At 58.2% G+C, this 57,671-nt stretch carries 45 protein-coding genes, 1 pseudogene and 3 other annotated features; of the genes and pseudogenes, 21 read left to right on the forward strand and 25 right to left on the reverse strand.

Annotated elements, in window-relative coordinates; translation table 11 throughout:
- Positions 1–127 precede the first annotated feature (127 nt).
- Positions 128–694 (forward strand): annotated as a pseudogene (locus tag DYZ14_RS19025) (RHE_PE00001 family protein); the annotation flags it as partial.
- A 37-nt stretch (positions 695–731) separates the two neighbouring features.
- On the opposite strand, the gene DYZ14_RS19030 reads toward DYZ14_RS19025, so the two are convergent.
- From DYZ14_RS19030 to DYZ14_RS24165, 7 genes are all read right to left on the reverse strand, one after another.
- The gene (locus DYZ14_RS19030) at positions 732–1,466 is read right to left on the reverse strand and encodes a DUF6602 domain-containing protein (RefSeq protein ID WP_154722150.1); all 735 of its coding nucleotides are present in this window, start codon (positions 1,464–1,466) and stop codon (positions 732–734) included.
- Positions 1,463–2,416 (reverse strand): AAA family ATPase, encoded by a 954-nt coding sequence (locus DYZ14_RS19035; RefSeq protein ID WP_154722151.1) that lies wholly within the window; start codon positions 2,414–2,416, stop codon positions 1,463–1,465. The genes DYZ14_RS19030 and DYZ14_RS19035 overlap by 4 nt, the downstream gene beginning before the upstream one ends.
- Positions 2,416–2,928 carry an HORMA-1 domain-containing protein gene (locus DYZ14_RS19040; protein ID WP_195950028.1) on the reverse strand — a complete coding sequence of 171 codons (513 nt, stop codon included), beginning with the start codon at positions 2,926–2,928 and terminating at the stop codon, positions 2,416–2,418. The genes DYZ14_RS19035 and DYZ14_RS19040 overlap by 1 nt, the downstream gene beginning before the upstream one ends.
- A gap of 8 nt (positions 2,929–2,936) precedes the next feature.
- Positions 2,937–3,902, reverse strand: coding sequence for a CBASS oligonucleotide cyclase (locus tag DYZ14_RS19045; protein WP_154722153.1), 966 nt, complete (start codon positions 3,900–3,902; stop codon positions 2,937–2,939).
- 300 nt (positions 3,903–4,202) lie between these two features.
- A complete protein-coding gene (locus DYZ14_RS19050; RefSeq protein ID WP_154722154.1) occupies positions 4,203–7,598 on the reverse strand; it encodes a UvrD-helicase domain-containing protein in 3,396 nt (1,131 codons plus the stop codon).
- Positions 7,595–10,249 (reverse strand): PD-(D/E)XK nuclease family protein, encoded by a 2,655-nt coding sequence (locus DYZ14_RS19055; protein WP_154722155.1) that lies wholly within the window; start codon positions 10,247–10,249, stop codon positions 7,595–7,597. Before DYZ14_RS19055 ends, DYZ14_RS19050 begins: the two co-directional genes overlap by 4 nt.
- Positions 10,250–10,268: 19 nt before the next feature.
- Positions 10,269–10,412, reverse strand: coding sequence for a hypothetical protein (locus DYZ14_RS24165; RefSeq protein ID WP_195950030.1), 144 nt, complete (start codon positions 10,410–10,412; stop codon positions 10,269–10,271).
- A gap of 128 nt (positions 10,413–10,540) precedes the next feature.
- On the opposite strand from DYZ14_RS24165, the gene DYZ14_RS19060 reads away from it, so the two are divergent.
- Genes DYZ14_RS19060 through brxL form a run of 7 tightly spaced genes read left to right on the forward strand, consistent with a single transcriptional unit; the run spans position 10,541 to position 24,415 of the window.
- Complete coding sequence (locus DYZ14_RS19060) at positions 10,541–11,464, forward strand: helix-turn-helix transcriptional regulator (RefSeq protein WP_195950032.1); 924 nt, start codon at positions 10,541–10,543, stop codon at positions 11,462–11,464.
- Positions 11,464–12,081 (forward strand): DUF1819 family protein, encoded by a 618-nt coding sequence (locus DYZ14_RS19065; protein WP_154722156.1) that lies wholly within the window; start codon positions 11,464–11,466, stop codon positions 12,079–12,081. Before DYZ14_RS19060 ends, DYZ14_RS19065 begins: the two co-directional genes overlap by 1 nt.
- Positions 12,082–12,083: 2 nt before the next feature.
- A complete protein-coding gene (locus tag DYZ14_RS19070) occupies positions 12,084–12,695 on the forward strand; it encodes a DUF1788 domain-containing protein (RefSeq protein WP_154722157.1) in 612 nt (203 codons plus the stop codon).
- Between the two features lie 8 nt (positions 12,696–12,703).
- Complete coding sequence (brxC, locus tag DYZ14_RS19075; RefSeq protein WP_154722158.1) at positions 12,704–16,249, forward strand: BREX system P-loop protein BrxC; 3,546 nt, start codon at positions 12,704–12,706, stop codon at positions 16,247–16,249.
- Positions 16,249–19,815, forward strand: coding sequence for a BREX-1 system adenine-specific DNA-methyltransferase PglX (gene pglX, locus DYZ14_RS19080; RefSeq protein WP_232365593.1), 3,567 nt, complete (start codon positions 16,249–16,251; stop codon positions 19,813–19,815). Before brxC ends, pglX begins: the two co-directional genes overlap by 1 nt.
- The gene (gene pglZ, locus DYZ14_RS19085) at positions 19,808–22,321 is read left to right on the forward strand and encodes a BREX-1 system phosphatase PglZ type A (RefSeq protein ID WP_232365594.1); all 2,514 of its coding nucleotides are present in this window, start codon (positions 19,808–19,810) and stop codon (positions 22,319–22,321) included. The genes pglX and pglZ overlap by 8 nt, the downstream gene beginning before the upstream one ends.
- A gap of 12 nt (positions 22,322–22,333) precedes the next feature.
- Positions 22,334–24,415: a BREX system Lon protease-like protein BrxL gene (gene brxL / locus DYZ14_RS19090; RefSeq protein WP_154722159.1), complete on the forward strand. Its 2,082-nt coding sequence runs from the start codon at positions 22,334–22,336 to the stop codon at positions 24,413–24,415.
- Positions 24,416–24,598: 183 nt separating this feature from the next.
- Here the strand turns inward: brxL and DYZ14_RS19095 are convergent, their stop codons facing one another.
- Both DYZ14_RS19095 and DYZ14_RS19100 read right to left on the reverse strand, forming a co-directional pair.
- Entirely contained in the window at positions 24,599–24,820 is a 222-nt protein-coding gene (locus DYZ14_RS19095; protein ID WP_154722160.1) for a restriction endonuclease, read from the reverse strand.
- 41 nt (positions 24,821–24,861) lie between these two features.
- Positions 24,862–26,193, reverse strand: coding sequence for a PDDEXK-like family protein (locus tag DYZ14_RS19100; RefSeq protein ID WP_154722161.1), 1,332 nt, complete (start codon positions 26,191–26,193; stop codon positions 24,862–24,864).
- 214 nt (positions 26,194–26,407) lie between these two features.
- Between DYZ14_RS19100 and DYZ14_RS19105 the strand changes: the two genes are divergently transcribed.
- From DYZ14_RS19105 to DYZ14_RS19115, 3 genes are all read left to right on the forward strand, one after another.
- Complete coding sequence (locus tag DYZ14_RS19105; RefSeq protein WP_154722162.1) at positions 26,408–27,175, forward strand: hypothetical protein; 768 nt, start codon at positions 26,408–26,410, stop codon at positions 27,173–27,175.
- A gap of 591 nt (positions 27,176–27,766) precedes the next feature.
- Positions 27,767–28,747: a 3'-5' exonuclease gene (locus DYZ14_RS19110; RefSeq protein WP_154722163.1), complete on the forward strand. Its 981-nt coding sequence runs from the start codon at positions 27,767–27,769 to the stop codon at positions 28,745–28,747.
- Positions 28,748–28,919: 172 nt separating this feature from the next.
- Complete coding sequence (locus DYZ14_RS19115) at positions 28,920–29,066, forward strand: DUF1127 domain-containing protein (RefSeq protein ID WP_154722164.1); 147 nt, start codon at positions 28,920–28,922, stop codon at positions 29,064–29,066.
- Between the two features lie 363 nt (positions 29,067–29,429).
- Here DYZ14_RS19115 and dinB read toward each other — a convergent pair whose 3' ends face one another.
- The 3 genes from dinB to DYZ14_RS19130 all read right to left on the reverse strand — a co-directional run bounded on the left by dinB (position 29,430) and on the right by DYZ14_RS19130 (position 31,610).
- Complete coding sequence (gene dinB / locus DYZ14_RS19120) at positions 29,430–30,512, reverse strand: DNA polymerase IV (RefSeq protein ID WP_154722194.1); 1,083 nt, start codon at positions 30,510–30,512, stop codon at positions 29,430–29,432.
- A 77-nt stretch (positions 30,513–30,589) separates the two neighbouring features.
- Entirely contained in the window at positions 30,590–31,267 is a 678-nt protein-coding gene (locus tag DYZ14_RS19125; RefSeq protein WP_154722165.1) for an SOS response-associated peptidase, read from the reverse strand.
- A gap of 82 nt (positions 31,268–31,349) precedes the next feature.
- Positions 31,350–31,610, reverse strand: coding sequence for a hypothetical protein (locus tag DYZ14_RS19130; protein WP_154722166.1), 261 nt, complete (start codon positions 31,608–31,610; stop codon positions 31,350–31,352).
- Between the two features lie 207 nt (positions 31,611–31,817).
- Between DYZ14_RS19130 and DYZ14_RS19135 the strand changes: the two genes are divergently transcribed.
- The 3 genes from DYZ14_RS19135 to DYZ14_RS19145 are packed head-to-tail and all read left to right on the forward strand — an operon-like array spanning position 31,818 to position 37,268.
- Positions 31,818–32,573, forward strand: a complete 756-nt coding sequence (locus DYZ14_RS19135; RefSeq protein ID WP_154722167.1) for an ImuA family protein — start codon at positions 31,818–31,820, stop codon at positions 32,571–32,573.
- The gene (locus tag DYZ14_RS19140; RefSeq protein ID WP_154722168.1) at positions 32,494–34,005 is read left to right on the forward strand and encodes a Y-family DNA polymerase; all 1,512 of its coding nucleotides are present in this window, start codon (positions 32,494–32,496) and stop codon (positions 34,003–34,005) included. The genes DYZ14_RS19135 and DYZ14_RS19140 overlap by 80 nt, the downstream gene beginning before the upstream one ends.
- On the forward strand, positions 34,005–37,268 hold the full coding sequence (locus tag DYZ14_RS19145; protein WP_154722169.1) for an error-prone DNA polymerase: 3,264 nt from the start codon (positions 34,005–34,007) through the stop codon (positions 37,266–37,268). Before DYZ14_RS19140 ends, DYZ14_RS19145 begins: the two co-directional genes overlap by 1 nt.
- A gap of 223 nt (positions 37,269–37,491) precedes the next feature.
- Here the strand turns inward: DYZ14_RS19145 and DYZ14_RS19150 are convergent, their stop codons facing one another.
- From DYZ14_RS19150 to DYZ14_RS19190, 9 genes are all read right to left on the reverse strand, one after another.
- Complete coding sequence (locus tag DYZ14_RS19150) at positions 37,492–37,671, reverse strand: hypothetical protein (protein WP_154722170.1); 180 nt, start codon at positions 37,669–37,671, stop codon at positions 37,492–37,494.
- Between the two features lie 18 nt (positions 37,672–37,689).
- Positions 37,690–38,922 (reverse strand): MFS transporter, encoded by a 1,233-nt coding sequence (locus DYZ14_RS19155; RefSeq protein WP_154722171.1) that lies wholly within the window; start codon positions 38,920–38,922, stop codon positions 37,690–37,692.
- Positions 38,923–39,044: 122 nt separating this feature from the next.
- A complete protein-coding gene (locus DYZ14_RS19160; protein ID WP_154722172.1) occupies positions 39,045–39,587 on the reverse strand; it encodes an NYN domain-containing protein in 543 nt (180 codons plus the stop codon).
- Positions 39,588–39,624: 37 nt separating this feature from the next.
- Entirely contained in the window at positions 39,625–39,972 is a 348-nt protein-coding gene (locus tag DYZ14_RS19165; RefSeq protein ID WP_154722173.1) for a TraR/DksA family transcriptional regulator, read from the reverse strand.
- A gap of 49 nt (positions 39,973–40,021) precedes the next feature.
- The gene (locus DYZ14_RS19170) at positions 40,022–40,876 is read right to left on the reverse strand and encodes a universal stress protein (RefSeq protein WP_154722174.1); all 855 of its coding nucleotides are present in this window, start codon (positions 40,874–40,876) and stop codon (positions 40,022–40,024) included.
- A gap of 13 nt (positions 40,877–40,889) precedes the next feature.
- Positions 40,890–42,395 (reverse strand): SulP family inorganic anion transporter, encoded by a 1,506-nt coding sequence (locus DYZ14_RS19175; RefSeq protein WP_154722175.1) that lies wholly within the window; start codon positions 42,393–42,395, stop codon positions 40,890–40,892.
- A 163-nt stretch (positions 42,396–42,558) separates the two neighbouring features.
- Positions 42,559–42,610: a sequence feature (sul1 is cis-regulatory element that is thought to sense ions involved in sulfur or methionine metabolism; They are found in Alphaproteobacteria), on the reverse strand.
- A gap of 80 nt (positions 42,611–42,690) precedes the next feature.
- Entirely contained in the window at positions 42,691–43,407 is a 717-nt protein-coding gene (locus DYZ14_RS19180; protein WP_154722176.1) for a spermidine synthase, read from the reverse strand.
- A 196-nt stretch (positions 43,408–43,603) separates the two neighbouring features.
- Entirely contained in the window at positions 43,604–44,125 is a 522-nt protein-coding gene (locus DYZ14_RS19185; protein WP_154722177.1) for a hypothetical protein, read from the reverse strand.
- Positions 44,122–44,337: a hypothetical protein gene (locus DYZ14_RS19190; RefSeq protein ID WP_154722178.1), complete on the reverse strand. Its 216-nt coding sequence runs from the start codon at positions 44,335–44,337 to the stop codon at positions 44,122–44,124. The genes DYZ14_RS19185 and DYZ14_RS19190 overlap by 4 nt, the downstream gene beginning before the upstream one ends.
- A gap of 306 nt (positions 44,338–44,643) precedes the next feature.
- Positions 44,644–44,696: a sequence feature (sul1 is cis-regulatory element that is thought to sense ions involved in sulfur or methionine metabolism; They are found in Alphaproteobacteria), on the forward strand.
- A 210-nt stretch (positions 44,697–44,906) separates the two neighbouring features.
- Here DYZ14_RS19190 and DYZ14_RS19195 point away from each other — a divergent pair.
- The 7 genes from DYZ14_RS19195 to DYZ14_RS19225 all read left to right on the forward strand — a co-directional run bounded on the left by DYZ14_RS19195 (position 44,907) and on the right by DYZ14_RS19225 (position 52,213).
- Positions 44,907–46,163 (forward strand): SAM-dependent methyltransferase, encoded by a 1,257-nt coding sequence (locus tag DYZ14_RS19195; RefSeq protein ID WP_154722179.1) that lies wholly within the window; start codon positions 44,907–44,909, stop codon positions 46,161–46,163.
- Positions 46,164–46,277: 114 nt separating this feature from the next.
- A complete protein-coding gene (locus tag DYZ14_RS19200; protein WP_154722180.1) occupies positions 46,278–47,744 on the forward strand; it encodes a SulP family inorganic anion transporter in 1,467 nt (488 codons plus the stop codon).
- 15 nt (positions 47,745–47,759) lie between these two features.
- Positions 47,760–48,614 carry a universal stress protein gene (locus DYZ14_RS19205; RefSeq protein WP_154722181.1) on the forward strand — a complete coding sequence of 285 codons (855 nt, stop codon included), beginning with the start codon at positions 47,760–47,762 and terminating at the stop codon, positions 48,612–48,614.
- 18 nt (positions 48,615–48,632) lie between these two features.
- Positions 48,633–49,367: an RES family NAD+ phosphorylase gene (locus DYZ14_RS19210; protein ID WP_195950035.1), complete on the forward strand. Its 735-nt coding sequence runs from the start codon at positions 48,633–48,635 to the stop codon at positions 49,365–49,367.
- A gap of 62 nt (positions 49,368–49,429) precedes the next feature.
- A complete protein-coding gene (locus DYZ14_RS19215; RefSeq protein ID WP_154722183.1) occupies positions 49,430–50,020 on the forward strand; it encodes a hypothetical protein in 591 nt (196 codons plus the stop codon).
- 355 nt (positions 50,021–50,375) lie between these two features.
- Positions 50,376–50,690: a hypothetical protein gene (locus DYZ14_RS19220; RefSeq protein ID WP_154722184.1), complete on the forward strand. Its 315-nt coding sequence runs from the start codon at positions 50,376–50,378 to the stop codon at positions 50,688–50,690.
- 101 nt (positions 50,691–50,791) lie between these two features.
- Entirely contained in the window at positions 50,792–52,213 is a 1,422-nt protein-coding gene (locus tag DYZ14_RS19225; protein WP_232365599.1) for a TCP-1/cpn60 chaperonin family protein, read from the forward strand.
- A 21-nt stretch (positions 52,214–52,234) separates the two neighbouring features.
- Here the strand turns inward: DYZ14_RS19225 and DYZ14_RS19230 are convergent, their stop codons facing one another.
- The 4 genes from DYZ14_RS19230 to DYZ14_RS19245 form a co-directional block, all read right to left on the reverse strand.
- Positions 52,235–53,518: a D-alanyl-D-alanine carboxypeptidase gene (locus DYZ14_RS19230; RefSeq protein WP_154722186.1), complete on the reverse strand. Its 1,284-nt coding sequence runs from the start codon at positions 53,516–53,518 to the stop codon at positions 52,235–52,237.
- 203 nt (positions 53,519–53,721) lie between these two features.
- Positions 53,722–53,769 (forward strand) — a sequence feature (sul1 is cis-regulatory element that is thought to sense ions involved in sulfur or methionine metabolism; They are found in Alphaproteobacteria).
- A 445-nt stretch (positions 53,770–54,214) separates the two neighbouring features.
- Positions 54,215–55,090 (reverse strand): TniQ family protein, encoded by an 876-nt coding sequence (locus DYZ14_RS19235; RefSeq protein WP_232365595.1) that lies wholly within the window; start codon positions 55,088–55,090, stop codon positions 54,215–54,217.
- The gene (locus DYZ14_RS19240) at positions 55,068–55,949 is read right to left on the reverse strand and encodes a TniB family NTP-binding protein (RefSeq protein ID WP_154722187.1); all 882 of its coding nucleotides are present in this window, start codon (positions 55,947–55,949) and stop codon (positions 55,068–55,070) included. Before DYZ14_RS19240 ends, DYZ14_RS19235 begins: the two co-directional genes overlap by 23 nt.
- Before the next feature lie 6 nt (positions 55,950–55,955).
- The gene (locus DYZ14_RS19245) at positions 55,956–57,572 is read right to left on the reverse strand and encodes a Mu transposase C-terminal domain-containing protein (protein ID WP_154722188.1); all 1,617 of its coding nucleotides are present in this window, start codon (positions 57,570–57,572) and stop codon (positions 55,956–55,958) included.
- Positions 57,573–57,671 lie beyond the last annotated feature (99 nt).

A 57,671-nucleotide genomic window follows, 5' to 3' on the forward strand; every position in this document is an offset into this window, starting at 1 on the left:
CGACTACCTCTGGAACGAAATTGACCGACCCCTCGAACGCTTCAGGCCAATCCGGGCTAACCGCTTCAATCCAAACAACTTCAAATTCCCTTAGCGTGTATTAATGTAGAAATGCCCACGGAGCCCCATCTACGATCTCGACTGGGACGAGGATTCCAGGCTCGACGAATGGCGCGGTGTGCTGCGGCAGGCTCAAGACTTGCCGGCGGTGCTGCAGGCGATCGTCGCCCTCGATGCCTGGAACGAACTGTCCGTGCTTCAGCACGCGCCCTGGCTTGGCCGGCTGTTGTGCGCCTCGATCCTGCGCCAGGCCAGGATCACCACCGGTGCCCATCTCGTCGCCATCAATCTCGGTCTCAAGACCATTCCCGTCGATCAGCGCCGGCATCGTGATCGGCAGACCCGGTTGCTCGCCATCGCCCACGGTTTCATCGCGGCCGCCGAGATGGGGCTGAAGGAGCACGATCGTTTGGCGCTGGCGCGAAAAATGATGGAGCGGAAGCTGGACGGACGCCGGACCTCTTCAAAGCTGCCGGAGCTGGTCGAGTTGGTGATGGCAAAACCATTGGTGTCGGCCGGGATGGTGGCGAAGACGCTGGACGTCACGCCGCAGGCGGCGCGGCGGATTGTTTTGGAGTTGGGCTTGAGAGAGATGACGGGGAGGGGGAGGTTTCGGGCGTGGGGTTCTTTGTAAACTTTGCCAGGGCGCGTCAACACCATTCGGTCGCCGTCTATGTCGGTAAATCAACATCAAGCCAACGCGCATATGCCCGGATGTCAATCATAGGAACCGTGGCTTTTTCCTGCAGTCGAGCAATCAGCTCAAAGAGGAATGCAGTTGCTGGCTTTCGCATAGGGGTGAGCATGTCGACCCCTTCCAGATCGCGAGCGAAGATGCCGTGCGCTGCCACGCAGCCTAGATCGAGCCGGTCAGCTTCGCTGCCGTCAGTCAGCGCACTGGTGAGCGCTACGCCAAGTCCGGGTGACCAGTCGCTCTCCAGCGTCAACAAACCTCCGATAATATTCTGCAGCGGCTTGGCTGGGTACGTGCCACCCGCATGAGGAATAGGAAGGCTCGTGCGATGCAGAGATCGAACACTCGCAACTTTCTTGCGGGCATATGCGACTTGTTCTGCATTGATAGATTGCTTGGCCTCAAAGACCGCATACACGCTCTCCGCAGGAATGACGGTTTGCCCCTGAAAAGAGAAGATAAAGGGCGAATATTGGCGATCGAAGACGACGACGTCGATCTGGTCGCTGAATGCTCCGGTGCTGTCGACGACATGGGCAGATGCTGCCTGATAACGCATGGGCAGATAAGTTTGCATCATCTCAAGCCAGACAGCTTCACTGGCGTCGCCCTTCGTTCCGGGATGGCCGAAAGCCTTTCGGGCACGCCCTAGTCGCTCCTGAATGTCGTCATGCAGCTCTGAAAGGAGCGTTTGGATAGACCAGGTGCTCATCGGATAACCTCTATTGCTACGACCTCATCGCGAAAAGCAGGCGTCGGCTGCATCGCCTTTGCGATCTGCAGTGCGCGTGCTCCTTCAACCGGCTTGTGCGGGTAAGCATCAAGCGCGATTGTCGGCAGGAGGCGTTGGGTTAGGTCTGAAAACGTAAAACCGGGAGCATCTCCCGTTGCCCCAGTCGCCGACACCAGCATCTGCAACTGGCTTGCGGTGATTCCAAGCGGGCCGAGACGAAGCGAAAGGATGTGCTGTCGCTGCTCGTTGCTCGGACGAGCAAACGCTAATATGTCCGCAGCTCGGCGACGTACCGCAGGATCGAGGGCATTGAGGCGGTTCGTACACATGATCACCGCTGCAGGAAGCCGAAGGTTCGCAAGGCGGTCGATACCCCGGATGAATGCGTTGACGCCAGCGCGATCCTCATGGTGCATCTGCGAAGATTCCCGTGACTGTGCAAGGGCGTCGGCTTCGTCGACTAGAAGGATGATGCCGCCTTTGGCTTTTCGATCTCCCCTGAGCTTGCTTGCCGCCTGAACCGTGTGCTCGAATGCCGCGGAAAGCAGCTGTGTCATTTCACCGACGCGGCCCTGGCCGCGTGTGGCCAGACTGAGTGGGAACAAGGTGATCTCAATGTCTTCCTGGCGCGCTACCGCGTCTCCGATCGTCTCGGCGAGCTCGGTTTTGCCCGACCCCACGTCCCCTGCGAGGACAACAAGTGGCGGGCGACGTAAGATGACATCGAGCAAGGCTCGCGCTTCAGCTGCATGAAAACGGGAAGCCCACTTTTCGAGCCCCTGCGGATTGACCATGAGACCAAGGATTTTGGCCAAGCGAGATTTTTGGTCATCGAGACCGACTAGTCGCGCGAGCCGCTCCTGAGGCTCGAAATCAGGATAAGTTTGACGTCGCTCAAAAAGCTCGTCCAGTCCGGGCATGTTTTGCATCAGTAGCTCCTTACGCATGAGCGATCGAGTGCCCGACCGCCAGCAGAATAGGTGTGATCGGAGGCGAGATATCCATTTACCGGCGGCTCAGTTCCGGTGGAGCGCTGAAAGGGAAGCGAGCTTTTAAAGGTATCGCGATCCCCTTGAGGCAGAGCAAAAAACGCGTCGGTGTAATTCATGAAGCTGGTGAATGAGGCGTTTGATACATCTTTCCCGGGGCGAATCTTGCCGGGATCATCATCATTCGCCATTCCGTTGGCGAGATCGCGCGCGGTGTACTTCAGCGTTGGTTCAATCCATGAACCGTCGCGCTTGAAACCATAGGTGACGGACGACAGATAGCCCGCCTTCATCATGGCGACGGCTTCAGCCTCATAGTCGGCAATGGTCTGGTCAGTTGGCTCACCGTAGAGGCGTTGAATGCGTTTTAGGTCCGTCGCGATCTTAGCCGCCATATGACGCGCATGAGTAACGGTGAATGTCGCAGTTTCTGTGTAACTATAGCTGGACATCACCGCCCTCAAAACTGAAACGTGGAACCAAAGACCTTCTGCCAGTAGCCGATGGTCAGTTGCTTGGTAGGAGCCGCTAACGCGGCATCGATTGCATCGCCTGCGTCCAGTGCGGCATCCACGATGTCTTCCATGTTGCCGCTGGTATAGAGTCGCGAAACGTTATTTCGTGCGTTCACGGGATCGATAATCCGCATAGGTTCGGAAAATGAACCGATGGTAGAGAGCGGATAGTAGTCGGAAAAGGCGATCCGATCTTTAAGGCCGCTCGTCGCGATATAGGTGAAGAAGTGCTGCAGCGCTTCGGGATAGTCGGACAAATCGAGACCGTCATCGCAAAGCTTGGCCAGGATCAGCTCGATCATGAACGACTTGAAACGGAAACCATCGCGCTCTTGTTTTTGGCGGCGAGCCCAGAATTTGACGAGTCTGACGACCTGAGCAAAATGCTTCTCCTGAGCTTTCTTGCGCTTACCTGCGAATTCGAGGTGAAGGGGAATACTGGTCTTAAGGAATGATCCGTCATCTTGGCTCACAAGGTTTCCAAACCACTGTGCATCTCCATCATAAAGAATAGGCACAACATCGACGTCTAACCCTGACCCTCTAAAGGAGACGGTTACGGAGTAGGTCTGGGGGGTCACCTGGTCGGCCGTGAAGTTCGGGAATGCTTTGCGCAACCGCTCCGCAAGATATGTGAGCAAGGTGCTGACCGATTGCGGCGCATCGGCGCCGCTGATATAACAAGCCACGTCGATGTCATTCAGCGATCGCAGAGCGGTACCCTTCGCCAAGCTTCCTGAGAGCATTATCTTCCGAAGAGTAAAATCGGGATGTTCGTCGAGATAGGATTCGAGTTTTTCGCGCAGCCGCCGCGCTTGTGCTCGATACTCTTGCGCTTTGTCCTGAGGGAGATTTACACGCTCCTCTGCGAAGCTGAGTATCTCTCTGTGACCCACATGTTCAAGGCTCATATCCATCTCCACCAGCGGCGTATGCTTGGCTTACACGCCAGGCAACAGTAGCAGGCTGTCGACCATACTAATAGAAACTATATACGTATAAAAAATGTTCCCGTCAATAAAATATATGTGTTTTGAATGAGGGAACCGTAGATGATGGAGCGCTGTCTCGATCGCTAAATGGAGCACGGGCTTCTTAGCCGTTGCACTCAATGACGAGCCGCTCTGGCTGAGCAGTGGGCGCCCGGAATGAATAGCGCGTCCTGGTTTGAACGAGCGTTACGCATGCGGAAGGCCATTGTGACGATCTTCTCAGTTCGCGTTCGTCTTGGGTGAAGGATTGACCGGGATAACCGTCGCACTCGTCATCAGAACGATCAGGCCTTTTTCGGCGCCTGTCATGTCGAGATAGGCCCGGACCTGAGCACGATAATGATCGAGCATCTGCGGGTCGGGGTTCACGTCGCTCTTCCAGTCCACAACCACCAACGGTCGGCCATCAGGATCGATCGTCAGTGCATCAGCAATGCCGGCGGTCGCGATTAGATCGGCATCTTCATGTTGAAGGGTATAGACCGGGAATTCAGCGAGCAGCGCAGGCCGCAGTGCAGCGATCGCAGGCAGGGCCAGTGTCCGTGTGACACAGAGCGCAAGTTCGTCAACGGACAGCCCGTGCGACGGATCAGCGGATGGAGTCTTGCCGAGCGCACCGATGAAAGCTTCGGCTCGCGCGCGGAGCGCCCCAGTAGCTTCGTCGCTTTCTCCGGTCAGCACCTCTTCCATGAGCTTGTGCAGGATGAGGCCACGTTCGCGCCCGCCCTGGATCAGTGATGAAGTTTCGAGGTCGGGCGCCGGACCATCCTCCGGGCCGACCCAGACATCCGGTTCCTCTGACTGAAGCACTGGACTGACTGTGTTCTCGTCGCGGCTCGGCGCAAGCCAGGTCAGGCGAATCTGTCGGCTGGCGATCGCGCTGGCCTCGGCGGCGAAATGCTCGCGCGTCTGATCATTGCCTTCATCGCTGCTTGTCGCGATCGAATCGAGCGGCAGATGCGAAGCGTCGAGGGCCGGAAGGGCGGCGAGCGACAGATCGACCAGACCGATCCAGGCCGACTTGGAGGGCGTCACATCGAGCCGCGGCAACACCAGCAGCTCCCGAGCCCGCGTAGCTGCGACATACCAAAGCCTGACTCGCTCGCGATCCAGCTCATCCTTCTCGGCCTGACGGACCGTGTCGTAGCCGGATGGCGGAACACCGAGGATGGGGCAGTAGAAGGTGTCGGTCAGGCGATCGATCACGGCGCTGTCGGGCGCCATCACACCGGTCATGGTGTTGATGGGAATAACGACGGGCCATTCGAGGCCCTTCGCCGCGTGCATGGTGTAGAGGGCGACGGCTTCCTCCTGCGCATCGGGGCGGCCTTCGACCGCGCGGGCCTCCTCTGTCCAGGCAGCGGTCATGGCTTCCGAGAAGGCCCGCAGGCCGCGCACGGCAAAGCTGGTCGAGAGACTGAGGTAAAGATCGACATTGGCGAGCGCGCGCTCGGCCTGACCTCGATGACGGTCGAAGAGAATCGGTCGGACTCGAAAGACGTCCACCGCCTGCGAAAGAAGGTCGTGCGGCGTCGTGCTGTTGCCGCGCCGTTGGAGCGCCTGCAACCGCTCGATAACATCGTGGGCCAGCGGATGGTTGATCGTCGCAGGATCGACGCTGAGGTCTAACCGCGGAATTCGGTCAGGCTCCTCCGCGGATCGCGGAAGCGTCCAGACGATGTCGAGCAATTCTTCTTCGCTGAGGCCTACCAGCGGGCCACGCAGCAGCGCCCCGAGCGCCAGCGTGTCGCGGCGGTCGGCGAGTGTCCGCGTCAATGCGATGAGATCCTGCACTTCCTGGCGGCGGAACAGTCCCTTGCCGGCTTGGGTCGCGACCGGGATACCGCGTCGCTCGAGGGCTTCCTCATACCGCCAGAGCTCCGCGCCGGTTGGGGCGAGCAGAGCGATGTCGCCGGGCTCGCAAGCGCGGTCCTCGCCGGTCTTGCGGTCGATGACGGGATGGCTGCCGATCATCCGGGCACAGAGTTCGGCCACTGCGTCGGCCTCAGCATCGCGTTGCTGCTCGGCGCTGGCCTTGCCGTTCTCATCGGCCACCGCGATGTCCAGCGCGGCGACGCAGAGGCTATCATCGCGATCGTCGTGGAAAGGATCGAGCGCGGTAAAGCCGGGCTGACCATCGGCCGACAGGATGGTCTCAAACCTTTCGTTTACGAAGGTGAGGATCGAAGCGCGGGAGCGGAAATTGGTTGAGATCGACACAAGGCCATCCGCGTCCTGCACCGAAAAGGCCGTGCGGGCCTGGACATAGGCGCCGACATCCGCGCCACGGAAGCGATAGATCGCCTGTTTGGGGTCGCCGACGAGAAAAAGGGCGCCGGGGCGAATCCGGAAGCTGGTCCAGTCCTGCGGATCGTCGCCCGGATCTCCGCACAGGCGCCAGAAGATTTCCGCCTGGAGCGGGTCAGTGTCCTGGAACTCATCGACGAGTACCCGCGCGTAGCGCTGTCCGAGCGCTTGCCGCACGGCCCCATGATCGCGCAGCAGGTCGCGCGCGGCGTGGATGAGATCGTCGAAATCGAGCTGGGCGCTGGCGCGCTTGTGTTCGCGGTAGCGCTGCAGGATCGGCCGGGCTTCTTCGATCAACGCCGACAGTACCAGAGTGGAGGCCGCCTCAAGCAGCGCGGTCCACGCGGTGCAGCAGGCCTCGTACAGCGTATCGGCCGCATCGTTCAGCCTGTCGCCGTCCGCCTTGGAAAGGCCTGCCTGCTTGGCGGCGGCGGCCCATTTGCCTTTTTTACGATAGGAGGAGAAGCCGCCCGATTTTGTGCATAGATCGGGATGCGGACGGGAGACCAGCAATCCGACCAGGCCTGAGGGCGTGACGGCGTCTGCAGCGGATGGCAGAGCCGTCGCCATTTCGGACAGGCGCGCGGCAATAGTTTCTGTTTCCGGCTCGTGAACGCCCGCCGTTTGCATGAATGCCAGGAGGTGGGCGGCAGCCTGCCTAAACGTTTGGAGCTGGTCAGCGAGCGGCGTCACCGCCGGCGCCACAAGACTTCTGCGGCGGCGGAGAGCTTCGGCGATCTTGTGCATCAGCGCTACGGTTTCGCCTGGGCTGTGCAGCACCATCTCAGCCAGGATGCCGCCTTGGCCGCCGGACAGGCGCTCGCGAAGCCAGCCATCGACGATTTCGAGGAAGGCGAGATCGGCCTGATTCCGATCCATGACGGAGGCGCCGGGATCGATATCCGCTTCCGCCGGGTAGGGCTTGATCAGCCGCTGGCAGAAGCCGTGGATCGTCGAGCAGGTGATCTCATCGATGGCGGCACTGGCCGAGACCAGATTGTCGCGCTGTGCCGGCGAGAGGCCGTCGGGCATGGCGATGCGCAGCTCGGGTGCGATATGGCCTGCAGCCAGATCGGCGACGAAATCCCGGACGCGCGTAAGGAGTTCACTCGCCGCCAGTTCGGTGAAGGTGACTGCCGCGATCGCGCTCGGCGCGATGCCCTGCGCCAACATGATGGCAATGCGTCCAGCCATGACTGCGGTTTTTCCTGACCCCGCGCCGGCTTCGACCAAGATGGAGCGGTCATGACGGCTGATCGCGTCGTGGCGGGCTCCATCGTCCTTGAGGATCTTAACACTGCTCATCATTCGGCATCCCAGACCTGAGCGACATCGCCGAGTCGCTCGGTCGCGGCGGGTTGCTTACGTTTGCAGTAAGTGGCGCCAGCGTTTGCCGGCAGGGCGAAGGCGAGATCGTCATAGCTGCCGCCGGTATCCGGACCTGGCAGCGCAGCGCCGCTCGCGAACGTCACTCGCGCCGCCCGCAGAAAACCCGAAATGTCGGCCAAAACGGCCTCCGGGTCGTCGAGCTGGAGATCCAGCGGTTCACGCGGGTAGAGCAATGAGGCGCTGATCGCGATGTGGTCGCCCAACAGCGCCTTGACCGCGAAAGCATAAAGGCAGCGCTGAAGCTCTCGCCCGCCGTTCAGGCGGATATCGCCCTTGGGTGGCTTGCCGGTCTTGTAGTCGCGCACGAGTGCCCGGCTGCCGTCCCCGGCAATGTCAAGCCGGTCGATGTAGCCTGCGATGCGAAATCCGGTGTCCGGGATGGTCACCGGCGCACTGGCATCCCAGGGAAGTGCCGCCTCCGACTTCGGCTCGGATCCGCCAAACGGGACTTCCCCATAGGATCGGCTGCCCGGCTGATGATCGTCGCCATAGGCGAGCGCCTGCCCAGCAAGAACTCGGGCATCGCCGAGCGTGCGGCCCCAGATAACAGCGGGGGGAACGGGGCGCTCGCTTTCCCATTCGGCTGACACAGCATCGGCGGCCTCGGCCACGGCAGCCTCGATGGCCGATATATCGGCCGCCGCCAAGCCGCCGGTCACTTCGAGGATTCGCAAAGCGCGGTCCAGCACGAGATGGATAAGGTCGCCGGCTTGCAGCGCGTCGAGCACAAGGGGTTCGGTGCTGTTTTGCGGTGCCTTCCAGCCGAGAGCATAGCGCCAGAGGAAACCGAGCGGACTGCGCAGCAGCATCTTGAGAGAGCTCGCCGACTGGGTTCGGTCGAGGATCGCGAGAATGAGGGGATGATCGGGCCGGACCAAGCCGTCATGGGATGTCACCTCGGCGAGGCGCCAGTTCCGCCAGCACGCGCGCGCACTCAATGCTCGCGGATCGCCGGCGAATTCCTGCGGCCGCGCCATCAGCCGGTCGGTTTCGCTGAAGGCATGCGCGGGAACGGCGTTGCGGCGCAGATAGGTTTCGTCGCCATAGGCGGCGAGCAGTGGGCTTCGTCCAAGCAATCGACCGTCGCTGTCGCGCCGGGCGCGGGAGAGGACGACGTCGCCGCTGGTGGTGGCGAGGATCGTCTCGAAATCGCGGCGATCGGCAAGATTCACGGGAAGCGGGTCGAGCTCTGCGGTGGGAATGATGTGATCGGGGATCAACCGGTCCTCGGCGATGCCGCGCGGCCAGCGTGAGGAGTTGAGACCGATCAGCCGAACGAAACGCCGGGGCGATGCGGCCAGCGCGCTGGCCGGCATCCAGGCTATGGAGACGCAGGCCTCCAGACCATCATCCTGTTTCAGCGCCTCGATCGTGCTGTCGATCGATGCGGCGGGACCTGCCAGCAACGCTTTGCGCCAGATCGACAGGGCGCGGCTCTTTAGGAAGGCTTCGCCGATTTCCTGCGCGGCGTCTGGTCCCTTTCCCAGTAGTTGGACTGCAGCGCGCAGCGCGGGAACGTGGTCCAAGCCATCGGACCAGTCATTCGGCTTGAGACGCGCCAACAGGCGGTTCCAGGCAGAAGGTGTGGACAGGGGCGCATCGCTAGGCAGTACGCGCAGCCAGCCTTCGGGAAGGGACGCTAAGGGGGAGGAATCCCGACACAGGGCCGCGAGACGTCGCAGACGCGATTGTGAAAGCCCGCGCGCGACGATGTCTGCGAGCGCTGCGGCCGCCTGTCCCTCGCGCGTGCTGACGGCCCGGACGCCGTGAACGAAATGCAGGTCAATATTGGTGTCGGCGCGTAGAGCGAGGAAGTGATCGTCGTAATCGGCCGGCGATGCCGTGGCGATGGCGATCTCGGTGGCTGAGACGCCCGAGGCGAGCAACGACCGCGCCCAGCGCATGGCCTCGATGGCTTCGTGATAGGCGGTCGCGGCGCTGGCGGAATGAACTGCCGGTCGCTCGGCTTCGCCCTGCACGACCGACACTCCGTCCCCACCTAACCAGGCTGGTACAGAGCGAGGACCAACCGTCCACTGTACGACGATGCGCGTGGCGAGCGCCTTCAAAAGGGGTCGCCAGCATGGAGACAGCTCTGTGAGGCCGACGATCTCCATCCCGCCGAGAACGGCGGGCGCATGGGCGATACGGCTGGTAGCAGCCGCGACGATATCGACCGGGCGCATCATCCCGCCCGGAAGTTCGGCGAGGACAGCGGCTTCCAAGCGAGCGATGGCTTCAAGTCTGGGATGGTCGCACGAGCGGGCGGCGAGATCGATACCGGCGCGCCACGCCTTGTGCAGCGTATCGGCCGCAGCACCGATCATTCCCGGTAGCATCTTAATGTTTTCCAGCTCGCCCATCGGCGTCGCAGGTAGAACCGTTTGGATAGCTGCGCGCAGGCTCTCCTCGTCGATAGGGCGGGCGAAGCCGCCGGCGAGTCGCACAGCGGCCTGCTCGAAAGACATGATCTGGAGACCATGATGACCGCTGCGAGCAGCCGTGAGGCGGGCTTCCCGCCTCGCAAGGCGACCGTGGACAACAAGAGTGGATCGACTTACAGCGGCCATGTTCGCTTCCCCTTCCGGATTACTTCTTGTTCGGGCGCTGGGTCAGCGCCGATGCCGCCGCGGTCTTGGCCGCCTTGCTGCTTTTCGGATCCCGCAGGACCTTGCCCGCCGCGCTCGCCGCCTTCTTGCTCGTAACCTCGCCTTTCGAACCGCGCTTTGGCATTGCCTTCCCTCACGAATTTCGCGCCGCCACCATTGACGCGCGCTGTCGATGGGAATAATAATTACACGGATCGCGTCGATATGTCCATATAGTTTCTATTCGTATCGGCGAACAAAATTGGAGTGACGATGTCGGAAGGCGTAGCGGTGTTGAAGTGGGGCGTTGAGCGCCGACTCGAGTTCATCGAGTTTCGGTTGTTCTGGGAAGGCGGGGTCAATCGCTCCGACATCATCCAGATGTTTGACGTGTCCGTGCCACAGGCGTCTAAGGATTTGACGCTCTATCAGGAGCGTGCGCCGCAGAACGCGATCTATGACAAAAGTGCCAAGCGTTATGTCGCTAGCCCGCAGTTTTCGCCGCTTTTCCTAAAGCCCGATCCCGACGGCTACCTTTCCCGCTTGCGGTCGCTGGCCGAGGGCATGGCTGATCCCGGCGAATCCTGGATTGCCCATCCGCCCGAGACCGACATTGCCCTGACGCCGCACCGCGAGGTGGATTCATGTGTGCTGAAAGCGATTCTCAGCGCCATCCGCGAGAACCGCTCGATTGAAGTCCACTATCAATCGATGAGCAGCAGTCGCACCGATCCGACGTGGCGCCGAATGACACCACATGCCTTCGGCTATGATGGTTTCCGTTGGCATGCTCGCGCCTATTGCCACATCGACGACAAGTTCAAGGACTTTTTGCTGCCTCGCATTCTCGGCGTGCGCGATATGGACGTTCCCGGCCCGGGCGGTGATCAAGACGCTTTATGGAAAAAGACTTTCGACATTGAGATTGGACCTCATCCGCGTCTGACTACGAGTCAGCGTGCTGTTGTGGCCAAAGACTACGGAATGACGAACGAGCGCGCCGTTCTGACGGTCCGCTATGCGATGCTGTTTTATGTACTCAAGCGCTTGGGGCTCTTGGGAGATGCGAGCCAGCAAAATCCGCGTACTCAGCATATTGTAGCGCTGAATGCCCATGAGACTGAGCGCGCGCTAAGGCGCGCCGAATTCGACTTTGGGGAAGTCGACCAAGCTCCAAAAGTCGGCGGGAGCGCTTGATGGAGGGAGTGGGGCAGCGATCATATCTAATGTCTTTCGGGACGGGCGGGCTGTTCATAAACGAGAGTGCCGCTGTCGCTCGGTTGCATGCGGCCGATGAAAGCTGGGATGCAACGGCTGCGAAGGCCAGGCTAAGCGGCGCGTTTCCGGTGCGAAAGGCGAGCTCTGCGCAGCGTTCAATTCGTGAGATCGTCAACCGGCTCAAACACCTTTCAACCGATGAGTTAGCGCTCTTTATCGAAGGAGAGCGAAGCGAGCAGGCGGCGCTGCTGTGGCTTGCTAGCTGCCGCGCTTACCGCTTCATCGGCGAATTCGCGGTGGAGGTGCTGAACGAGCGGTTTCTCTTGCTCCGCACCGATCTCACCTACGACGACTTCGATATCTTCATGGCAGCCAAGGCAGAATGGTCACCGAAGCTAGCGGACTTGTCGGACACGACCAGAACCAAGCTTCGCGCCGTTCTCTTTCGTCTCATGCGGGAGGCTGAGATCCTATCGCCGGATCACCAGATCCGTGGGGCACTGCTATCGCCGCGTGTGTTGGCCGCGATACAGACCGGTTATCCCGACGAACTTCGGTTCTTCCCGGGCGCGGAACGGCAGTTGGGGGGGAATTGACGATGTTGCGAGTGGGAAAGGCCGTTGATCCAAAGAGCCGATTTGATCACCTGCTTAAGGTGATCGCCAGTCAGCGTTTTCTGAAGAAGCAGGGACTGGGCAATGAAGTGCCATTCTTCATCTGCCCCTATCCGGCGGATGAGGCTTTCGCCATGGAGGGGATGCGCGCAAGCCTCGTCAATCAATTGGAAACTCGAGGGGTACGGGCGTTCGAGATCAATTTGTACGATCTCAGCGTCGCGCTGCTGCGAGAACGGGGTATCTGGGACGAGATTCTTGCCGCCGAAGCAACCATCAGCAAGGACGAACTCAAGGAACTCCTTCAGGGGGTGCTCGATCCTGAGACTCACTTGGTTCCTGAAATCGGCGCGCGACTTTCGCGCCAGGAATTCGACGTGCTGTTCCTGTCGGGGGTAGGTGAAGTTTATCCCTTCATTCGATCGCACAACGTGCTGAATAATCTTCAGAGCACGGCAAAAGAAAAGCCGACAGTGATGTTCTTTCCGGGGACCTATACCCACGGCCTCGCCACGGGCGCGTCACTCGACCTGTTTGGCATTCTACATGACGATAAATATTACCGTGCGTTCAATATAATGCACTACGAAGTCTGAGGGGGGACATGGCCAAACTTCGCGATATTTTCGAGAAACCAGTCGATCGCGCGATCGAGGGTGTCATCAAGGCCGATGACGAGGCCAGCCTTCGGGTTGAGCTCGAAGAATATGTCATCACCAATGAGATCGAGCGTCAGCTCGAGAAATTTCTCGATGCCTACAACCACTATGAAAGGGCCAACGGCGTCTGGATCTCCGGCTTCTTCGGATCGGGTAAATCGCATCTGCTCAAGATGCTAGCGCTCCTTCTTGAAAACCGGGACGTGCATGGAACGCTAGCCTACGAGATGTTCAAGCAGAAATGCGCCGATAACGAGATCCTGGCGGCCGATCTGCGCAAGGCGGTCGCGATCCCCTCGAAGAGCATCCTGTTCAACATCGACCAAAAAGCCGATGTGATCTCCAAAGAGCAGATCGACGCCCTGCTTTCGGTGTTTCAGAAAGTCTTCGACGAGATGTGCGGCTATTACGGAAAGCAGCCGCACATCGCCCAGTTCGAGCGCGATCTGGACAGTCGGGGCGTTCTCGAGGGTTTTCGGACAGCCTACCAGGCCGTAGCCGGCAAGGCTTGGGAGCGCGGGCGCGAACAGGCGCTGCTGGAAAGCGCCAACGTCGCCAAGGCCTATGCCCAGGCGACGGGGGGCGATTCGTCTGAGGGCCAAGGAATCCTGACGCGGTACCGCCAGGATTTCCGGTCGTCGATCGAGGATTTCGCTGACAAGGTGAAGGCTTACATCGATGCGCAGGCACCCGGATTCAGGCTGAATTTCTTCGTCGATGAGGTCGGCCAGTACATCGCCGACAACGTCAAGCTGATGACCAATCTGCAAACTATCGCAGAAAGCCTCAATACCAAGTGCCGAGGTCGAGCTTGGATCATCGTCACGGCGCAGCAGGATATGGGCGCGGTCATCGGCGACATGACCCAGCGGCAGGAGAACGATTTTTCCAAGATCCAAGCGCGCTTTGCGAATCGGATGCCGCTCAACAGTGCGGATGTTGCCGAGGTAATCCAGAAGCGACTCCTGAAGAAGACTGAAACCGGCATCTCGGTTCTGTCGGACCTGTACCATCGCGAAGCCAATAATCTGAAGACGCTGTTCGACTTCTCAGACGGTTCGATCCGCCTGGAGAATTTCCGAGACCGCGATCACTTCATCCACAGCTACCCATTCGTACCCTACCAGTACCCGCTGTTTCAGTTGGCGATCCAGAACCTGTCACAGCACAACGCCTTCGAGGGCAAGCACAGCTCGGTCGGGGAGCGGTCTATGTTGGGCGTCTTCCAAGAGGTGGCGGTCCGGCTCGCGGACATTACGGTCGGCGGCATCGCGACCTTCGATCAGATGTTCGAGGGCATCCGCACGGCGCTCAAGTCGAATGTCCAGCAATCGGTCTTGATCGCGGAAAAGAACCTCGGCGACGAGTTCGCGATACGGGTTCTGAAGGCGCTCTTCCTCGTCAAATACGTCAAGGCCTTCAAGCCGACGGCGCGCAACATCGCTATCCTGATGCTTGATCGGTTCGAAGTCGATTTGACCAAGCACAAACGAAACGTCGAAGACGCGCTCAGTCTCCTTGAGCACAATACCTATATTCAGCGCAACGGCGACCTGTTCGAATTCCTGACCGACGAGGAGAAGGATGTCGAGCAGGAGATCAAGGCGATCGAGGTCGATACCACCGAGATCGCCAAGGAGCTGGAGACCCTCGTATTCGACGGGATCATTAAAAGCCGGAAGCTCCGGCATGAAGCTTCGTCTCAGGATTACAGCTTCGCCCGTTACCTGGACGATCGGCTTCTAGGGCGCGACTACGAACTCGCGATCAACGTCATAACACCGTTTCACGAGCAGAGCGGGAACGCACAGGCCATCGCAATGCGCACCATGTCGCGCGATGAGCTCGCGGTCGTCCTGAACGCTGACGCGCGCCTCGTAAGTGACCTGATGATGTTCAAGCGGACGGACAAATATGTCCGCCAGGCCCGCGCGGTGGCGCAGCAGCCAACCATCGAGCGGATTATCCGCGATAAGGGCGAGCAGAACAGCAGTCGCCAGCGCGATCTTACCCTCCGAGCTCGGTCGTTGCTGGCCGACGCGCGTCTGTTTGTGCGTGGCGAGGAGATCGATGTTCGGTCAGAAGATCCGCAGGCCAGGATAGAGCGCGCGTTCCAGACCCTTGTCGACAAGGTCCATGTCAATCTCGGGATGCTGCGCGGCATCGTCTATTCTGAAAACGAGATCGGCAAGTTCCTGGTGCAAGGCAACGACGGCATGTTCGGGGGCGCGCACGCCAACCTGACCGAAGCCGAGCAAGAGGTCCTGAACTACGCCCAAGCCAACGCCCGCACTGGCATCCGCACGACGGTGAAGGCCATCCTCGAGAGATTCGAACGCAAGCCCTACGGTTGGTCCTACGCCGCGATTCTCTGCACTACCGCCAGTCTGATTGGACGAGGCAAGATTGAGACGCGCCAGGACGGCGGCCCGCTGGAGGGCGAGGCCTTGCAACGCGGACTTCAGAATTCCCATGCGCACGGCAACATCGTGCTGGAGTTGCAGGTGGAGTTCACGTCTGTCCAGACGCGTAAGCTCAAGGAGTTCTTCGGCGAGTTTTTCGACTCGCAGCCGGCGGGCGCTGAAGGAAAGGCACTGGGTCTCGAAACGGCTGCGGCGTTCGCCGATCTCAAGAACGAGCTCGCGGTATTGGAGGCGCAGTCCCCTCGCTATCCCTTCCTCGCAGCGCTGACTCAGGTGCAGGAGGCCGTGCGCGAGATCACCGGCAAGCCCTATGCCTGGTATGTGCAGGAGCTCAACCGACACGAGGACCATCTGCTCGATCTGAAAGAGACCGTTCTCGATCCGGTTCGCCGCTTCATGGGGGGATCACAGAAGAAGATTTACGACGAGGCGCGCACCTACCTCACCGACCAGGGCGCCAATTTCGGCTACGGCGGCGATGATAGGGCGGGCGTAATCCGCGCGGTTCTGGACGATCTGAATTGCCTCAAGGGCAACGCCATTCAACAGATTAAGGGCTCGCTCGATTCTCTGAGGGCCGAGGTCGACGCCCGGATCGTAGCGGAGCGCAAGGCGGCACTCTCCGAGGTAGCGGTGCTGCGAGAAAAATTGCAGGCACTGCCCGAATATCCCACCCTGTCTGATCCCGATCGTCGAGAGATCGAAGCCGGGCTCGCCGGCGTCCTTGAGACGATCGAAAACAGCAACCTGATTGCTGTGATCCGCGAACGGGTGAACGGCTTCAAGGCGATTGCCTATCCCGCGCTCCTCAGTCGGGTGACTACGCCGGCGTCAAAGCTCGCAGACGAGCCCGTTGGTGCCGGAGAAGAGGGGCCAGGGTTCCGCGACAATGGAAGCCCTGCACCCACACCGATGCCGCCACGCACCGAGTACGTCGCGGCGACGGCGCTGCGGATCGCCTACGCTAAGCCATTTCTCGCCGATGAGCGGGACGTGGACACCTACCTCGATGTCCTGCGCGAGACGCTGATCACGGAAATACGTGCGGGCAAAAGGATCACGATCTGATGGATGCGACTACCCCCATGAGTACACAGCAGCGCAAATCAATGGACACCGGCACGCTGAAGAAGTTCGCGCAGGAAGCCCGGCGGGTGTTGCGCGACCAGGTGTCGGCGAAACTCGCGCAGGTGCTGGCTGACAACAGCGCGGCACGGCGCGAGGCACCCAAGGCGGTGCAACAGCTCGCGGGTGAGATTGGGGGCACGTCGCGCGATCAGGTCATCGAACGGGTCGCCTATACTTGGTTTAACCGATTCACCGCGCTGCGTTTCATGGACGCCAATGGCTATACGACTGCCCGAGTCGTTACTCCGGCTGATGGGCAGACGCGCCCCGAGATCCTGTCGGAAGCGATGGCGGGGGGCATTAGTGGCGAAGTTCCGGAAGCGGTCGCCACGCAGGTTCGGGCATTGCTCGACAACCGCACGCCGTCACGCGATCCGCAGGGCGAGGCGTATCGCCTGCTGCTGGTCGCGGCATGCAACCACTGGCATGCGGCGATGCCGTTCATGTTCGAGACGATTGCCGATTACACCGAGCTGCTGATGCCCGAGGATCTGCTTTCGCAGAGCAGTATCCTTGCCCGACTACGCACTGTGATGACCGAGGAGGCGTGCCAGGACGTCGAGATCATTGGCTGGCTCTATCAGTTCTACATCTCGGAAAAGAAAGACGAGGTGTTCGCGGGTCTGAAAAAGAACAAGAAGATCACGCCCGAGAACATTCCCGCCGCCACCCAGCTGTTCACGCCGCACTGGATCGTGCGCTACCTGGTGGAAAATTCGATCGGCCGGCTGTGGATGCTGAATCGGCCGAACTCCCGGCTGAAGGAGCGGATGGACTATTACATCGCGCCTGAGGAGCCGGAGACCGAGTTCCTGCGCATCTCCTCACCGGAGGAGATCAAGGTTTGCGATCCCGCCTGTGGCTCGGGGCACATGCTGACCTACGCCTTCGATCTGCTGTACGCGATCTATGAGGAAGAGGGCTATGACGCGGCTGAGATCCCCAGCCTTATCCTTACACGTAATCTCTATGGCATCGAGCTCGACGAGCGAGCCGGAGCGCTGGCAGCCTTTGCGCTTACGATGAAGGCGGCGGCGCGACGGAAGCGCTTCTTGCGGCATGGCGTGCAGCCCAACGTCTGCGTGCTGGAGCCAATCAGGTTCGAGCCTGGCGAGCTCAATGAGTACATGGATGCCATCGGGCGCGACCTATTCACCGCGCCGCTTCGTCAGACCCTGACCCAGTTCGAAGAAGCGAACAATTTTGGCTCTCTGATCCGGCCGGCGCTCACCGAAGTTGCTGATCTGCAGCAGATCGTTGAAAGCAAGCACGGAGAAGGCAATCTGTTTCTGCGCAGCGTGCATGAACGGGTACAGACTGTGTTGCGCATGGCAGACTTTCTCGCCCCGAAGTATCACGTGGTGGTAGCGAACCCGCCGTACATGGGTGGAAAGGGGATGAACGAGATTCTGGGTGACTGGCTGAAAGCTCAATACCCGGACAGCAAGACCGATTTGATGACTTGTTTTATGGAACGCGCCGCAAGCCTTTGTAGGCCATGCGGAATGTGGGGAATGATTAATTTACCATCATGGTTGTTCTTGGGGTCATTCGAAAATTGTCGAAAATGGCTCTTGGATCATCAGGCGCTCAAATCACTTCTACAACTCGGGCGGGGAATATTCGGATCCGACTTCGGATCTGTGGCGTTCACGATCTGCAATCGTGAGCCAAAGTCCAGCGAAACTGCTATCTATCGCCGGCTATTCGACAAGCACGTGGATGTTAGGCCAGTCCATGAGATTGAGCGTTTGTTTCTCGATCCGCATTTCGGGCGGCATAGCTTTCAGCAATTTAATTTCAAAAAGATTCCTTCCAGTCCAATTGCATATTGGATTAGCAGCTCGACCCTCGCAGCTTTCGAAAAGTACCCCTCCCTAAACAAGCTGGCGAGCCCGCGACAGGGAATGGCGACAACCAACAACGATCGTTTTTTGCGCCAATGGTTTGAAGTTACAAACGCGCGCAGTGCTTTTGGTTTGTCACCTGATGAGGGGCGCGTTTCCCGTGCTAAGTGGTTTCCTCTCAACAAAGGAGGAGAATTCCGTCGCTGGTATGGGAACAACTACTTCGTAGTAAATTACGAAAATAACGGCCGGGAGATGTGCGACTACATCGATAATACACCGGGAGTTCGAGTAAAATCGAATGGGAGAGTGATAAATCGGGATCTGTATTTTCACGAGGGCTTGACATGGTCGACGGTAACAAGCGGGGCATTCTCTCTGAGGTATTCACCCCAAGGCAGCATTTTTGAAACGAAAGGCGCCATGCTGTTTCCGCGCGAGATCCAAAATACATTTGCGCTTCTCGGTCTCTTCAACACTAAAATAGTTAGTTATCTACTGGGTGCCATAAGCCCAACTTTGGATTTTCATGAGGGCCCGATGGGGCGCGTCCCGGTGCGATATGACGATACATCGATTAATCCGACGACCAATGAGTTGGGGCGGAAAGCGGTAAACATCAGCAAACTGGATTGGGACGGCTACGAAATATCTTGGGGCTTTGCTGCGCTCCCATTGCTCGCGGCGGAGCATCGCGGGAGCTCGTTGGCCGAGACCTATACCAGTCTGCGCGCCCGTTGGCGCGGCATGACAGAGGAGATGCAGCGGCTCGAGGAAGAGAATAACCGAATCTTCATCAATGCTTACGGTCTGCAGGACGAGCTCACAGCGGAGGTTCCACTGGAAGAGATTACGCTCACCTGCAATCCCGCTTATCGATATGGCGGTAAGAGGAGCGAGGCTGAGCTCGAGCCATTGTTGCTCGCAGACACCACGCGCGAGTTCGTCTCCTACGCTGTGGGCTGCATGTTCGGCCGGTATAGCGTCGATGCGCCGGGCACGATCCTGGCCAACCAGGGCGAAGGGCTGGAGGATTATCTTACCAAGGTTCCGAACCCTACCTTCGAGCCAGACCGTGACGGTGTAATCCCGGTGCTCGATGGCGACTGGTTTGTCGATGATATCGCTGCCCGCTTCCGCAAGTTCCTACGCGTGACCTTCGGGGACCAGCATTTCCAAGAGAACCTTGCCTTTATCGAGGAGGCGCTCGGCAAGGATATTCGCAAATACTTTACCCGAGATTTTTTTGGTGACCATGTGAAGCGCTACAAAAGGCGCCCCATCTATTGGCTGTTCTCCAGTCCACGGGGCACGTTCAACGCGCTGATCTACATGCACCGCTACCGCCCTGACACGGTGAGCGTAGTGCTAAACGAGTATCTGCGAGAGTTTCGGTCCAAGCTGGAGGCGCACCGCCGCGCACAGGAGGCGCTCAGCATAAGTGGCGAAGCCTCTGGGGGGCAGAAAACCAAAGCGCTGAAGGAGATCGAAGCGACGGCTAAGCAGATCGAGGAGCTCGACGCCTGGGAGCGCGACGTCCTGTTCCCACTGGCGACGCAGAAGATCGAGATAGACCTCGATGACGGAGTGAAGGCTAATTATCCCAAGTTCGGTGCTGCGCTGAAGCCCATCAAGGGCTTGAACGACACGGATGATTGAGCCGATGCTTGAGCGGATTACCAAAGGCCTCGAGGCCCAGTTCGACAAATATCGTATTGTCTTCTGGTACGACCCGACGTGCGAATTTCGCGAAGCGTTTGAGGGCCTGGTGCTGGACGGTGTCGAGAAGACTAAGATCGCCAACACCGAATTTGCGGTGAAACACCGGATCCTGCGCGAGGCGCCGAAACAACGGTTCTTGCTCTATTGGGAAGGGCCCCGGCCGCCTGACATCGACAACTGGCTGCTCGACATTGAGTTGGCGACCGGGGTCTTCAAGACCGACCAAGTGGCGATCTGGCTGAGCGATCTTGGGCTGCCGCTCATGTTCGAGGACCTCGTGCGCGAGCATCAGGAATTCTTCCGCTCCAGCCGCCGGCTGGAGAAGTTGAAAACCGTCATCCGGGGGGACGACACTAGGACCGGCATGCGACTGAGGATGCTCAGCATCAGTGCCGCCGCCGACGGCGGCCTCGATACCGTTGTCGAAGCGCTATTGGCGGAGCTAGCAGAAGGCCGGGACGATGGCCTACGCCTGATCGGCCGCGTCGGCCTGGATGGATTCTTTTGGGACCAGATGACCAGGATCTTCGGTTATCGCACCGACAAGCCCAGCCTCGGCGACTTCGCGATCACACTGTTCAAGTCTTGCTACCGCAGCGCCGTCGGTGGCGAACCTATCCTGACATCCGACGCCGTAGTGTTTTTCCGCCGTTGGAAGAACAGCCGTAACGCTGCGGACGCCTTTGCGAAGTTGTCGGCGAGCTACGCCGAGGTACTGAGCATCGCCGAAGATCTGGCCAAACGCGATTTCCGCACCCTGATCGAGGTCGACTATTTCGAGGAAGTCGACCGAGCGATCATCCGGGCGCTGGTCCACGAGGTCAGCACCCGAACCGTGGCGCAAGCCGATGTCCTGAACTGGATTCGTCAGCGCCGGCAGAGCTACTGGTACGACGCTTACCGTGATCTTTATGAGGCAATTGGCTTCGCCGCTGAATTTCAGCAGGCGATGTCGCAGGTGACACTTGGCATGACTGGCCTCGCTGAGGGCGTGCAGCGCTATGCGAAGAGCTGGTTCCGGATCGACCAGCTCTATCGGAAATTCGTTTGGCACATGCAAAAGTCGGGACAGGCGACTCTGATGCGCGAGCTGTTCGAGCAAATCGAGAACCATTACGTCAACAGCTACCTATTGCGCCTGAACGACGCCTGGCAGGTGCATGTCGATACGGCTGACACTTGGTCGGCCCCGCCCATTCCGGCGCAGCGGACCTTCTATCGCGAGCATGTCGGTGAGTTCCGTCGGCGTGATCAGAAGATCTGCGTCATCATCTCCGATGCACTACGCTACGAGATCGCGGAGGAACTCCTCGGGCGCATCCGGAGCCTCGACCGCTACGAGGCCGGGATCGAGCCGATGTTGGGTAGCCTGCCGAGCTATACCCAGCTCGGCATGGCCTCGCTTCTTCCCAATGGCGACCTGCAGATCGCGGACAACGACACCGCCACCGTTCTTGTGAACGGCCAAAGCTCGCAGGGATTGGAAAACCGCAAGAAAATCCTGGCGACCGGTCGGACAGGCGATCGGACTACGGCATTGAAGGCTGAGGAACTGATGGGGATGGACAAGGATCAGGCTCGCGCGCTCGTTCGCGACCACGACGTAGTCTACGTCTATCATAACCTTATCGACGCGATCGGCGACAAGCAGGTCTCTGAGGATCGCGTCTTTGAGGCAGCCGAGGACACGATCGAGGAGATCGTCAGGCTGGTGAAGAAGCTCAATGGCGCCAATGCCGCCAATATGATTGTCACGGCCGACCACGGCTTTATCTACCAGCACCGGCCGATCGAGGAGAGTGACTTTTCCTCAGCCACGGTGGAGGGCGAAGCCATCCTCTTCCGTGACCGACGCTTCATCTTGGGGCACGGCTTGAAGGGTAACCACGGCCTGCGGTGTTTCACCCCGTGCCAGGTTGTCCTTCAGGGCTCGGTGGAAATGCTGATCCCCAAATCGATCAACCGGCTGCGCCGGCAGGGTTCCGGTAGTCGATTCGTGCATGGCGGGGCGACGCTCCAGGAGATCGTCGTCCCTGTGGTGAAGATCAACAAGAAGCGTCAGAGCGATACCTCGGCGGTCGAGGTCGAGATCATAGGGAGCTCAAACCAGATGATCACCTCGAGCCAGATTTCAGTCCGCTTCTATCAGGTCACAGCAGTGACTGAAAAAACGCAATTGCGCCAGCTTCGCGCTGGCATCTACGCCCAATCGGGCGAGCTGATTTCCGACAGCCACGAGTTGCTCTTCGACTTCCGTTCGGACAATCCGCGTGAACGCGAGGTCCCGGTCCGGTTCCTGCTGTCACGCCAGGCCGACGCATTTAACGACCAGGAGGTGATCCTGAAACTCGACGAGCGTCACGGCGAGACATCCCATTTCCGGGAGTATCGCACGGTTCGCTACAGGCTGAAGCGCAGCTTCTCGAACGATTTTGATTTTTGAGGTGGGGGAGCGATGACCGCGCTGGACGACAAGATCAACGAACGTTTCCCCGGACTTGTGGTGCGCAAGGACCTGGTCAAGGCGGTCAAGGGCAATGCTATCGTCCCTTCCTACGTCCTCGAATTCCTGCTGGGCCAATACTGCGCGACCAATGACGAGGCTTCGATCCAGTCGGGGATTGAGACCGTCAAGGAGATCCTGCGCAAGCACTATGTGCACCGCAACGAGGCGGGCTTGATCCGGTCGAACATCCGCGAAAAAGGCCGGTGGAAGGTGATCGACAAAGTCAGCGTCGATCTGAACACTGACAAGGACGCATATGAGGCGACCTTCTCGAATCTCGGCATAAAGAACGTCATCATCGATTCCGGCACTGTGAAGACTCATCCTAAGCTTCTTGTCAGTGGCGTCTGGTGCATCGCCGATGTCGAGTATGAGCACAGCGAAGACAAGAACGTCTCGCCTTGGATCCTCGGTAGCATCAAGCCGATACAGCTGTCTAAATTCGATTATGCTAGCTATCTCGAGGCTCGAAACGGGTTCACGACCGAGGAATGGATTGACCTACTTTTTCAGACAGTCGGCTTCGATCCGGAAATGTTCGGACGACGTAGTAAGCTCCTACAATTGCTCCGTCTCGTCCCGTTCGTCGAGCGCAACTACAACCTTATCGAGCTTGGCCCCAAGGGGACCGGTAAGTCCCACATTTTCTCGGAATTCTCGCCGCACGGCATCCTGATTTCCGGCGGCGAGGTCACGGTTCCCAAGCTGTTCGTCAACAACAGTTCGGGCAAAATTGGTCTGGTAGGTTATTGGGACGTCGTAGCCTTTGATGAGTTCGCAGGCCGCCAGAAGCGGGTAGACAAGGCGCTTGTCGACATCATGAAAAATTTCATGGCGAACAAGAGCTTCTCTCGCGGCGTGGAAACGCTTGGTGCTGAGGCTTCAATGGTCTTCGTTGGGAACACTCAGCACACTGTTCCCTATATGCTGAAGCACACGGACCTTTTTGAGGAGCTTCCCGAGAAATATTACGACTCAGCCTTCATTGATCGTCTCCATAGCTATGTTCCTGGCTGGGAGATCGACGTCATCCGCGGCGAAATGTTCGCATCGGGATTTGGGTTCGTCGTCGACTACCTTGCCGAAATCTTGCGGCACATGCGCAACGATGACTATTCAAACCGGTACCAGGGTTTGTTCACCCTATCGTCGGACATCTCGACGCGCGACCGCGACGGTGTGAACAAGACGTTCTCCGGAATGATGAAGCTCCTGTTCCCATCGGACAATGCGACCGAGACCGAAGTGGAGGAGATGCTGCATCTGGCGATGGAGGGGCGAAAGCGGGTAAAGGACCAACTGCTTCGGATCGATAGTACCTATCCAGAAACGGATTTCTCTTTCACGGCGCGCGACGGTCGAAAGATCAGTGTCACGACACTCGAGGAAACGGAATATCCGCAGTACTATCACAAGCGCGCAGCCCGGCACGAGGAGCCGGAGCAATCGGTGAAACCAGCGTTGGATGGCGTGGCAATGCCTGCTGCAACCGCCACATCGGCTGTGACAGAGGTAAGTGCCAAGCCCATGGGCCCCCTCGAAGGGCATAAGGTTTTCAGCGAGAACCAAAAAGGCGTGACCTTCGCCGACCTATTTTGGCCGTGGATAGAAGGTGCCACGAAGATTAATATCACTGACCCATATATCCGCATGTTTCATCAGGTCAGGAATCTGATGGAATTCATCGAAATGGTTGCCCTTCGCAAGGCACCGGAGGACGAGGTCTCGGTCCACCTCATTACGTGCATCGATGATACCTACCCAGACAAACAGCAGTCTAATCTGATGGCTGTGGAGACCGCCGGCGCGACAGCCGGGATCAAGTTTACCTGGGAATTCGATGGAACTAACACCATTCACGCGCGCCATATCATTAGCGACAGCGGCTGGAAGATCAGTCTCGATCGGGGCCTCGACATCTTCCAGAAGTTCGAAATGAACGATGCTTTTAGCCTAACCAATCGCCTGCAGGCCTATCGCCAGGTAAAGGCGTTCGAGGTAACCTACCTCCGCAACGGTGTCCGGCCATAGTCCTTGACGAAGAAACGATTGGTCAAAAATTGCCTATCACTAGAATCTTACGCAAGTGAGGAGGCGCGAACGCTGAAGGGCTCGAGAGCTTGGATGACCTGTTTGTCCCAATGAGCTGCCTATTACGCTTGATGTTGAGTCCGGTAGTCAGCGACGCTTGCTCACTTGGGCCTGCATCTATGGCTAAATCGCGGAAAAGAAACCGTGATCTATGCTGATTTCCTCGGTACGCACCTCTCTAACAGCAACACCCAATCGTCGATCTTTGAGCAACTGACATAGTAGTTCGCCATCGACCAAGTCAATCGCAGGGGCGCCATCCCGTGTGGCTTCACGTCGAGCATCGGCGGTGAAGCTACCGGTCGTGATGATAAGCCCTTTAGCTGACCACCTGCCGGGGGGCATTTTGGATCTGCAGCGTACGAAAAACTGAGAACCTGCTCAACCTATTCTTTCGCGAGAGTAGCCGCAGCGTTTTCCAGCGGGCTAAGATAACCGAAACGTTTGAATTCCGGCAGGACATTTCCAACCACTTGGAATACAGATTCGAATTTTTTAAGGAGGCTCCTCATGGCCTTTTCGATCTCTTCAATATTTTGTGTGTCGCTGACGTGGGCTTCGTTCCCCTTCAAGAATTTCGAGAATTTCTTTCCTTCATCCATCGCGGTCTTTTGAAAACTTACACTTCGAAGGCCCTGAAGCTGGGCCGCATCCGCGATTTTTTCGATAAGTGACTTCCGGAAGTCGTAGTCCGAAATCGGACCGACCTCTGCGTAGAGACGAAGCCGGCCTGAAGTCCCTTCTTGGTCGTCGTGCAGTTGGAGCCAGCAGATAAGCGGGTATCCCGCCCACCAGTTTTCGCATCCGCTCCAGTTTAATTCGTCCCCTAAACTCTCGATCCATCCCGAAGGAAGAAAGCTAACCTGTAGATTGCTGTGTCCATTGAAGACGAATTTCTGGCCGTCCACTTCAAAAGCGTCGCCGTAGTCCAAGCCCTCGCCGAGCGTGGCTTCCATAGCAAGGATGAAGTCGGTTGTGGCGCCATAATCCATGACAAAATCGAGGACCTTTTTGTGGGATCGATACAATTGCCTAGCAAGAGCTTCCATCTCATTGCGCTCCTCATTCATTCCTGCCGCCTCCTGAATGATTTCAATATAATGCCTAATGAATATGCTAACGTCACTGTTGACGATTTTCGCGTCGTCTTCGATCAAACTCGGCAAGATTTCGCAAATTGCTGAATACTGGATTGGTACGAAGTTTTCGTCTTGGGGAACTTCGTCATATAGGGTGAGGAAGACGCCACGAACTTTTAGAGCCCCCTCTTGAGGTTCGAAAATCGATTTTACCCGTTGGGCGTACTTGGCAAGTTGTCCTTCATGCTGACTACTGTTGAACTTGTTCTCAATCACGAATGCCCAGTTCAACCGAGGTAACAGAATAAAAATGTCGATCTGCTGCCATTCGCGGCGTACTTCAGCATCTCGTAGGTCAGCTTGTGCAATCTCCAACGCAGTTGGACTACCCAATCCGCTCTGTCCCCTCATCGCTTCGCAGAGGAAAGCACGCAGAAATTTATCACCTAAGCCGTGTGTCTCTCGAGGATCTAGGAGCCAAGCGAGAATGGAAGAATGTCGGATTTCCATTCCTTCCATGCGCATCGTCCTGATAGGATTGAACCTATTCAAGTAGGCGCCGACGCGTTGAAGGTCTCTGTTATTGACGAACAGGTCTTCAAGTTCTTTCTGCGTTGGGAAAGCAAAATCGATGTTCAAGTCCGCTTCATCCTTCCAAGGATCGGGCACTGTGTGATCTTCAACAATATCAACTGTTTATGAATGCGTCATCAAGGTTGTTGGCATTGTTTTCATGGAATGACCGTTCATATCCTTCAAGGTGCCTGGGTTTAATGGGGCGGGCCAGTGCTCTGAAATCAAATCGTGTCGGGGCAGATGACGGCGGTGAGTTAATCCGGCATTATCATTTCCCATGTTCCGCCCATCCACGCTCTCCCCCTTTGTGTATTTGTCTCCGGCTCTTCATCAGGATGAACTGGCAGCTAGCCCACTTGCCACCAATGGCATGAAACTTCTCCGTTATGTCGAGCAAAACGGCGGCATTCCGCTGACGCAATCCTTAGGCGCTTTTCATAGAAAATGCGTCGAATGGGCCGCACATGAATTCCAGTGGCCGGGGTATGAACCCGAAATTCTCTATTCCGTGAATAAAGTTCTCAACGAGCCGGATTTCCCTCCACTCTCCATCCTGCATTGGGCGCTGCAGGACCTTCGTATCATCCGCCACTACAAAGGTAGGGCCCTGCTCACGAAGCGGGGTAGGTCGATACTCGGCAATCACGGGGAACTTCAGGCCGTTTTCGCAGAATGGATGCTGGCCGCTCCGCTGCAGGAGAGTCTTTCCCCCGAAGCTGCTGCCCTGTTCTGGGACCTTAGGCATATGCTGGGTATCGTCTCGACCCGGTTGGGCGACTGGGTAACGCTTGGCGATTATACCGAATGGGCACTCCCGGTGGAGCTTTTCCCGGCGAGGGGACCGCTCGGCCCCCGACACGAGGCAGGCTGGTTCATCGCACATAATCTCGTTCGCCCGCTGACTTGGCTGGGCGTATTGGAGAACTCGCCGAAGAACGTGCCAGCCATGTCGATGATGGATAGGCAATTTCGGAAAACGGTGTTGTTCGATAAATTCTTCAGGATAGGCCTTCCGATCGGGATCGAGGCGGTCAGCCTCCACTGATGGCCCCAGGGACGTGGTCGCTGGGACTATCGCGTGGTGGGCACTCTGGCGCACACGACGGCGCATTTTCGTCGCACAAGAAATACTCAGCCAACACCACATTCTGTAGTTTGTGAATCGCCGCGCCGGACGACGCAGCACCTGGCATTGATAGCGCAAACCAACAGACCCTGTGCCTGGTGGATGCTGCAAATCTGGTTCATCGCGGGCGGGGCTTGGGATCTATTTGCCGTCAATTCTGGTCATGGAGGCAAGGTGGGGGCTCTGGAATGTGAGAAGCGGCCCCGCGCGCCGGGGGCTGTCGGTCCCGGATCCCGGCGTTGCCGTCGCTATGCTGACCCTCCTGCGGCAACCCTTTTAACCGGTCTTGCGGGAGGCGAACGGCTTTCGCGGTGCCCGCTGCAGCTGGTATGCCCTTCCTGTTTTGGGCGTTTCTGCGCAACGACCCAAGAGCTGTCACTCCGTGAAACTGCGCGATCGTAAACCTGGCTCGACAGATTGCCTGAAATCGCACCCGATCAACAAGGTTGATCTGCCGATCGTGCCGTGTTTTGAAGGTGGCAAATTGGCGGCGGGGCTTTGGCAACAGGAATGGCAGAACAGTTTGACATGTTTTCGGAGCATGCTGCGCGCGATCCGATGGTCACGCGTGCCGGCTCCAGATTAGCCAAGCCCGAACAGCCTGCCGTCCTCATGAGTGAAGAGGACATGGTTCGGCATCTCTCTGAGACGGGTCGCTACCGCATCCTCACAAAACTGGTGCCGCGCGCAGTCGCGCCATTCCCACGGCCAGAATTCCCGCTCAAGGGCATCATTCTTGACACCGAGACCACGGGCCTCAATGCTCGCAAGGATGAGATCATCGAAATTGGCGTGATCGCTTTCACCTTCGATGCCACAGGAAACATCGGTGACGTCACCGGGGTCTACGGTGGGCTTCAGCAGCCGAGCGTTTCGATTCCTTCCGACATTACCAGGCTTACTGGTATCACCAACGAGATGGTGGCCGCACAATCGATCGATATCGCTGCTTTAAAGGCGCTGATCGAACCAGCGGATCTGTTGATCGCCCACAATGCCGGATTCGACCGGCCATTCTGCGAGGCGTTTTCTGATCTGTTCTCCGGTAAGGCCTGGGCTTGCTCCAACTCCGAGATCGACTGGGCTTCGCGCGGATATGAGGGAACCAAGCTCGGCTACCTGATCGGGCAGGCGGGCTACTTCCATGATGGTCATCGCGCTGTCGATGATTGTTTCGCGCTCCTGGAGGTCCTCGCCCGGCAAGGCGATGGATCGGCTTCCACCGCTTTCGCCGAACTCTATGAAGCAAGCCAACGGTCGCGTGTCCGGATCTTCGCGGAGAACAGTCCCTTCGATATGAAGGACCACCTCAAGGCGCGAGGCTATCGCTGGTCTGACGGAAGCGACGGCCGCCCTAAATCCTGGTGGATCGAGGTGGGCGAGGAAGCGCTCGATGATGAACTCCGCTATCTCAGGGCCGAAATCTACCGCTATCCCGATGCCGATCCACCTATCAAACGCCTCACCGCCATCGACCGCTTCCGGGCATGATGCCATCCCTTTGATCCGTCTCTGAGAAAGGCCCATGCTTTGGACGCATGGCCGACCTGAGACCTTGTGACGTATCGATCGGCGGCGAAGAGCCTATATTCCAATCATCGAAACGACGTTGGAACCAAAGCATGGTTGCTGGCGTCAAGAGACCTCACGAAAGGGGATCATCATGAAGGTAGCACGATCCTTCAACAACTGGCGCAAGTACCGTCAGACCGTTACCGAACTCGGCCGCATGAGCTCGCGCGAACTGCAGGACCTCGGTATCGATCGTGCCGACATCCACAGCGTTGCCCGCCAGTCCGTCGCTCGCTAAGCGGCTTTTTCCCGGCCTATCCCGAATGACACTACGCCCGCCGATGACGCGGGCGTTCCTGTGTCTGCCGTATAGAAAGGCGCTGTGCTGGAGATGTCTTCCGTGGGAGTGGGGCTCTGCATTTCTCGCATAGCTGCACTGCAGCAAAGTCTGTTTCGTGTGCGGCGGAAACTGGTACCTTGGTATTCATCGAAGCGATGCACCTCCTCCCGCAGAGCTTCGAATTCAGACGGCCCACTCCTCCTCCCAAGGGGCGTCTGTCGGAACGGCGGCACTCCTCCTCCCAGCCGTTGTTCGGTTCTTTTAGGAAAGCCTGCCGCACCTCCTCCCGCGGCAGGCTTTTTCGTTTTCAGGACCATGGTATCAGAGCCCGAGCGCGAGCTGCGGTTCCTGTCCGCTCTCTTCAGTGTTCAGCGATGACAGGGTAATCCCCAATAGCCGTACAGACCGTTTGAACGGGAACACCGAGGCGAGCAGGGTTTCAGCATTCTCCAAGACCATGTCGACGTCGGACACGAGTCCCGACACGGTCCTGCTGCGTGTCGCCTGACTGAAATCTGAATATTTGATTTTGACGGTGATCGTCTTTCCCGTGATGTCATGGGCCTCGCAATAGCGCCAGACCTTCTCGGCTAATGGCCGCAACTCGGCTTTGGCAAGATCGAGATCGCCGATGTCCTCAACGAACGTGTCCTCAGCGCCAACAGATTTTCGAATGCGATCGGGTCTCACCCGGCGTTCATCGATCCCACGGGCAATGCCGTAGAAATAAGGACCGGACTTGCCGAAATTCTGCTGAAGGAAGGCGAGGGATTTTGACTTGAGATCAAGCCCCGTCTCGATACCATGCCGTTTCATCCGCTCGGCGGTGGCCGGCCCCACGCCATGGAATTTCTTGACGGGGAGGGCTTCGACAAAACCCGGGCCATTCTTCGGCGTGATGACGGCTTGGCCGTTTGGTTTGTTCAGGTCACTCGCCATTTTGGCCAGGAACTTGTTGTAGGAGATGCCGGCAGACGCATTGAGGCCGGTGACCGCCTTGATCTTCGCTCTGATCTCCAGCGCGATTTCCGTGGCGATCTCCATGCCCTTCAGGTTCTCGGTAACATCGAGATAGGCTTCGTCCAAGGACAGCGGTTCGATCAGCGGCGTATATTCGGCAAAGATCTCCCGGATTTGCTGCGAGACCTGTCTATAAACCTCGAAGCGCGGCGGCACGAAGATCAGATCCGGGCATTTGCGCTTGCCGGTGATCGACGGCATGGCCGAATGCACACCAAAGACACGCGCTTCGTAGCTTGCGGCGGCCACAACGCCGCGTGCCGCCGATCCACCGACCGCCAATGGTTTGCCGCGTAGCTCGGGATTATCGCGCTGCTCGACCGACGCATAAAACGCGTCCATGTCCACATGGATGATTTTGCGCACGGGTTGCACGACACCCATTCCGTCAGTTTCCAGACGGTAAGCCGGCATGTCGTGAACAGGCATCTGACTGCCCCGGTCGTGCATGGTGTTGGTGATCAAAGCAACAGACCTTCCTCGTCCGGCTTCGGTTTGGCCTGTGGCGGCACGATCACCAGCATGTTGCCCGGGAGCGGACGCTGTAGGTGGCGGGCTTCATCCCACGGTGCTGTCAGCCAGGTCTCGACTTCTTCAGGCGTGGTCAGGATGGAGGGCATGGCCTTTTGATGGATCGGCGAGACAATCTCGTTGGGCGAGGTCGTCAGAAATCCAAACAGCTCGTATTCCTGCTCGCCATCCCTGACTTTGCGCACGCCCTTCCACGGGGTCCAGAAGCCCGCGAAAAACATGAGCGGCCGATCTTCATTGCCCGCGAACCAGGCGTTCGGCACGCGTCCGCCCTCGACTTTGCTGGCAGGATCAGGTTCGGCAAAAGACGTGAACGGCACGACGCAGCGGCTGGTCGGGCCAAGCCAGCGCCGCCAGTGCGGCGAACTCACATTGCGAATATTAGTGACGCCGGGATCGTAGTTTTTCACATAGGTTGGCGGCGACGGCATTCCCCAGGTCGCCCGGGCAATCTCGCGCTGTCCGTCCTCGGCGACGCGGACAATCGGCGCCTGATAGCCTGGATAAACGTCGAAGGAGGCTTCATTCCAGCCGGCTCGATCCCGGAACGCCTTTGTAAATTGCAGAACCGCGTCACGCGTGGTCGTCACATTATAGAGATTACACACTACCCGTCCTCCTATCCAATGCGGCTCAAGGCGAAGTTTCCGGCCCTTTTGGAATGCAAGCAAGCTTTGAAAGCTCCAGCGATCACGTGGGCTTTTGCAGCTCAACTGCCACGCCCGCCTCCAGCAAGCAGGGAAATTGCGTCCCGCATCTATCCTGCCCGTCAGAGCAATGCATCTTGTCGCAGCCCATTGCCATGCGACGGCGTAGATCCACAAAACGCATGCTGGCGCCAAACTGTTTCACCAGCGCCCTGCGATCGAGCTCGCCCTGTTGCCCGCACGGTTTGCATTGGACGGTAATCACCGGTCCCTCGAAATCTCTGAGCGTCAGCAGGCCGGCCATATTTCTATTTTCTCATCTACGATATTTTTCGTCCCATTCAGCATCGAATTGAATCTGCTTGATGAATCGATTGAGCAACAGCCGTCTCGTGATGCCGGCTGCTGTCCACCCGATTCTTGCCCGTTGACTCACCGCCGATTAAAGAACAAAAACAGAACATATCAGCTTTTTTTGGCTATGCAAATGCACTCTTGACGTTGGAAACCGATGCCAATCACTGCCGCCAACCCCGTCATTTCCGAACTTCAGGACCGCATTCGGCGGCTTGAAGGCGGGACTGCGCGCAAGGGCGAAGTGCTGTCGTTCGGAATCGCCGAGATCGACGCAAAGCTTCCCGGTGGTGGGCTCGCCTGCGGTGCCTTGCACGAAGTGGCTGGTGGTGGCGCCGACGCGGTCCATGGTGCGGCCGCCGCTCTCTTTGTCGCCGGCATCGTCGCGCGAACCAAGGGTGACATTCTCTGGTGCCTGACGCGACCCGATCTGTTCGCGCCGGCACTGGCACAGGCAGGCCTCCATCATGACCGGGTGATCTATGTCGAGGCCGACCGGGAAGAGGACGTGCTCACGAATTTCGAAGAAGGCCTGCGTTTTGGTGGGCTTGGCGCCGTCGTCGCTGAGCTCGTACGTCTGCCCATGACCGCCTCGCGGCGCCTGCAACTGGCGGCGGAGGCTTCGGGAACGATCGGCATTGCGCTTCGACGATGGCGTCGCCCGACGGAGGCCGCTGATTTCGGGCAGCCGACGGCCGCCACGACGCGATGGCGCATCAGCGTCCTGCCTTCCGAGCCGCTGCCCGTCCCCGGCATTGGGCGGGCGAGATGGCTTGCGGAATTGATCAGAGCAAGAGCGGGAGAAGCCGCAGAATTTGAAATAGGTGCCTGCGATGCCACGGGTCGTATCAGTCTTTCTCCCCACGCTCGCGACGGACAGGATCAGGCGCGCCGATCCCGGAATTTTGCCTGAAACACCGGTGGTGGTCGTTTCCCGCAGTGGATCGAAACGCACCGTCGCGGCAATCGACACTGCGGCCTTCAAAGCCGGGGTGCGGATCGGCATGCCCGCCGCAAAAGCCCAGGCGATGATATCCGGCCTGCATCTGGTCGATGCCGATCCGGGCGGTGACGCCTTGGCGATTGAGCGCCTGGCACTGTGGATGCTGCGCCAATATACGCCTGTCGTGGCGACGGACAGTCCCGACGGCATCGTCATGGATACCGAGGGCGCCGACCATCTGCGCGGCGGTGAGTTGCCGATGCTGATTGGTCTTGTCAACTCTTTGAGAGGCCACGGCCTCCAGGCCCGCGGCGCCATCGCCGACACCTGGGGCAGCGCCCATGCGATTGCCCGTGCCACGCGGCGCGAGGTGATCATCGTGCCGGTTGGTGAGACGGCCAAAGCTGTCGTCAACCTGCCGATTTCCAGCCTTCGTCTGCCGCCCGACATCGTCAGCGGTCTGGGCGTGCTCGGGTTTCGCACCGTCGGTGAGCTCTCGGCAACGCCGCGGGCGCCTCTGACACTGCGCTTCGGGCCAGAGGTGGGGCGCAGGCTCGATCAGATGTTCGGACGTCTTGCTGAACCGATCGATCCCATTCGCACAGCGGACCTGATCAAGGTGGCCCGATCCTTCTCCGAGCCGATCGGGGCTGCTGAAACCATCGCCAAATATATCGGCAAGCTCGTGGTCGAACTCTGCGCCGCATTGGAGACGCGCGGGCAGGGCGTTCGCCGCGCCGATTTGATCATCTATCGCGTCGACAACACTTTGCAGTCCTTGCGCGCCGGCACGGCAAAGCCGGTGCGCGATATCCAGCATCTGACAAAGCTTCTCTGTTCCAGCATCGAGAAGATCGATCCCGGTTTCGGCATCGAGAAACTGTCCCTTACTGCTGCCATGATCGAGCCATTCGAGGAAAAGCAGTCGATCTCCTCGCTTGTCGAAGAAACCGTCGTCGACGTCACGCCCCTGCTCGACAGTTTTGGAAACCGTGGCCAACGCATGTACCGGCTGGCTCCGGTTGAAAGCGACGTTCCCGAGCGCAACGTCGGGCGCGTCTCCCCCATTGCCGCAAAACTCGGTCAGGCCTGGCCAACCCGCTGGCCACGGCCGAGCCGCATGTTGGCGCACCCTGAACGGATCGAGGTGATTGCGCTCACACCCGACCATCCGCCGGCATCGATGACCTGGCGCGGCAAGCGCCGCCGCATCAAGCGCGGCGACGGGCCGGAACGGGTCTTCGGCGAGTGGTGGGTTCGCACATCCGAGATGGAGGCTGTCAGGGACTACTATTCCGTCGAGGACGAGGACGGCAATCGGTTCTGGGTCTATCGCTCCGGCGACGGCGTGGATCCCGCGACCGGAACGGCGAAATGGTTCCTGCACGGGATCTACGGCTGATGCGCTACGCTGAACTCCAGGTCACCAGTCATTTTTCCTTCCTACGCGGTGCGTCAGGCTGCGATGAGCTGTTCACTACCGCCAAGGCACTCGGTATCGAGGCGCTTGGCATCATCGATCGAAACAGCCTTGCCGGGATCGTGCGGGCCTGGGAAGCGGCGAAGGAAACCGGTGTGCGGCTGGTCGTTGGCTGCAGGCTGGATCTGACGGACGGCACGTCGATGCTGGTCTATCCAACGGACCGGGCCGCCTATTCGAGGCTTTGCCGGCTTCTGTCGCTCGGCAAGGAGCGGGGCGGCAAGGGGAAATGCATCCTCGATTTGTCAGATGTCGCCCTTTATGCAGAGGGCCTGCTCGCCATCCTGATCCCTGACGAGGCCGACGACGCATGTGCCGTCCAGCTGCGCAAGGTGAAGGAGATTTTTGGCGACCGCGCCTATATGGCACTGACGCTGCGCCGGCGGCCGAACGACCAACTGCGCCTGCACGAGCTCAACACTCTGGCGATCCGGCACAACGTCCGGCCGGTCGTCACCAATGACGTGCTGTTTCACGAGCCGGGCAGGCGGCAATTGCAGGATGTCGTCACCTGCATCCGACATCGCACCACCATCGATCAGGCGGGCTTCTTGCGCGAACGGCACGCCGATCGTTTTTTGAAGCCGCCTGAGGAAATGTACCGGCTGTTCATCCGGTACCCGGAGGCGCTCGCCCGCACCCAAGAGATTGTCGACCGCTGTCGCTTCGACATGAGCGAGCTGACCTACCAGTACCCCGAGGAAGCGATCATCCCCGGATTGACGGCACAGCAGACGCTGGAGAAGTTCACATGGGAGGGCACGCGCGATCGCTACCCCGAGGGTGTGCCTGACGATGTGGTCAAGACCCTCAATCACGAACTCGACCTGATCCGCAAACTCGACTACGCGCCGTATTTCCTGACCGTCTACAGCATCGTGCGCTTTGCGCGATCTCAGGATATTCTCTGCCAGGGCCGTGGAAGTGCTGCCAATTCCGCCGTCTGTTATGTGCTGGGGATCACGGCGATCGATCCGGCCGCAAACGATCTCTTGTTCGAGCGCTTTATCTCGGAAGAGCGCGACGAGCCGCCCGACATTGACGTTGATTTCGAACATGCCAGGCGCGAAGAGGTGATCCAGTGGATTTACAAGACCTACGGCCGACAGAAGGCCGCCCTTTGCGCCACCGTCACCCGCTACCGCGCCAAAGGCGCGCTTCGTGATGTCGGCAAGGTGCTCGGCCTGCCCGAGGATATGATCACGGCGCTGTCTTCAGGCGTCTGGGGCTGGAGCAAGGAGGGTGTCGGCGAAAAGCAGGTCAATGAGTTGAACATGAACATGTCCGATCGCCGCCTGCGGCTGACATTGGAACTCGCGCAGCAGCTGATGGGCGCGCCGCGTCATCTGGGCCAGCATCCGGGCGGATTCGTGCTGACCAATGACCGCCTCGACGAATTGGTGCCGATCGAACAGGCGCGCATGCAGGACCGCCAGACCATTGAGTGGGACAAGGACGACATCGAGGCGCTCAAGTTCATGAAGGTTGATGTGCTGGCCTTGGGAATGCTGACCTGCATGGCCAAGGGCTTTGCCCTCTTGCAAGAGCACAAGGGTATAACACTGGATCTCGCCACCATCGAGCCGGAGGATCCGCCGACCTATGCGATGATCCGCAAGGCCGACACACTCGGCACCTTTCAGATCGAATCCCGAGCGCAGATGTCGATGTTGCCGCGGCTGAAACCTCAGACCTATTATGACCTGGTCATCCAGGTGGCGATCGTTCGTCCCGGTCCGATCCAGGGCGACATGGTGCATCCATATCTGAGACGGCGCGAAGGCAAGGAAGCGGTCGTCTATCCGAAGCCTGAACTGGAGGCTGTACTTGGCAAGACGCTGGGCGTGCCGTTATTTCAGGAGAGTGCGATGAAGGTGGCGATCGTCTGTGCCGGCTTTACCGCCGGCGAGGCCGATGCGCTCAGGCGCTCAATGGCGACATTCAAGTTCACCGGCGGGGTCAGCAAGTTCAAGGACAAGCTTGTCCAGGGGATGGTGAAGAACGGTTACACAGAAGAGTTTGCCGAGAAGACCTTCTCGCAGCTCGAGGGTTTTGGCTCATATGGCTTTCCCGAGAGCCATGCCGCGTCCTTTGCTCTGATCGCCTACGCCTCATCCTATCTGAAGTGCCATTATCCGGACGTGTTCTGTGCCGCCCTCATCAATGCGCAACCGATGGGTTTCTATGCGCCAGCGCAGATCGTAACCGACGCCCGGGCCCACGGGGTAGCGATCCGGCCAATCTGCATCAATCACTCGCGGTGGGATTGCACGCTCGAAGAGATTGAGGAAACCGACAGCCATGCCGTGCGCCTCGGGATGCGCCTGGTGAAGGGGCTGCCCGAACAGGATGCGGCAAAGATTGCAGTGGCACGTGGCAACGAGCCCTTTGTCTCCATCGATGATATGTGGCGGCGCGCCGGCGTGTCGTCGGCCTCCCTGGTCAAGTTGGCCGAGGCCGATGCGTTCCGGCCTGCTCTCAAACTTGAACGACGCGATGCGCTCTGGGCGATCAAGGCCTTGCGCGACGAACCGCTTCCTCTGTTTGCCGCGGCTGCCGACCGCGAGCGGGCGGTGATTGCCGAACAGCAGGAACCGGATGTGGCACTTCGGCAGATGACCGAAGGCGCCAATGTCGTCGAGGACTATGGCCATACCGGTGTGACGCTGCGTGCCCATCCGGTCAGCTTCCTGCGCGAAGATCTCATCCGTCGAAATATTGTCACCTGCGCCGAGGCGACATCAGCCCGCGATGGTCGCTGGCTGATGACATCAGGCCTTGTCCTCGTCCGACAGAAACCGGGCAGTGCCAAGGGCGTGATGTTCATGACCATCGAGGATGAAACGGGTGTTGCCAATGTCGTCGTCTGGCCGAGCCTGTTCGAAAAGCAGCGTCGCGTCGTGCTCGGATCCGCGATGATGGCGATCAACGGCAAGATCCAGCGCGAAGGCGGCGTCGTGCATCTTGTGGCGCAACGGATGTTCGATCTGACCAGCGATCTGGCAAGCCTTGGCGAGCGGGATACATTCCGGGTGCCCACAGGGCGTGGCGACGAGTTCGCCCATGGTTCACCGGGCAGCCCGGACAGCCGCGAGCGGCCGCCGATGGGCGTCAAGGCGCGTGAAATTTATGTGCCTGACCTGCACATCGATACGCTGAAGGTGAAAAGCCGGAATTTTCAGTGAGTGCGGTGGGCGGCTACAGAGGAGATGCGGTCAAAAGCAAGGCGACAGGGACAGTGAGCGCCGATGAGGCTGTCATTAAACAAGCCGATGCGCTTGTTGGCAGAGAGGCGGCGTTAGCGGTCGCCTATTGTGGGCTGGATGCGTGGCTCGAGAATGATAAGGTCGAGTTTCGTCGCTCCGCAAGGGTGTTTAGAAGGCTGAGAAACTAAATGGAGCCGGCGGATTACTTTTGAACATCAATCTTGTTATTGTTCGCGCGAGCCATCCACCCCAGTTCCCGGCATTTCTGTTCTCCGGCAAAGACTGCTTCGGATTGGGTGGAAAAGGGGCCTGGCAGGTCAATTAGGCTTCCGCGAAAAATGATCATCGCGCGTTTGCCAACGACATCGAAGATGATCTGCATTCCTGGTTCGTATGTCATTCATCGGCCTTCATCATCATATTGTCCGATCTCCTCGCTGGATTTTCGCCTGACCCAAAGTGTCAGCGCTGAAGCGATTAACGTGTAAACGCAGCAGCCGAGCGCCTGCCATGACAGCGGTATGCCAGCGTCGATCAACAGACCCATCATGATCGGTGATGCTCCGCTGGCGACAACCATCCCGGCCTCGACTGAGGAGCGGACGCGAGCGAGTTCGCGTGTTCCGAACAGATCGACCCAAAGCGCTGTTGCCAGCGTGGAGCCCAGAGCCATCGATACTGCCATCAGAACCATGTAAACGGGCGCTATCCATGGTGCGCTGACAAGACCGAGTACAAGCATTGCCAAGGCCTGCGGCAACAGGAACACGGGCAGCAAGCTCTTCGGCCCGATTTTGTCAATGATGGGTCCAATGACAACAGATGCTACCGCCTGGACAATGGCGAAGGCGGCAAAGCTTGCGGCCACCGTGGAAATATCCCAGCCCTTCTGCTCGGCAAGACGCGCCTGGTGGAAAAAGAAGCCGGTGACAATGAACGGCCCGGCGAGCACAGCCGGCAAGGTCAACAGGAGACGGGCATCGCGCCAGAGAGCCTTTGCCTTCTGATCGCCTTTGCGAGGTTTGTCTTTCCGGCTCCGGATTGCCTGGTCCCCGGGTCGCGGCAGAAAGATCAAGGCGACCGATACGCCGGCTATAACGAGACCCGCGTTGATCATCCAGGCGGTACGCCAGCCAAGATGTTCCATCATGGTCACTCCGGCGATCGGGAAAAGGCCTTGTGCAACGGATAGGCCGAGTGCGATGAGACCGAGCGCCTTTCCGGCATCCTGCGGGAACGCGCGCGCCGTCGCAGTCAATGCGGTGTGCGTCATCAAGCCCTGTCCACCGAGACGTAGAAAATAGAAGGCCACTGCCAGCATGACGAAATTGGCGCTGACAGAAACGAGAATGCAGGCCGTGGCGAGAAGTAATGCCACGCACCAGGTGAAACGACGCACGGTCGTGTAATCGATAAGCCGGCCGGCCCAGGTCAGGGTCAATGCGCTCAGGAAGGTGCCGGCCGCATAGGTCGCCCCGAGGCCACCGTCGCTGAGGCTGAAGGCTTCGCGGAAGTACGAGCCCGATACGGAGACGAAGTAGGTCTGCCCGAAGCTCGAGAGCGCCATCAGCAGGGCACCGAACAGGAGCTGCTGCCAGTTGAGGCTGGCGAAACCAATATAGGACCGGAACATTTCTCGTCATCCAAAGCGGTGTACGCCAGAGGCCAAAGACCGGGCGCTTCAAAACGTGGGGAGGGGATTGGACTTGCGATTGTAACAAGCTTTAGCAGGATACCAGACCCTACGGGGCTCCGTCACTCTTCCTCTGATGACTTTGAGCTTGATTTCTCTACCGCCAAGTCCGCAACCAAAGTTGCCAGGTCGACGAAAGTGTTCGCGGCTTCGATGAGGATCGACGGCGGCGCAATGGTGTCGGGAGCGTTGAGGGTCGAAACCAATGTCACCTTGATGTCGTATTCCCGCAGCGCCTCGAACATGGGCACAAGCTTCGCGTCTGCCGCGACGATAATCACGTGGTCACCGGGTTCGGCCAGAAGGATTGCGTCGACGGCGATCTGGACGAGGTTGGTGCCATACCGCTCGCGTGGCTCACCCTTCTTATGGGTACGACCCCTGACGGAAAAACCGTTGTGTTCCAGCCAACCGAACAACGAGCGGAGACGCTCGGCTTCATTGTCATCACGGGCATCACGATAGTAGTTCGATTGGCTGATCGGCGATCCGCCGCTTGCAACCTGTGCCAGTTTTTTCAGATCAAGAGGCGTTTCAAATACCGACCGCAAGCGGTCATAGTGGCTTCCGTCAATCAGAAAGAGGGTCTGTTGTTCTCGCGACATGAATCGCTCCTTTTTTCCTTGCCAACGCTTGCACCAGTTAAGGCGCACAACGCACGCAGGCCTCGAATGTGGGGTCTATCTCCAGCCGTCGCACGGCAATCGGTTCCCCGCACCCAGCGCAATAGCCAAATTCGCCATCACGGATACGGATCAAGGCCCGTTCAATCGCAACTTTCCGGTGCTGGCGGCGGCGCGTGATATCCTGCGCCATGGCCTGCTGCTGCATTGCGTCCATGCGAGACAATCGCCCGACGCTCTGTTGGTCGAGCTCGACCGGAGCGCGGTATTCACGACTTTCGTCAATTAGCCGAACCGTCTCAACCAGTTCTTGTTCGAGACGATTCTTGAACATCTCGACGACATCGCGATCCTCGATAGTCTTCATGGTTCTCCTCCGGATAAGAGGGCGGACAAAGCGCCCGCCCGTCCTGATCTCAGCGGAAGATGACGACCGGCACCTTGCAGGATCGGATCATCTCCGTGGTGGTCGAGCCGATGAAGAGGGAGCGCAGCCGCGAATGGCTATAGGCACCCATGGCGAGAAGGTCGAAACCTTCCTTTTCCACCATGTCCGAGATCACCTTGTCGGCCGCGCCCTGCACGAGGGCGACTTCCGGCGCGTAACCTGCGGCCTTCAGGAGCACAGCCGCGTCATCGAGCTTCTTGCGATTGTCGGGCGTATCCGCACCGGCCATCACGACCTTGCAACCGAGACCGTCGAGGATCGGGCTGCGCGACACCTGGTCCACCGTCTTCATGGCCATTGTGCCGCCGTCATAGGCGATCAGCAGCTTGCCCACTGGCTTGAAGGCGCGCGAGGCAATGACGATTGCCTTATGGGTCGAGCGCACGACACGTTCCAGGTTGGATCCGAGATGGCCCTTGGCGAAGTCAGCGCCCTCGCCACGCTTGCCGATGACGATGATGTCGGCGTAGGCCTCGAACTCCAGCACGGTGTCGACGAGATCGCCGTTGCGAAGCTTCGTCTCGACGTTTGCAACACCAGCCTCGTTGAGCCGGGCCTTTGCTTCGTCCAGCAAAAGACGCCCACGCTTGTGGGCGACCTTGGCCTTCTGCGCATCAAGTTCGGCCAGTTCCTCAAGAAGCGCAGTGCGGGCACCAAGGCCAATATTGCCACTGAGGTTGACCGGCTCAGAGGCGAGATCGCGCCTGCCGATGACGTGGAGAAGCTCCACCGTCACTTCGGCCTTTCCGGCTATCCAGGCAATGTGGTCGCATACGCTCTGGGCGTAGGGCGATCCGTCGATCAGTCCGAGTATTCTTGTCATTTTTGATCCTCCCTCAGTGGCCCATCAGGCGTTCCATCGCGCCCGGCTTGTCATGAATGGCGAGCTTGTCGACGATGGTTTCGCTGGCCTGATTGAGTCCGATAATCTCGACATCGGCGCCTTCGCGGCGGAACTTGAGCACGATCATGTCCAGTGCCGCGACGCTGGAAATATCCCAGATATGGGCGTGGGTGACATCGATGGTGACCTTGTCGAGTGACTCCTTGAAGTCGAAGGCCTTGTTGAAATCGTCGACTGAAGCGAAGAACACCTGTCCTTCAACTGTGTAGGTACGATGTGCGCCATCAGCCGACAAAGCCGAGGTGATGCGAAAGATTTGCGATATCTTCCAGGCGAAGAATACGGCAGACAGCAGCACGCCGATCAGAACGCCAATGGCGAGATTGTGGGTGTAAACGACGCCTACCACGGTCGCCAGCATGACGATGGAAGACGAGCGGGGGTGATCCTTCAGGTTCTTGATCGAGGACCAGGAGAAGGTACCGATCGACACCATGATCATGATCGCCACCAGCGCTGCCATCGGGATCTGGCTGACGAGATCGCCGAGCACCAGGATCATGAACAGCAGGAAGACGCCGGCGCAGAATGTCGAGAGCCGTCCCCGGCCGCCTGATTTGACGTTGATGATCGACTGGCCGATCATCGCGCAACCCGCCATGCCGCCGATGAAGCCGGTTGCCGTGTTGGCGATGCCCTGGCCAATACATTCACGGTTCTTGTCGCTCGGAGTGTCGGTCAGATCATCAACGATCTGCGCCGTCATCAGAGATTCCAGAAGACCCACGGCTGCCACTGCCACGGAATACGGCAGGATGATCATCAGCGTTTCGAGGTTGAACGGGATCTGCGGAATGAGGAATATCGGCAAGGTGGAGGGCAACTCACCCATGTCGCCGACAGTGCGGATGTCGAAACCGAAACCGATCGACAAGGCCGTCAGAACGACGATGCAGACCAGTGGCGAAGGCACTGCCTTCGTCACGTATGGGAAGAGGTAGATGATCCCCAGGCCGGCCGCGACCAGGATGTAAGTGAGCATAGGAACGTTCGTCAGTTCCGGCAACTGCGCCATGAAGATCAGGATCGCCAGGGCATTGACGAAGCCTGTCATGACGGACTTCGACACGAAGCGCATGAGATAACCAAGGCGGAAGATGCCGGCAACAATCTGCAGAAGGCCAGCGAGCACGGTGGCTGCCAGCAAGTATTGGAGGCCATGATCCCGCACCAGCGTCACCATGAGGACCGCGGTTGCAGCGGTTGCGGCAGAAATCATGCCAGGTCGGCCGCCGACAAAAGCGATCAGCACCGCGATCGAGAAGGACGCGTAAAGGCCGATCTTCGGATCAACGCCTGCAATGATCGAAAAAGCAATGGCTTCGGGGATGAGCGCGAGTGCTACAACAAGGCCAGCTAGGACATCCGCTCGGATGTTGCCGAACCATTCGGCTTTCAGGTTTCCTATGAAATCGCGGTTCAATTTTTTGGTCTCCATGCCGGCGACGATGGGAGGCGGTCGATCCGGGAGTTCATGTCGTTAATCATTGAGGTCACGCACACGGATACGATCACGTCGCTACAGCTCTGGCCCGGAAGCGGCTTAATGCTTCGGGAGCTCCATAAGGAACTGAACAATGATGGCGATGCAGGGATCTTGTGGGTTGCCGGGGGATGGGCGCCCGGAGAAGCCACCCGCAGAGCGGGTCCGTTGACTACGGCAATATTGCGGCAATCCGGTTTGGAATCAAGCAAAAAGTCACCGAGCCACGCTATGCCGCCGGATGACGTCCTTAGACCTGTGCCACATAGACGGATTGGATCGCTTCGTTTTCTTGTAGGGGGTTATAAAAACGCACCTCTTCTGCCCTCGCTTCGCTGAAGACGTTACGAAGGGTTTGCGTAAAGCTCTCTTCGGGTGGTTCATTCGACCAAAGTGCAAAAATCCCCCCGGGCTTCATCTGCTCACGCAGGCCGGAGAGCCCATCGACAGTGTAAAATTCAAGGTTGGCGGGATGGAGGACCTTGCTGGGAGAATGGTCGACGTCGAGCAGTATCGCGTCGAAGCGGCGACCCGGACATTCCGGGTCAAAGGCGTTCCCCTTTTTAGCCATGTCGAAGAAGCTCCCATGGATCAAGCGTGTCCGCGGATCGCTTACGATTGCGTTGCTGAGCGGAAGCAGCCCGTCATTGTGCCACTCGATCACTTCCCGGAGCGCGTCGACAACCAGCAACGATTGAACCCGCGCGTCGTCCAGCGCGGCAGCAGCGGTATAGCCGAGGCCAAGGCCGCCAACCACGACATCCAGAACCCTGTCCGTGCCGAAGGCATTGAGCGCAATCGTCGCCAGCGCCTTTTCGGATGTGGTGAACTTGCTCGACATGAGAAAGTCATCGCCAAGCTTGATTTCGTAGATTTCCTCGCCTGAAACGGGATCCATACGCCATCGCAAAGTCAACGCACCAAGAGGTGTGGGTCTGTAATCGAGTTCCTTGAAAAAGCGGCTCACGAGAAGTTCCTTTGAATGCACCCAGCGAAACGTCACTTTTTCGAAACTGGCGGGATGGGTTGATATAATTTCGCCTGCCGCTATCATTGGCGGCAAGATATTTGTCTCCAGCGTTGACCACGGAGGTACTGGCAACGGTGTCGAGACGGATGAGGAAGGTCGGGCTTTGTCCCGGCCTTTTGCTTTTATATTTTCATCAGATGGACACTGACCTGGGCTCTGCAAGCGTCGCTGCTGCTTGGATGAGGTAACGGGGCAGGGTGTTCAGTTCCAGAGCGCTTGCCAGAGCGAAACGGATAACACGGAGATTTCGACAACGGCGAGCATGATCTGCGACGACTGCGGCGGCAATCTGCGCAGCGAGCGGGATAGGGATTTTTTTGGACATTCCGGCAGCCAGCGGAAACGCAACCGACCGAACTTCGTGGTTCTCGCAAAGCGCGACCGCATTGGCGAGGCAGCATTTGAAGACTTCGACAGCGAGACGGTCATCAAGGGAGTCGGGACCACTTGCAATAATTCGGTAACGACCCGAAAAGCCTGGCAATTGCTCCAGCAGTGCCTGTCCCGGGCGAAGCTCGCTTTTCGATAGTGGTTCTTGTCCTGCTGCGATTTCTCCTGATTTGGACGTATAATAGAAAAGTGCAGCGACATCGCTCTGGTGATCGACGTCACTCTGGACGCATTCGACTAAAATATCTCCCACGACGATCCTCACTGCGTTGCTCCCCTCTTGCTGCGGTTCGCGAGCGGCCGGCGTTTGGCATTCGCGCGCGTTAAGTGCTCAATTTTCTGGGAAAGCGCATGGTCATCCAGTGCTCTTGTCGCAGGAACAAGTTGCTTGACCTGCGCCGGCGTAATGTCTGGCTTGCCGATTAAAAGTCGCGAGATCAGACGATCGTCACTGGAATTGGTGAGTGTAGAGCTCATTTGTACTGCCCTCCATGCCTTGCGTAAGACCCGCATGTCGAAGGTGGCATCATGAGAAACTACGGATGCGGTAGGCATCCGTATATGAAACGGGACGACCTTTCGGTTCGCGCCGCTTCCGCCGCATGCGAACCGACAACCTCAAAGGTCATCCCCGAAATTTTGGGGGATACCTGAACCTTAACCCTTCAATCTCTGTTTGTGTAGTGACAAATTCCACCAAGGAGTGAAGTTGGCAGCCGTGCGCGTAATGCATGGCAGCCATGTCTTGCATTCTGCGCGCTTTTGCCTCATTGATGCCATCATCACGGACCCGCCCCGGCGGGTGGCTTCTCCGGGCGCCTATCCCCCGGCCACAAGTTTACTCTACGCAGTCCATTCTGGATGCCTTGAGTTCCCGTTGGTTATTCCCATGGAAAATCTGCTCGCCTGATATCGGTGAATCGCATCGCAACTGCTTGCTTATGTGATTTTCGTCAACGGTATTGATCTAATCGCTAGCTCTTTGTTGGGCTTCGCGGTGAGCGCGTGCGCATGGTCCATGGAGAACGACGTATTCAGGAAATTGAATGTCATCGTTTTTCAATCACTTCGTTTCGCAACATATTAAAACCGGCAATTTGTCCATCATCTACCCTTCAGGCCGTCGCGCCACATTCGGGGATGGGGCGGGTTTGCCCATTGTGCTTCGCATCAAGAAGTCCCGTACCTTATGGGCATTGGCAACCAATCCCGAGCTGGCATTTGGTGAAGCCTTCATGGACGGAAAACTTGTCCTTGAGCAGGGTGACATCTACAATTTCCTGGAACTCGTATTCAGGAACACCAGCGTCTACTCCCTGAAAGGGGCGGCCAAATTCAACCGCTGGCTGACAGGTTTGCGCAGGCGATTTCATCAACACAACCCCGTCGGTCGGGCCAAGGATAACGTAGCCCATCACTATGATCTCGACGGGTCGCTGTATCGTCTGTTTCTGGACAGCGACAGCCAATATTCCTGTGCTTATTTCGAGACTGCCGACGGTTCGCTTGAAGAAGCCCAGCTGGCAAAAAAGCGCCATCTTGCGGCCAAGCTATTGATCGAACCGGGCCACGATGTTCTCGACATAGGTTCCGGCTGGGGTGGCTTGGGTCTTTATCTGGCTGAGATGACAGGTGCCAACGTGACCGGCGTCACGCTATCGGAAGAACAGTTCGCGATCTCAAATGAGCGTGCTAAAGCCCAAAATCTGGCAGACAGGGCGCGTTTCCATCTGAAAGATTACCGCCATCTCAACGAGAAATTTGACAGGATTGTTTCCGTCGGCATGTTCGAGCACGTCGGTGTAGGACACTACGACGAATTCTTTTCCAAGGCGCGATCCCTCCTGAAGCCCGACGGCGTGATGCTTCTGCACTCGATCGGGGTCAGTGATGGTCCGTCCCATACCAACCCCTGGATTCACAAGTACATTTTCCCGGGTGGTTACATTCCGGCACTTTCGGAAGTCTTGCCGGTTATCGAACGCCAAGGTCTGGTGGTCTGTGACATCGAAATCCTACGACTGCATTATGCGGAGACGCTGAAGGCCTGGCGCGACCGCTTTATGGCGCGTCGGGAAGAAGCAGTCGGTCTATACGACGAGCGGTTTGCGCGGATGTGGGAGTTCTATCTCGCTTCTTCTGAATCCGCCTTCCGCCATCAGGGTATGATCGTCTTCCAGATCCAGCTTTCCCGAGACCAGACGGTCGTTCCGCTACAGCGCGACTACATTCAAGCGGCTGAAACACGGCTTCGCGGGATGGAGGCGTCGATGCTCGCGCCGTCTCGCCGAGCCGCGGAATAGCCGCATCCTATTGTCGATCGTCGTCGCCTCTTTGAGGCGATCAACCCTCACACTGCCATCCGCTTATGACAGCGGAAAGGAGAATTTCTATTGTCATCTAACACTTTAACCCAAATGCGAACCGAATGGTTTGGCAACATCAGGGGCGATGCGCTTGCAGGCCTCGTTGTGGCGCTGGCCCTCATTCCCGAGGCCATCGCCTTTTCCATCATTGCCGGCGTCGACCCGAAGGTCGGCCTTTACGCCTCCTTCTCGATCGCCGTTCTGATCGCCTTCGTTGGCGGACGGCCTGGCATGATTTCTGCCGCGACCGCGGCGACCGCAGTACTGATGATCACACTGGCGAAGGAACATGGCGTCGAATATCTGTTGGCGGCGACCATCCTCGCCGGGATCATCCAGATCATTGCCGGCATCTTCAAGCTTGGCTACCTGATGCGCTTCGTGTCGAAGTCCGTCATGACTGGTTTCGTCAATGCGCTGGCAATCCTGATCTTCATGGCGCAGTTACCAGAACTGACCAATGTGCCCATGCTGACCTACATTCTGGTCGCTGGCGGTCTCGCTATCATCTACCTGTTTCCGTATGTCACCACGGCGATACCTTCTCCGCTCGTCTGCATCGTCGTTCTCACGTCCCTGTCGATTTACTTCGGCTTCGATATCCGGACCGTTGGCGATATGGGTGAACTGCCGTCCACCCTGCCGGTCTTCCTGCTCCCGCAGATCCCGCTCAATCTCGAAACGCTGATGATCATCCTGCCGTATTCGGTCGCCGTGGCGGTCGTGGGCTTGCTGGAATCCCTGATGACAGCGCAGATCGTGGATGATCTGACGGATACGCCCAGCAATAAAAACAGAGAATGTGTTGGTCAGGGTATCGCCAATACCGTGACCGGCTTTCTCGGCGGCATGGCCGGTTGTGCGATGATTGGTCAATCAATGATCAATGTGAAGTCCGGTGGCCGGGGACGTCTTTCGAGCTTCTGCGCAGGTGTGTTTTTGCTGTTCATGATCCTCGTTCTTGGCAATTGGGTCAGCCAGATCCCGATGGCAGCGCTGGTGGCGATCATGATCATGGTGTCGATCGGTACCTTCTCCTGGTCCTCGATCAAGAACCTGAGGGATCACCCGCGTTCGTCCTCGATCGTCATGCTGGCGACCGTGGTGGGCGTCGTCTACACCCACAACCTTGCTATCGGCGTTCTGATCGGCGTGCTGCTGTCTGCCGTGTTCTTCGCCTGGAAGATCTCCCAGATCTTTCGCATCACCTCGGCTTTGTCGGCGGACAGTGCGCACCGCACCTATACCGTCGAAGGACAGGTGTTCTTCGCGTCAGTCGACGATTTCAACAAGGCCTTCGACTTCAAGGAATCACTCGACAAGGTCACGATCGATGTCACCCACGCCCATATCTGGGATATTTCCAGCGTCGCGGCACTGGACATGATCGTGCTCAAGTTCCGCCGCGAGGGCGCAGATGTCGAGATCATCGGCCTCAATCAGGCCAGCGAGACCATCGTCGACAAGCTCGCCATTCACGACAAGCCCGGCGCCATGGAACGCCTGATGGGCCATTAAGGGAGAAACACAAGAATGACAAGAATACTCGGACTGATCGACGGCTCTGCCTATGCAAAGAGCGTCTGCGATCACATCGCCTGGATTGCCGGCAAGACCGACGTCACAGTTGAGATCCTCCATGTCATCGGCCGACGCGATCTTTCGAGCGAGCCGGTGAACCTCAGCGGCAATATCGGGATTGGCGCCCGCACCGCGCTTCTTGAGGAACTGGCCGAACTTGACGCGCAGAAGGCCAAGGTCGCTCATGCACGTGGACGTTTGCTGCTGGAAGAGGCGAAAGCTCACCTTCAGGCAATGGGTGTCCAGAATGTCGAAACCAAGCTGCGCAACGGCGATCTGGTCGATACCGTGCTGGAATTCGAAGCCAATGCGGACATCATCGTTGTCGGCAAACGCGGCGAAGGCGCCGATTTTGCTGCGGGCCACCTCGGATCCAATCTCGAACGCGTCGTGCGCTCGACTCACAAGGCGATCGTCATCGCTTCGCGGGCGTTCAAGCCGGTGGGCAAGCTATTGATCGCCTATGACGGTGGCCCAATGGCCATCAAGACGGTGGACCAGGTGTCCCGCAGCCCGATTCTCGACGGTCTCGGCTGCAAAGTGGTGATGGCGGGTGCTGACACGCCCGAAAACCGCAAGAAACTCGACGATGCGGCCGCCATCCTGCAGGCTGCCGGCTATGCGCCGGAAATCAACCTCGTCCAGGGATCGGCTGACAAGGTCATTTCCGAGACGGTGGAGAAAGAGGGCTACGATCTCCTCGCCATGGGCGCCTACAGCCACTCGCGGCTGCGCAACCTCTTCATCGGCTCGACCACCACGGAGATGATCCGGTCCTGCAAAGTGCCGGTGGTACTGTTTCGCTGACCCGGTAGAGGAAAGATGATGGGCGCGGCGCGATTTGAGAAAGTGGATGCCTTTTGGCAGTTTGAAAATGAGGTAACTCGCCAATCTCGTTACATGCGCTCTGTACAAGCGGCACATTTTCTTGAAGCGGTCGTCGCGACCTGTCCAGAAAGGTTGAGCACGATCGGGGCCGGCGCTGTCTTCTGGAGAGCCCAGATTGGCCACCGCTGGACAGACGACGTTGTTGCTGGACGGCGCATCCCGTTGCCGCATCCGGAAGCTCGCATGAAACCCTGGGATGACCGCGCCTACGAGGGCCGGGTTAATCCCAAAGGGATCCCATGCCTGTATTTCGCGACGGACCGGGAGTCTGCAATGTCGGAAGTGCGACCTGGGATAGGATCGATCGTCTCAGTCGCTCGTTTCGAGGCATTGCGGGACCTCGTAGTGGTGGATTGCAGTCGCTTTGCACAGCCGTTTGATCGGGAGCAGGCCACATTCGAGGATGACGACATCGAGAATCTGGTGTGGTCGCACATTGACTATGCGTTCTCCAGGCCCGTGGTGCGAAGTGACAATACCGCCGGCTACGCGGCCACCCAAATACTGGCCGAGGCCTTCAAGACCGAAGGATACGACGGAATCATCTACAAGACAGCCTTCTCGCATGACGGCCATAACGTCGCGCTCTTCGACCTCAACTGCGCGTCCTTTATTGACGCATCGCTTTTTCGGGTCCGCGAGGTCCAGTTCCAATTTGAACAGGCTCCATGAGCTGGACGACCCCCATCACGTGAGGCGGCGACTAAACCACCCACCAAACAGGCCAATGTTCGATGAAAACCTATGAAATTGATTGGCGGATTGCCCGGTGCTTCTTCTTTATCGCGATCGTCAATGCGATCGTTTCGATTATTCTACTGTTCCATACGCCTCCTGCGAAGGGGTTCGCGGATACCTCCGTGATCTCGCAGATTTCCACGATGGTTTGCATCTATGCCTTGCTGGCCGGCGCCTACGGCATTTCAGCAACGCGAGGTGCGGAGCGTGTGTTTTCCATCGCCCTGTGCGTTATGTTTTTCGTGATGCTGAATATAGAAGCAAACTCGAAATTTCTCGGCTTCGACGTGATTTCCACCAGCGCTCTGTCCGTCGCCGGCGGCCTTGTCTTTTTCGTCGTCCGAACTGAACCGGCCACTTCGTCCGCCTGTCTCATGGAATTGTTGAGGTTTACATTCAGTCGCAATTCGATCCTGCTTGTAGCCGCTTTGGCTATGTACACTTTAGCGAGAACCAACGAACGGATTTTGGGTGGCCTACCACAAACAGGTTGGTCCTGGTTGATTCATCAGGCAAGTCTAATGTCCGTTATGGTCTTGTTTCTCTACGCTGCGTGCCCCTACCTCAAGCGAGAGACCCTTAGTTAGCACAATATCCTGCTCCTATCGGCCAGTATATTCCCGAAATGCTGATGCAGTCCTCCATGCTGCACGTCGGACGGCCGGGATCGTACGGATCCAGCGGACCACAAAGTCCGAACGCAGATCCGGCCGTGGCCTGCCGCAAAAAAGAGTAAATAGCACTACACAACGGCAAGTTTCTTCGTTACATTTGGTCATTCCCCTCAATTGATGGGACGAATATCTCCGCAGCACGACGCAGCGCTTCATCGCGCAAGCTTGGTCGTCCGTCGTGAGATGGTCCGCCCAAAGCCACGTGCTTACGGTTTGCTTTGCCGCAAGCCGCTCTGCGTCGCACCTGCACAACCTCGTGAGGAGCGACATGGACAGATTAAGTGAAACCTATCAGGCTTCCCCATTCCTGGAAAATCTTACTGACGACGCGCTCAATCCATTCGGTTCGGGGCCAGTGCCCGAATGTGATATTCCTGAAGGGGCGCAATATCCCGCTGCCCTACCGCTTCGGTTCAAACCGACCACATCGTTGGAAATGGCAGAAAGCATTCATCGCTATGCGCGCATCTTCGGCGGCGGCAGCGTGAAGCTTATCGACGATGAAGACGGACTGAGGCTCGTTCTGATGGAAACACGCGACCGTCAGCTAATGCTCGACCAGTTTTCCGACCACTTTGTCTGAGTGCCGCAGAGCTTCGCTCTTCGGCGGTGTTCAGAAACCTGAACGTGTGTGTGAGGTGGATTCTGAAACAGTCGGTGCATGGGCATGAAGCCCGAGTGAAAATGCTTAAGGGTATGTCGCTTGCCTTAGAAGCAGCGCAGTCAACATACGGCCCGTGTGGCTGGACCGTCGCCGTCGACTACCACGCGCCAGAGATCAGAAGCACGAAATGTGGCGCGAGCATTCTTGAGGATTTCAGTCTCTCAGATCCTTACGAAGATGCGGGGGCACAATTGCTCTGCCATGTCGCGCGGCAACAACAGAAATATACCGGCGATGGAACCACGCTCGCTGCGATACTCACCCATTCCATTGCTGTTGAAACCTTCAGGCGGAATTGGGTCGCCGAAAACGTTGCTGAGGTCGGTGGCGGGCTTCGGCGGGCCGCACAAATGGTCGAAAAATATATCACTCGGATGTCGCGACCTCTCTCTGGGCCTGGTGAATTGGCTTCGGTCGCCCGGTGTGCTGCAGGCCTCGACGATGCGCTTGCCCAGTTGATCGCAGAGGGTTTCTCTTCCGCCGAGGATCCATCAGCTGTTTTCCTGCTGCCGTCGAAAACTTCATCTTGCGAAATCGTCAAAGGGATAATCCTTGACGTTTATCTACACGACCGTTTCGACCACCCGTACAGGTCGATAGCTTTCACGGATCCTTGTCTGATCCTCTATCCTAGCCCGCTTGAGAACTGGCGCCAGATTGAGAATAAGCTCGAAGACGCACTGGAATCCGGTGCGGACGTGCTTATCGCTGCCCAGCGTGTCTGTCCCACGTTTCGTGCCTCAATACCGCGTGGTATTGATCAAAACCGGCTGCACATCTTGTCGTTGACGTTGTCTAGGTTGCCCTTCGAGCTAGCCAATATTCAAGAGAGATTGCGGTTCCGCCGTGCCGACCTTAATGGGCGCATCGTCATGTCCAATAACAAGTTGTTCATTGAGCTTTTTGCCTGCGAGCTTGAGAGACAAGCGACAACATCCGCGGTACTGATTTCGATTGGTGAAATCGGAGAGACGCCGTCACAAGAGCGCATGGAGCGGGCTACCCAATGCGCGGCCTCTGTCAGAGCCGCACTGAGAGACGGTCGTGTTGCAGGCGGAGCGTCCGTCCTTCTGGATGCTGCCCGATGGTTGGGTAGCCAGACGGTAGATGACATCGCGACTTCAAAGGGGATCGCAATCCTGCGCAAGGCACTGGTGTCACCAATGACAATCCTGATCGACAGTGCCGGCGAGCCTGGGGCGCAGTATGTCGAAAACATACTCAGCAGTTCTCCGGATGGTCAGGTGTTCGATCTCCGTGAACGGACACTGCATGCCGCCGATGCGGTCGGCGTCCTGGACGCGACCGCTGTAGTCGTTGCAGCTGTAAGGGTCTCCTCTTCTATCGCAGGTCTCATCGCGCTCACCGAAGTCCTCGTAACCCAACGCAAGGAAATGCAACGGCGACCCTGCAACCCTCAGGAAGAAGACTTGCAGCATTGAAAAGAACTTGCGGCTCACCAGCTATCGCGTTGCCCAGCAACCATAGCCCTTTTGCTTCAGCGCCCGGCAGGTTGCCCAGGCTGTCTCACGAGCGTCGAAACCAACGAAGCGAGCCCGGTACAGAAGGCTCGATCCGTCGGAAAATTCGACCACAAGCGGTTCGACAGATGCGGGAAAGCCATCGTGGTCGCTTTTTGCTTTTTCGAGGATCCGGATTGCCCCGGCTCGATCCGGTACTGCTGCAATCTGAATAGCCCACGTTCCTTCTGCGCTGGGCAACCCCAACGAGCCGGTTGTGATTGGATCGGCCGTCGCAGCGGACGCTACTTCCACGTTGCTGAGGTTTTCGTCGGTCGAACGGAAACTCGGTACTGGACCTACCCGCGGCGCTTCTTCGAGTAGGGCGACCAGTGTTGAATCGCGTGTTGGCTCGAGATCATTTCCCTCACGAGAGCGACTTGCAAGCGGGAGGTGCCTTTGAAGCAATTCGCGCATATGAGCATCGCGGCTTGCAGCTGTCCGTCCGCCGAGTACGACTGCTACCACTGAGCGTCCGTCACGCCTGACGGAGGTTACCAGATTAAATCCGGAAGCATTGATGAACCCTGTCTTGATCCCGTCGACACCCTCAACGCTGCCCACCAGGCGGTTGTGACTGCGCAGGGTAGTTTTGCCGAAACGGTAAGACCGCGTTTCGAAGATCGGGTAGTGGTGAGGAAAGCGCTTTCGAAGCGCGATGCCCAAACGGGCCATGTCGGCGGCTGTTGTCACCTGTGCCGGATCGGGCAGCCCATGAGCGTTTCGGAAGTTCGTGTTTTGCATACCCAGCGCACGGGCTTTATTTGTCGCCATTTTGGCGAAGCCGGGCTCCGAGCCACCGAGGAACTCACCGAGAGCGGTCGCAGCATCGTTTGCGGATTTCGTGACGAGGGCGTGCATCGCGTCTTCGACAGTAATGGTGGAGCCTGCCCGTAGTCCCAGTTTCGACGGCGGCTCTGATGCCGCATGAGCGGATACCGCAATACGCGTGCTTTTCATGAACCGCCCGGCATCCAAGCCTTCGAACGTCAAATACAGCGTCATCATTTTGGTCAACGAGGCTGGGTAACGCCGGGCGTTCGCATTGGTGGCATAGAGCACTTCGCCCGTGTTCACGTCGATGACATATCCCGCATATTTTGCGTTTGCGACTGCCGATGCTGGCACTGAGATTGCCGCCAGGAATGCCGTTAGAACAAAACACCCGGCCCGGGCGGCAAAGCTCTTTGCATTCGAGCGTCGGTTTAATAGGTCCGTCGCAGCCATAAATTTTTCCACTCTCGCTGTTGATTGAGCCGGCGACCGTGTCGGCGCTGCAGCTACGACAGACTAGGTGTCAAAACCTTGCATTTGAATTAATCTCGGCATGTCCAGATATAGGCATGCTTGGTCGGTGAACTGGACTTTGCTGCGAGCATGCGCCATATTAGTAGTGTTCCGGCCATCGATATTTGGATTGGGACGCGAAGTCTGGACCCCTGTGGTGGCTATGTCGGGCGCCTATCCCTCGACCAACATTCAACCAGTCTGTAGCCCCGCCTTGTCAGAAATTTTAATTGACGAACAATTTCGGCAAGAGTCGGACCGGACCCGGATCGATCGATTCACTCGGGCATTCGGAAAATGACGCGCAGACTGGTGCCGACGAGCGGAGGTGCGTTTGCGGCCGGTTACTCATTCTCAAAAGTGTTGTGTCCTGATTGATGGAAATTATGTCGACCGTTTGTCGAAGTCCATCCGGTTCGATTTTCTAGAACTTGTCGGTTTTTTGAACTCCAAGTTTCAGATAACAAACTGTGTATACTTCGCCATTGTCCCTCTATACGAGGATGTCTTTCCTAAAAGACGCCTTTTAGATTGGCTCTCCTACAACGGCTTCGTGTCGTTTGGCACATAACCGTGAGAATGCGGTCGCTTTGACCCGTCTTGGCATTTAACTTGAGAATTGGCCCGTGAAGATTCTCAGATTAACTGCAGTTGTGATGACGCGGTTGATTGGCAGGTGCTGCTGAGGATGTCATCGACTGCAGTGCTAAACCGCGCCTTGTTCTCGCCCATCATTTGGCCTCGAAGCATTTCGAGCATCTCGGGGCCGGAACGCTCAACGATGGCTATCCCGGCCAGCAGAGCCGACCGCAGATGCAGCTGCAGGATTGGACTTGCCGACGTCGGTAGGCTCTGCCGTTCAACGGCATCATCGAGATCTGGAATGAGTGCGCCTAGCACCCTGTATCGCCACGGCTCATAGTTTCTGGAGGCTGGCTTCGTAGCGCGTCGCATCAGCAGAAGTTGTGCAATCTTGGCTGACGAGACCCAGCTTCCGGCCTCGCGTTCGGCCTCATTGTGGAGCAGCCTTTCTCCGATGAGAGCAGTCGCATGGTAGTGGCCGAAGGGAGAGGAACAGTCACGCCCATCAGGAGATCGGAATAGACCGCCGCAAAGAGTACAGGTGATACGCCAGCCGAGAAGCTGACTTCGAAGAACAACTCTCGGTTCGGTATTTGCAGGATAGCAGGTTGAGCATGACTGTATCGCCTCCTTCGCAATCAGGCGCCGCGACGCCGGGGCGATGTTTGTGAAGGCGGTGTGGCGGATCGTTGCCGGATCGGCGCAGAGCATGAGTGCCAGGCGGAGGACCTGATTGTCGTTGAGATTAAGATCGGCGGCGCGCAGGGATGGCGTCTCTGGAAGGCAATGCCGAAGCATAGCCAGGGGAGGGACACCATAGAAATCGGCATGCCGTGCGATCCACGACGACAGCAGCTCATCAGTGCAGGGAGCCAGTGTTACCGGCAACTGCCGAGGGGCCTGCATGTCATGCGAAGGCGGCTTCCGCATCGAACTCCGGCTCCCATCTTTCGACAGCTGCGTCCGTAATTCTCTCTTGGCCGCTTTCGATGGCGTCGATGGCGAGGGTGTTTACGATATAAAAGAGGTTCGCGGTGATCCCTTCGGATATCTGCAACATCCGCCGTAGCGATTTGGCGGTCAACACCGACGGCTGGCGTAGCGGCGTGTTGCGCAGGATCAATGCGATCAGGATCTCGAACTGATCGTTGGCAGCCCAGCGGCTTAGGGTGAACTGTTCGAAGCGGCGGGCCAATTGCACATCACCACCGATGGCCTCGCGGGCGTCATTGACGCCAAAGCAGACGAGGGAGATCTGAAGTCGGTTGCTTAGGAAGCGCAAGGTGTTGAGGACGATGCGTTGCTCGCGATACGTTCCGGCGAGGATATTGTGCACCTCGTCAATCACTAGCACCTGAACGCCGATCGCCTCCATGATGCGCATCGCCGCCTGCTCCATCTGGGCGATATCGGCGCGTGGCCGTTGCGGTGCGCCGAGAAGGGTTAGCAGCTCGGCGTAGAACCGTCGTTCGCCGGGTCGGCTGGTCATCTCCATGGCCAAAACCGGTGTCTTCAACTTGCCGGTAAGAGCACTGAAGCTCGGTGGATGCTGATCACGGAAACGCTTCATGATCATCGTCTTGCCCATGCCGCTGTCACCGTAGATGGCGAGCGAAGGCATGCGGGTGCCACGCGGATGATCAAGCAGTTGGTTGAGCCGCTCAAGCACCTGCTTCGCGCGAGGATAAACGAGCCAGCGGCGTGATCTGATCGCTCTGATACGTTGCGCGTCGGTCTCCGCAAGCAAAGCCGCGGCGTTAGAGGTTAAATGGGAGATTTCCGTGTTCATGCCAGTTCACTCCGTGTCCTCGTCGAAGGCCACAGGTTTGCTGGAGTCTACCCCGCGAAGCGACCCCCATCCGCCGTCTTCCACTCTCGTTTTTTGATGGCTTGCGGGACCGCGTCGGGCGAGTGCCGTCTTCTTGACTGCTGCCTCGACCAGCTTGCGCTGCTCAACTGCCGTGCCGACTATGGTGCGGGTATCTAGTTCCCGTCGCCCCTTTGTCAGCAGCGCGCGGCGCGCTGCCAGTGCCTCGTGCAGTGTCACCGAGGGCAAGGTAACGTCGGCATAGCGGGCTTCCACGAAGTTGCCGGATGGGCGCCGGACAAAGACGCGAGCCATATCCCGTGGGTCGTACTTCACAAGGAGACGCCGGTTGGAGCGCCCAACGTCGGCGCTGAGGGCAGCTGACCAATATCGCAGCCCGAACAGGTGAATCCCTGTTGGCCGCAGCGTGCGTTCCTGCTCGGGCAGGAACGTCAGCCAGAAACGCATCCGGTCCTGGGGAAGTCGAAGCGGTATCACGTCCTCGTGCTCCCGCCATACTGCAATGGGCGGTCGGCCCAGGCTGGCGTGTATTGAATGGTGATAGGAGCCGACAATGTCGAGCGCGATGTAACGCTCGAGCTCGCGTAAAGTGAGCGCCGCATGGCGCTTTGAGTCGTATTCCCCAAGTTCCTGCGCGTTGCTGAACGTCGTGCCAGGCAGCAGGTGGAGTTTTCCCATCTGCGTCCCAATCAGACGCTCGATGTGACCACCGAAGCGTGGCTCCCCTGGCGGTCGCCAGTCGATCACAATGCCGGCATCCTGACATCCTCTCTTGAAAGACTGGCTTCTGAAGTCGGCTCCATTGTCGACGTGCAAGGTATCTGGCAAGCCGGCGACGGGCCACGCCTCGCTGATCTCGCGTTCTCGCAGCCAAGCCGACTTGTCAAAAATGGAGTGCAAAAGGCAAAGACTGGTCGAAAGGCGGGAAGGGGCATCCATCGTGAGGTAGAAGCCCGTCACCATCCGACTGCAGACATCCATCGCCAGCGTCAGCCAGGGCCGGCCGATCGGCTGCCGCGTTTCCTCGTCAACGACAAAGATGTCCGCCTTCGTATGATCGACCTGCACGATCTGCAATGGCTGGGAGGCGGCTAGCATCCCGGGAACAGCACGAGTGTTCTTGGCAACTTTGGTTTCGCCGCGCCGTTTGGCACGCTTCTGCAGATCAATATCTTCTAGCCGGACCTTGATGGTTCGGGGGTGCGGCCGCCTAAGCCCGACCGCGAGGCAGTTCGTTTGCACGTCCCGAACCAACTGTGAGAATGACGGACGATTGCGGGTCAGATAGTACCGGCTGATCGTCGTCCGAATGATCTCCTCCCGCCTGTCATCTAGTACCCGATGGCCTCCTGGTCGGCCGGGCTTGCGCTCCACCAGGCTCATCACGGTCCCGCCGGCCCGGAATAGCTTGATGAGGCGGTATGCAGTCGCTTGACTGATTTCGAGCTCGGTCGCAAGCAGCGCCACATCCGCCACCGACATCCTGCCAGTGCGGCTTTTCAGAAAGTCTCGAATTGCGTCTGCGCGCCGGCACGCTTCATCCCAAAGCGCTTCGTCAACTTCGTCAGGGAATGGGTCACTCACAGCAAGACACCGTCGATTCCTCGGTCGTCTGATTCTCACATTAACTGATCAGATTCATGCGAAATTCTCAAGTAAAGTGCTTATTATCAAATTAAGTGC

Source organism: Ciceribacter sp. T2.26MG-112.2 (genome assembly GCF_900492205.1).
Classification (GTDB): Bacteria; Pseudomonadota; Alphaproteobacteria; order Rhizobiales; family Rhizobiaceae; genus Allorhizobium; species Allorhizobium naphthalenivorans_A.

Bases quoted from the DNA above. Each gene is read 5' to 3' on its own strand.
- pglZ (WP_232365594.1), top strand. From the start codon at position 19,808: ATGATTGAGCCGATGCTTGAGCGGATTACCAAAGGCCTCGAGGCCCAG.
- DYZ14_RS19160 (WP_154722172.1), bottom strand. From the start codon at position 39,587: ATGTCGCGAGAACAACAGACCCTCTTTCTGATTGACGGAAGCCACTAT.
- brxC (WP_154722158.1), top strand. From the start codon at position 12,704: ATGGCCAAACTTCGCGATATTTTCGAGAAACCAGTCGATCGCGCGATC.
- DYZ14_RS19220 (WP_154722184.1), top strand. From the start codon at position 50,376: ATGGACAGATTAAGTGAAACCTATCAGGCTTCCCCATTCCTGGAAAAT.
- DYZ14_RS19190 (WP_154722178.1), bottom strand. From the start codon at position 44,337: ATGAGCTCTACACTCACCAATTCCAGTGACGATCGTCTGATCTCGCGA.
- DYZ14_RS19210 (WP_195950035.1), top strand. From the start codon at position 48,633: ATGGGCGCGGCGCGATTTGAGAAAGTGGATGCCTTTTGGCAGTTTGAA.
- DYZ14_RS19060 (WP_195950032.1), top strand. From the start codon at position 10,541: ATGTCGGAAGGCGTAGCGGTGTTGAAGTGGGGCGTTGAGCGCCGACTC.
- DYZ14_RS19095 (WP_154722160.1), bottom strand. From the start codon at position 24,820: ATGCCCCCCGGCAGGTGGTCAGCTAAAGGGCTTATCATCACGACCGGT.
- DYZ14_RS19235 (WP_232365595.1), bottom strand. From the start codon at position 55,090: ATGCGGAAGCCGCCTTCGCATGACATGCAGGCCCCTCGGCAGTTGCCG.
- DYZ14_RS19205 (WP_154722181.1), top strand. From the start codon at position 47,760: ATGACAAGAATACTCGGACTGATCGACGGCTCTGCCTATGCAAAGAGC.
- DYZ14_RS19030 (WP_154722150.1), bottom strand. From the start codon at position 1,466: ATGAGCACCTGGTCTATCCAAACGCTCCTTTCAGAGCTGCATGACGAC.
- DYZ14_RS19145 (WP_154722169.1), top strand. From the start codon at position 34,005: ATGCGCTACGCTGAACTCCAGGTCACCAGTCATTTTTCCTTCCTACGC.
- DYZ14_RS19150 (WP_154722170.1), bottom strand. From the start codon at position 37,671: ATGCAGATCATCTTCGATGTCGTTGGCAAACGCGCGATGATCATTTTT.
- DYZ14_RS19070 (WP_154722157.1), top strand. From the start codon at position 12,084: ATGTTGCGAGTGGGAAAGGCCGTTGATCCAAAGAGCCGATTTGATCAC.
- DYZ14_RS19225 (WP_232365599.1), top strand. From the start codon at position 50,792: ATGCTTAAGGGTATGTCGCTTGCCTTAGAAGCAGCGCAGTCAACATAC.
- DYZ14_RS19215 (WP_154722183.1), top strand. From the start codon at position 49,430: ATGAAAACCTATGAAATTGATTGGCGGATTGCCCGGTGCTTCTTCTTT.
- DYZ14_RS19175 (WP_154722175.1), bottom strand. From the start codon at position 42,395: ATGGAGACCAAAAAATTGAACCGCGATTTCATAGGAAACCTGAAAGCC.
- DYZ14_RS19135 (WP_154722167.1), top strand. From the start codon at position 31,818: ATGCCAATCACTGCCGCCAACCCCGTCATTTCCGAACTTCAGGACCGC.
- DYZ14_RS19105 (WP_154722162.1), top strand. From the start codon at position 26,408: ATGTTCCGCCCATCCACGCTCTCCCCCTTTGTGTATTTGTCTCCGGCT.
- DYZ14_RS19240 (WP_154722187.1), bottom strand. From the start codon at position 55,949: ATGAACACGGAAATCTCCCATTTAACCTCTAACGCCGCGGCTTTGCTT.
- DYZ14_RS19165 (WP_154722173.1), bottom strand. From the start codon at position 39,972: ATGAAGACTATCGAGGATCGCGATGTCGTCGAGATGTTCAAGAATCGT.
- DYZ14_RS19155 (WP_154722171.1), bottom strand. From the start codon at position 38,922: ATGTTCCGGTCCTATATTGGTTTCGCCAGCCTCAACTGGCAGCAGCTC.
- DYZ14_RS19065 (WP_154722156.1), top strand. From the start codon at position 11,464: ATGGAGGGAGTGGGGCAGCGATCATATCTAATGTCTTTCGGGACGGGC.
- DYZ14_RS19200 (WP_154722180.1), top strand. From the start codon at position 46,278: ATGCGAACCGAATGGTTTGGCAACATCAGGGGCGATGCGCTTGCAGGC.
- dinB (WP_154722194.1), bottom strand. From the start codon at position 30,512: ATGGGTGTCGTGCAACCCGTGCGCAAAATCATCCATGTGGACATGGAC.
- DYZ14_RS19130 (WP_154722166.1), bottom strand. From the start codon at position 31,610: ATGGCCGGCCTGCTGACGCTCAGAGATTTCGAGGGACCGGTGATTACC.
- brxL (WP_154722159.1), top strand. From the start codon at position 22,334: ATGACCGCGCTGGACGACAAGATCAACGAACGTTTCCCCGGACTTGTG.
- pglX (WP_232365593.1), top strand. From the start codon at position 16,249: ATGGATGCGACTACCCCCATGAGTACACAGCAGCGCAAATCAATGGAC.
- DYZ14_RS19195 (WP_154722179.1), top strand. From the start codon at position 44,907: ATGTCATCGTTTTTCAATCACTTCGTTTCGCAACATATTAAAACCGGC.
- DYZ14_RS19035 (WP_154722151.1), bottom strand. From the start codon at position 2,416: ATGCAAAACATGCCCGGACTGGACGAGCTTTTTGAGCGACGTCAAACT.
- DYZ14_RS19170 (WP_154722174.1), bottom strand. From the start codon at position 40,876: ATGACAAGAATACTCGGACTGATCGACGGATCGCCCTACGCCCAGAGC.
- DYZ14_RS19040 (WP_195950028.1), bottom strand. From the start codon at position 2,928: ATGTCCAGCTATAGTTACACAGAAACTGCGACATTCACCGTTACTCAT.
- DYZ14_RS19140 (WP_154722168.1), top strand. From the start codon at position 32,494: ATGCCACGGGTCGTATCAGTCTTTCTCCCCACGCTCGCGACGGACAGG.
- DYZ14_RS19055 (WP_154722155.1), bottom strand. From the start codon at position 10,249: ATGGCCGCTGTAAGTCGATCCACTCTTGTTGTCCACGGTCGCCTTGCG.
- DYZ14_RS19230 (WP_154722186.1), bottom strand. From the start codon at position 53,518: ATGGCTGCGACGGACCTATTAAACCGACGCTCGAATGCAAAGAGCTTT.
- DYZ14_RS19115 (WP_154722164.1), top strand. From the start codon at position 28,920: ATGAAGGTAGCACGATCCTTCAACAACTGGCGCAAGTACCGTCAGACC.
- DYZ14_RS19110 (WP_154722163.1), top strand. From the start codon at position 27,767: ATGGCAGAACAGTTTGACATGTTTTCGGAGCATGCTGCGCGCGATCCG.
- DYZ14_RS24165 (WP_195950030.1), bottom strand. From the start codon at position 10,412: ATGCCAAAGCGCGGTTCGAAAGGCGAGGTTACGAGCAAGAAGGCGGCG.
- DYZ14_RS19045 (WP_154722153.1), bottom strand. From the start codon at position 3,902: ATGAGCCTTGAACATGTGGGTCACAGAGAGATACTCAGCTTCGCAGAG.
- DYZ14_RS19050 (WP_154722154.1), bottom strand. From the start codon at position 7,598: ATGATGAGCAGTGTTAAGATCCTCAAGGACGATGGAGCCCGCCACGAC.